Origin of the sequence: Pseudofrancisella aestuarii (genome assembly GCF_003574475.2) — a bacterium.
Lineage (GTDB): Bacteria > Pseudomonadota > Gammaproteobacteria > Francisellales > Francisellaceae > Francisella > Francisella aestuarii.
Window position 1 is genome coordinate 519,044 of record NZ_QLIS02000001.1, and the last position, 57,671, is coordinate 576,714.

The window sequence follows — 57,671 nt, forward strand, 5'->3', positions numbered from 1 at the left end:
CAAGCTAAAATAAACTTGTATTTATACAATTAAAGGATATAAAAATATGCAACACTCAGAAGGTTTTTTAAAAATAGTCAATGATGCAAAATCTAGAATAGAAGAATGCAATGTAGATGATATATATAATATGAATCAAAATGGAACTTTGGATGGTCTTCTAATAGATACTAGAGAAGAATCTGAGTTTGCTAAAGGTTATATTCCTAATGCTATACATATTAGTAAAGGAATCATTGAATCAGTAATAGAAAATACTATTCCAAACAAAAATCAAAAAATGTATTTTTATTGTGGAGGCGGATTTCGTTCAGCTTTAGTAGCAGATAGTTTAAGACAAATGGGATATAAGAATGTAATCTCTGTAGATGGAGGATGGAGAGGCTGGAACTCAAAAAACTATCCAATTCAACAACCTCAAGATAGTATTCCAAAGGAATTTATAAAGCTTGTTAATGATGCTAAATCTAAAATAAAAGAATGTTCTTCTTCTGAACTTTACAGCAAAATTCAAAGCAACCAATTAGATGGCATAATAATTGATACTCGTGAAGACTCTGAATTTGCAAGATTTCATATCCAAGGAGCAACTCATCTTAGCAAAGGCCAATTAGAAGTGAAAATAGAAAACCTTGTTCCAAATAAAGATCAAACACTATATTTATATTGTGGTAGTGGCTATCGCTCTGCTTTAGCAACATCTAGTCTACAAAATATGGGATATAAAAACGTAATTTCAATATCTGATGGAATACAAGGCTGGATAAAAAACAACTATCCTTTAGTACAAAGCTAAGGAAATATAATGTTTAGAATAGGTCATGGTTATGATGTTCATAGATTTACAGATGCAAAGCAAAATATAATAATTGGTGGAATTGAAATCCCATATGAATATGGTCTAGAAGCTCACTCAGATGGAGATGTTCTTACACATGCTATATGTGATGCTTTATTAGGTGCTTTAGCTTTAGGTGATATCGGCAAATTTTTTCCAGACACTGACAAAAGATTTAAGAATCAAGACAGTAAATATTTCTTAAGAGAAATAAAAAAGATGTTAGATAATGAGAGTTACAAAATATCTAACATTGACTGCTCTATAATAGCTGAAGCCCCTAAAATGCTACTTCATATAGAAAGAATAAGATGTTGTTTAGCTGAAACTTTAAATATTAATATTTCTCAAATAAATGTTAAAGCAACTACTAATGAAAAATTAGGACATATAGGTAGAAAAGAAGGCATAGCAACTCATGCAGTATGTCTCCTATATAAGAATTAATCTTTAGGTAAACTTTCTAAATATTCTACAATTTCACCTAGCTCAGCCTGACAAAATAAAACACCTATATCATTAGGACCTAATTTATCTAAGATATATTTAACGCCATCAAGCTCTTTATGAACTAAATGAGTTTTATTCACAGTATCAAAGCCTTTTTTAGCTAAGTCTTCTTTAATAGCTTTTGGCAACTCCCCTGGCTCTGCTCCTCTTAGATACTTAACAGTCTCTTTTAGGACAACAAAATCAACTCCATGTTTTAAAATCACATCATTTATTGGGCTGATAATATTCTTTCTGTCACCTGTTGTGCCAATAAGTAAATATTTTTTACCACCTTTATAATATGCTTGAACCATAGTTAATAGAGCATCTATAGCAGCTTCATTATGACCATAATCAAGCACAACAGTTTTACCTTCAACTTCAAAAAAGTTTGCTCTACCTGGATTTACACTAGCATCATTAACATATGTTTTCAAAGCTGATGTAATAGTATCTAAGCTAACGCCAAGTTTAAATGCTAAAGCAATAGCCAACATAGCATTCTCTACATTATGTTTTGCGAAACCTTTAATTGTTATTGGTGCATCAACAATATTTAACAACTCTTTCTTAACACCCTTATCAACCCAACAAAATTTACCATTTTCAACGATACTAGCATAATCAGCATTTGCTAAATAATAATTCATATCGTGATTCTCTGGATGCTGAGTAACAACAATCTTTTTACACTTTAATGTATCAAAACGTTGTTTCATATATTTATCATCTAAATTGATAATAGCATGTGAATTCTCACCCATTGTTCTAAAGACAATAGATTTTGCTTCAGCTAACTCTGCAACTGTCTCAATTCCATCTTCACCTAAATGGTCAGCTGAAACATTAGTAACCGCTGCTGCATTAGCAAATGTTTCTATAAGGCCTCTTTTTAAAAGACCTCCTCTAGCAGATTCTAATAATGCTACTTCAACTTTTTTATTTGTTAACACAAACTGATGCCCTGTAGGACCAGAATAGTCACCTTCATCAATCAACTCATTATTAACTTTTACCCAATCTGTTGAAGTATAACCAGTTAATTTACCAGCATATCTACAAATAAAATCTGTTAATCTTACTGTTGTTGTTTTACCGTTTGTCCCTGTTACGATAATAGCTGGAATATCATAAATATCACTCCAAGGGATATTATCAAAATCAACATTAGATAAATCAACTTCATAACTTCCTTTACCTGAACCTATAAAGGCCTTGTTCTTTTCTCTAAAAACATTAAAGCCTTTACTTTTAGCAAGATCATACAATTTACGATAAGTTAGATTTTTATCTTCATTAATTAATGGCAAAAGCTTTGCTTTTGCTTCTTCTATAGATTTTGCACAGCCCTTTTCAACAATTTCTCTTGCTGACAGCCAAACAAAATCTATAACATCACAAGCTGGCATAGTTATATCTACAGGGGCTATGAATGCAAGTCTAACTCCATTGCGAAAAAACTTATGAGTTATCTTAATATCTTTCCAACCTAAAGCTGGTAATATTCTTTCAGCTTCCTTATAAAAAAGCTTTGTCATTTCATCTTTATTATCTTTTAGAGGAACATCTAAAACCGTACCTGTCTCTTTAAAAAACAAATTTGGTCCGACTAATCTTCTAGAATAACCTTCTGGCATTGACATATATAAATCCTCTTTGCTAATCGATTTTTACGAAAAACATTATCTCAATTTTAATTAGTCTGAATCCTCATCAAAAGATGCTACTCTTACTCCGCTACCATCTGATATAATTCCTGCTTTTATAACTTCAGAAATTTCTCGTGACAAGCTTGGATCTTGAGCAATTACTGACGCAGAAAAAGGTTCATGAGTTTTAGTTTTTACTTCTCCTTTTTCAATTTCATCATCTTCTCTATTGAAGTAGATAATTTGCTTCCACGTTCTTTTTAACTTATCTGCAAAGATAGTAACTAAATCACCCTCTTCAGCCATAGATAAAGCAGCATTCACAGCTTCGACCTCATCTTGAATTATTTGAATATTTTCTGCTGGAACACCTGCTTTAATAAATCCAGCCTTTAACATCTCTGGAACTTCCTCAGGCCTTCTACCTCTTAAATTATCATCTCTCTTACAGATAAAATAATCAAAATGTGGCGCTGCAGCTTCTGCTAATTCATAAATATCTTCATCCCTTCTATCACCAGGAGAAGCAATCACACATATCTTTTTACCTGTAAATTCCATACTAGAGATCATGTGGCCAACCAATTTAATAGCCGCAGGATTATGTCCATAATCCATTAAAACTTTAAAGTTATGCTCTTCAAACCAGTTCATGCGCCCTGGCGCTTGATAGAATGAAGTTACAAAAGTTCTTAAACCATCTCTAATATTATCTAATGACATTCCCATACTATAAGATATAGCAATTGCAAACATAGAGTTCTGAACATTATGAATTGCTTTACCTTCCATAGTAGCAGGTATTAAATGTGTCCATAGAACTGGAATATGAATATGATTATCAAAAATTGTGATCATATCACCATTTACACCCTTTTCTATAACTACTGCTTTACCACCAGCTCTAATATGTTGTCTAACTAAAGCATGTTCTGGGTTCATTGTTACATAAAAAATGTTTTTCGCTGTTACTTTAGCTGACATTTTCAAACAGTGTGGATCGTCGGCATTTAAAACAGCTACATCTTTAGCTGCTTCAACAACAACACTTTTAACTTTAGCCAAGTCTTCTAAAGTGTTAACTCCTTTTAAACCTAAATGATCAGAAGCTATATTTAAACAAGCTCCCACATTACAGTAATCATAGCCCATACCACTTCTTACAAGACCGCCTCTAGCTGTTTCAAGAATAGCCATTTCAACTGTAGGATCTCTTAAAACCATCTGAGCAGATGCAGGGCCTGTTGTATCACCAGAAACAGTAAGTTTGCCATTAATATAAATACCATCTGTAGTTGTAAGACCAACAACTTTACCAGCATTTTTCCACATATGTGCAACCATACGAGAAGTAGTTGTTTTACCATTAGTACCAGTTATAGCTGCTATAGGAATCCTTGCATTACCTAACTCTTTAGGGAATAACATGTCAACTACTGCACCAGCTACATCTCTTGATTGACCTTCACTAGGTGCTACATGCATTCTAAATCCTGGAGCGGCATTACATTCACATATTGCCCCACCTATTTCATGATATGATTGAGCAATATCATCGATCAAGAAATCCACACCACCAACATCTAGGCCTATAGCACGAATAGCTCTTTCAGCCATATCTCTATTATCTGGATGTACAATATCAGTTACATCTATAGCTGTACCACCTGTAGATAGGTTAGCTGTAGATCTCAAATAAAATATTTCACCTTCTTTTAAGATAGTGTCTTTATTATATCCTGCTGCTTTCAATAATGTATTTGCTTGATAGTCTAGCTCTAAAATAGTTAAAACCTTCTCATGCCCAATACCCCTTCTTGGATCTTGGTTAACAATTTCTACAAGCTCTTCAATTGTGCTCTTACCATCGCCAACAACATGTCCAGGTACTCTTTTTGCAACAGCTACAAGCTTACCATTAACCACAAGCATTCTATGGTCGAAACCTGTTGCATATTGTTCAACTAAAACATATCTAGAAACTTTACTCGCTTCGACAAATGCTTCTCTTATTTCTTCATAAGTGTTTAAATTAATAGAGATCCCTCTACCATGGTTTCCATCTAATGGTTTAACTACTAATGGAAAGCCTAATTTCTGAGCAGCTCTAAGTGCATCAGCTTCTGTTCTGACCATTCTTTGTTGCGGAACAGGAAGACCGAGAGCTCCTAAAACTTTATTTGTTTGCTCTTTATCACAAGACATTTGAACTGCGATATTAGTAGTTTGACTTGTAATAGTAGCTTGTATTCTTTGTTGATATTTACCATGACCAAACTGAACTAGTGATTGATCATTTAGTCTTATATAAGGAATATCTCTTTTCTTAGCTGCATCAACTAAAGATCCAGTACTTGGACCAAATTCTTTACTTTGTGCAAACTTAATAAACTTAACTTTTTCATATTCAAAATCAAAATCATCTGACTTATAACCAACTTCTTTTTGAAGTTGCTCAGGAAGGATTGAAAGTAAAAGCTCTTTAGCTAATTCCATAGCTCTAAGACCGACATCTTTTTGCTTGTACTCATAAACCAGATTATAATGACCTTCTTCGCCCGTACCTCTAGTTCTACCAAAAGTAACATCACTACCAGCCATAGATTGAAGTTCTAATATAACGTGCTCCCAAACATGCCCCATCCATGTCCCTTCATCTTCTCTCATGCGTCTAATGAATCCACCCTCTTCACGATATGAGCACCCATGCTCTTTAAGACCAGGTAAACTTTCTACTAGCTTATCAATGAATTCCTGCCCTATTTTAGCTGAAGGCCATTTTTCTAAAACTCCTAAATCAATTTCACTTCTTATAACCGGGAAATTGGCATAGATATTTGGACCAACATAGACATTCGTAGCTAATACTTTCATGTAAACTCCTTAACACAATTTAAAGCATAAAATATACTTAATATTCATATTACTAGAAAATTTATAAAAATTTCTATATTTTTTTAATATCTGAAAAAAATTTAATTCCTTGAAAAAACTTATGAAATATGATTTTGGTCTTTTAGCTATAGGTGATGAAATCACTGATGGTGATATAATAAATACAAATACAGCAGCTTTTGCTTCATTTTTAACGAAACTTGGGTTCAAGGTTGGTAATCATATTTGTTGTGATGATGATAAAAATAGTATCTTCAAAGCTATAGAATACTTAATTAAAGACCACTCTAATTTAATGACTATTGGAGGACTAGGACCTACAGAAGATGATATAACAACAGAATCTATCGCAGAATTCTTTAAAAAATCATTGTTTACTGATGAAAAAACTTGGAGCGAGCTTAAAAAAAGAATGATAGAAAAATATAACAAAATTCCAAAAAATAACCATAAACAGGCAATATTTCCTGAAGAAGCTACTATAATAAGAAATTTAAATGGGACTGCAAATGGTTTTAGACTTGAGTTCGCAAATAATAGATTTATTTATGTTTTCCCAGGACCGCCCAAGGAGTGTATCCCTATGTTAGAGAAATTAAATTTTAATAAAAAACCTTCTTCTAAGCAGATTATACGTCAGACATGGAAAGTATATAATATTGGAGAAAGTTTTCTTGCAGAGAAATTAGATATTATTAAAGATGAATATTCCTTTGTAACATTCAAATATCGAATTGCTGAAGGTTTTATAGAACTAAAATACTTCTATCCTCAAGGATGCCCTCATAGTAAAGACATAATAAACAAAGTTGAAAAATTACTGGAAACGCATTTAAGTTTAGATAGTAAATAATAGCTGCTCTTTTTTATCAATAAAAATAGAATCTACTCTATATGACATTAATCTTTTTACATCCTCATCAGATTTAGCTGAATATACAAAGATTTTTTTAAAAAGTTTTTGAAGTAGATGAACCCTTTCTTTATTCAAAAACTGAAAGTTTATAGCTAAACCAATATAGTTATCGCTATCAAAATCCTCTTTCAACGTTGTTTTAATATATTCCTCTTCAGCTTCCCAATTTTTTATTTCATATAGTTTTGCCTTAGCATATAGGGAATCGTCTTTAAGCTTCTTCATAACAAAATTTGAAAAACTCGATAATAAAACTCTATTCTTTAGCTCAGGATATTCAGAAAGTAAATTTAAGATTTTATTAACAATCTCCTCTTGATATTTTTCATCCTCATTATTTATTTTAATCTCTAAATTAGTATTTATAGAGATATCTTTAGCCCATTCAAAGTATTCTATCAATGTAGGAATTCTTGCCGGTTTAAAATTAGAATCAATTAGCTCTATTTTTTTTAATACTGAAATATCAGTTTGAGTAACATCTAAATCAACTAAACCTAACCTTCTTGTGGTACGATCATGAAAAATAAATAACTCTCCATCAGAACTCATTTGAACATCAAGCTCTATCCATTTAAAACCAAACTCATATGCTAGTCTAAAAGCATCCATTGTATTCTCAATAAAGTCTGTCTTTGTACCTCTGTGAGAAATAAACTTATCTATTTTCATATTCTAAAACCCCAAAATTAGAAAAACTAATGTATTATACTGCAGCTATGTAAAGTGTAAAAATACTATTTTTCTACTAATTAAATAATCTAAATATTTAGCGTAGAATTTTTTCAAAAAAATAAATCATGCTATAATTTAAAGCAATACCTAAATCATATGATAAATAATGCTAAATAGTCCTCATATTGACAGAAGACTTATGTCTTTTTTGCTACATAAAAAGCTTATATCAAAAGAGCAATTAATTAATGAAGTTAGCGATACAAAAGAATTAAAAAACACTGGTCTATTTAAGTATTTAGTAAGTCATGAACTAATTGATAATAAAAAATTTATGATTGAAGCTGCTAATTTACTTAGACTTCAATACATAGACCTTTCTGTCATTAATGTAAAACACTTAGAAAACGCTTACTTTGATTTAGAATTCTGTAAACAACATTCTTGTCTTCCTTTATTTACGAAAAAACAGTCTATATTTATTGCAATAGCAAACCCTATAGATAGCCAAGACATCTTAAAAGAATTAAGAAATAAATATAACAAACCTTTTATTGCAATAGTTGCTGAATTTAATCTGATAAATGAAAAAATAGAAGAGTTTAATGAGCATTTAAAAGATGAGGGAAAAGCCACAGACGCAAAAGATACTCTTGATGACAAAATGAAAAATGTTGAACTAGATGTTGATCTTGTTGAACATGGCGATGATTTAAAGGGTGATGATATTATTGGAACCAATGATGATGAGGCTCCAATAATTAGATTTATAAACAACACAATAGTTGATGCAATACAAAAAGGTGCTTCAGATATTCATTTTGAGCCTTATGAAAAGGTTTTTCGTATAAGATATAGAATAGATGGACTATTAATAGAAAATTTTAGCACTACTAAAAACCTTGGACCAAAAATAATTTCCAGACTTAAAATCATGGCTAGTTTGGATATTGCCGAAAAAAGAATTCCTCAAGATGGAAAGTTTAAAATATCCTTATCTAAAGAAAAAGCTATAGATTTTCGTGTAAGCTCATGCCCGATAAACTTCGGTGAAAAAGTTGTACTTCGTATTATTGACTCTAGTAGCACCCAAATACCTGTTGAACAACTAGGTTTTGCTGAGCATCAGAAAAAAATATATCTAGATGCCATAAGTCAATCACAAGGCATGGTACTTGTAACAGGCCCTACAGGTTCTGGTAAAACAGTAACTCTATATACCGGTATCAATATTTTAAATAAACCAGAAAAGAATATCTCTACAGCAGAGGATCCAGTAGAACTTGCAGTAAAAGGAGTTAATCAGGTTAACGTAAATAATAAACAAGGTCTAACATTTGCTGCCGCTTTAAAAGCATTTTTACGTCAAGATCCAGATATTATAATGGTTGGTGAGATTAGGGATATAGAGACAGGATCTATAGCAATAAAAGCTTCTCAGACTGGTCACTTAGTATTATCTACTCTACATACAAATAGTGCCCCTGAAACACTAAACAGATTGGTTGATATGGGATTACCAAGATATAATATTGCTACTTCAGTAATTTTAATTATAGCACAAAGACTTTCTCGTAGAATTTGTCCAAAATGTAGAATCCCTGACACAGAAACTAAGTTTGACTTAATAATAGAGGATAGCGGAATAACAGAAGAGATAGTAAAACCATTTGGAAAAAGCATAAAAGAACTTAAAGAAGCAACTATTTATAAAGCAAATCCTAAAGGATGTCCAAGATGCTTTAAAGGATATAAAGGCCGACTTGGTTTATATGAGGTTATGCCTGTATCTAGAGCTATCTCAAGAATGATTCTAGATGATAAAAATACTATGGAAATTGCTGAGCAAGCACAAAAAGAAGCCGTTTCAAACATAAGACAATCTGCTTTGATTAGAGTTGCTGAAGGATTAACAACTCTAGAAGAAATATATAGAATAAGTTAAAGGAAAAATAATGTTTTTTAATAAAAACAATACGCCAAGAATTGATTTTATAACCTTTAGTTATAAAGGAAAATTACGAAATGGTAAAAAAACCAAAGGCGAAATTGATGCAAACTCAAAAGAGCTTGCTGAAGCAACTCTTCGACAAAAAGGTTTTACAGACCTAAAAATAAAAAAACAACCTAAGGACTTACTACCAAAAAAAATATCTTATAATGATATAACAGGTATGACTAGGCAATTAGCCACTATGACTAAAGCAGGAATTCCTATAGTAAAATCATTTGAAGTTTTTATAATGGGAATAAAAAAACATCTAAAACTTAAAATGCTTGTTGTTGATCTAAAACTATCAATTGAAGGGGGTGAGTCTCTTTCTCAAGCGCTACGGAAATATCCAAAGATTTTTGATAAATTATATGTTGGTCTTGTAACTGCGGGTGAAGAATCTGGTAATTTAGATCTAATGCTAAGTAAAATTGCTGATCAAAGAGAAGCGTTACAAAGCATTAAGAAAAAAGTAAAAAAAGCATTATCTTATCCAATCGTAGTCTGTGTTATTGCTGCTGGTGTTACAGGTATCCTCCTTACTTTTGCCGTTCCAGCTTTTTCTGCTATGTTTATAAATTCTGGAAAGCCTTTACCTGCGATTACACAAATTACAGTAAATGCCTCTTACTTTATGCAAGACTCCTGGTGGAAAATAATTCTAGTTATTTTTATAACTATGTCTGTATTTAAAAGTTTAAAATTTAAGTATCCAAAAATTCAAGTCTACCAAGATCATTTTATGTTAAAAATACCTATCATTGGTGAGGTCATTTTTAAATCAGCATTAGCTAGGTTTGCTAGTACATTGGAAATAACAACTCAATCAGGGATGAGTTTAACTAGAGCTTTAGACATGGTTGCCCTCTCCACGGGTAATGCTAAATATGACCAAGCTGCTTTAGATATTAAAAAAAGCATTAGTGAAGGAACATCTTTTAAAGAAGCAATAGAAGAAACTGGTGTATTTCCATTTCTTGTAGAGCAAATGGTCTCAGTTGGTGAAGAGTCTGGTGCCCTTGAAATAATGCTAGGAAACCTTAATAGGGTATATCAAGAAGAGGTAGATGTATTAGTTGAAGGTCTTAGCTCAATGTTAGAACCCATAATCATGGTAGTTCTTGGTGGTGTAGTAGGCTTCTTAGTTGTTAGTATGTATATGCCTATGTTCCAAATGGGAGATGCAATATAAGGACTTTATATATTCTTTTATTTATATATCCACTTTGCCACATCCAAAGCACTATAAGTAAGAATTACTTTTGCTCCAGCTCTTTTCATAGAAGTCAAAATTTCTAAAGTAATAGCTTCTTCGTTAATTAAGCCCTGTTGTGCTGCAGCTTTTACCATAGAATACTCACCACTAACGTGATAAGCAGCTATTGGCAAATCAACCTTATTATTTAACTCATTTATTATGTCTAAATAACTAAGAGCGGGCTTCACCATTATAAAATCAGCTCCTTCCTCTATATCCAATAAAGCTTCTCTTATTGCTTCTTTTTTATTTCTATAATCCATTTGATATGTCTTTCTATCTCCCTTAGGGGAAGAGCTACATGCATCACGAAAAGGCCCATAAAATGCCGAAGCATATTTAACAGCATAAGACATAATAGCAACTTTAACAAATCTCATAGAATCTAAAGCTTGTCTCATAGCAAGAATCATACCATCCATCATACCACTCGGAGCAACTATATCAGCTCCTGCCTCGGCATGAGAGATTGCGGTTTTCTTCAAAATCTCTAAAGTTCTATCATTATCAACATACTCAACTTCATCTAGAATTCCACAATGTCCATGCGGTGTATAGCCACATAAACAAACATCTGTAGCAACAATAATATTAGAGTTTAACTCTTTAATTTTTATCACAGCCTGTTGTACTATGCCATTTGGATTGTAGTTCTCCGAAGCCTCTATGTCTTTAATCTTTGGAACACCAAAAATCATAATACTTCTAATACCAGCTTTTTCTATATTACCTAAAAGCTCATCTAGTCTATCTACTGACCAATGATATTGCCCTGGCATTGATGAAATCTCTTTCTTTATATTTTTTCCATGAACTATAAATATTGGATACATCAAGTCATTAATACTTAATCTTGTTTCTGCAACCATTTCTCTTAATGATGGAGAGTTTCTTAACCTTCTAGGTCTACTTATAGGAAAACTCATAGCTACTTCCCTACTTTTTCTTTTTATTATCAGGTTTTTTTCTATACAAAACTAAGATATTGCCTATTATTTGTATAAGCTCACATTTTGTTTTACTAATTATTTCAGTAGAGAGTTCTTCTTTATATTCTTTTGGTGCTCTAAAAGCTTTAACTTTAATAAGCTCATGTGAGTTTAAAGCGATATCTATCTCATTTAGAACATTTTCTGTAAGTCCTTTTTCTCCTATTAAAACTACTGGCTTAAGCTTATGAGCGAAACCTTTTAATTCTTGCTGTTTCTTTACATCCATCATTATCTTACCTTATCCTACTATTTCTAATAATAGGTTTTCTAACACTAATTCTTTATCTACATTTTTAAAATTACTAAAATATTCTTTTGCTTTTAGAGTTTTTTTATACAAATTAAAGCTTTCTTCTAATTTATGTTTAGCTGCCAAATGCTTTATTACGGACACTCTGTCATAATTTGACAAAGTCGACTCATCTAACTCTAGATTATAATAATAAATATCTATCAAAATACTTAAAAGCCAATACAAAGCTTCTTTATAATTAGGACTAACTTCCTTTAAAAAATTTCTAATACTCATTTGTCCAACTAAAGTTAAGACAAGATGACTTCTAATCTGCCAAAATATTGTATCTAATTTAATTCTTGCGATGATATTAACATCATTCCTCGCCATTCTCATTGACTTAGCTATAGCATCTTCAGACATATCAAAAGTATATTTTAAATAATCTATTTTATCTTTTTCTGTAAAAAAAATATCATATGTCAGTGATCTACTTTTAACAGTATCCAAAATCTCATAATAATCATTAGTAAACATTAGAAAGAAAGTATTCTCTGTAGGTTCTTCTAATGTTTTTAACAAAGCATTTGCCGCAGAATCATTTAGTAACTCTAATTTCTCTATAATTATAATTTTAGCGCCGTTATTATGACCTGCTAACTCACAGTTTTTGATAATTTTCTTTACTTCAGCTAGTTTAATTTCATCATTATCAATATTAGCAACAGTTATATAAGCAGAATCATTATAATTATCTATTTTTCTATCTAATAAAACAGATGATAAAGAATTGATAAATCGATCAATTAGAATAGCATCTTTAACTCTAAAAATAAAAGAGTGATGAAGAGTCTTGGTATTTTTTTGCTCAAAGATTTTATCTAATAAAACCTGATGTGACTCTAATTGGAACATTATATTACATTACGATTATATAAAATGTTAGCAAACACTCTTTTAATTAAAGCTAATTTAGATTTTATAAAACCTTTATCTTTTTTTCTTACAAAACTTATCTCATATGCATCTATATCTTGTCTGAAATAATCTATAATATAATCATCATATGTTTGGATTTTATCAACCAACCCCAATTCTAAAGCATCTTTACCAAACCAGTGTTCGCCAGTAGCAACTTTCTCAATATCAAGATTTGGTCTATATGTAAGAATATGTTTTTTGAACAAGTAATGAATATTCTGTAAATCCTCTTTAAATTTTTCTCTACCTTCTTCAGTATTTTCACCTACAGTAGTCAAAGTTCTTTTGTATTGCCCAGAGGTATGCATTTCTACGTCTACACCATGTTTTTTAAGCATATCTCTAACATTTGGTACAGTCCCAACAACACCTATAGAACCGACAATTGCAAAAGGTGAACAAATTATTTTATGTGCCACTGAAGCCATCATATAGCCGCCACTTGCTGCTATTTGATCAATACAAACAGTAAGGTTAATACCTGCTTGTCTAATTCTTTCTAGTTGTGCCGCTGCAAATCCATAACCATTTACAACCCCACCTGGGCTGTCAACTCTAACAATCACTTCATCCATAGTTTTTGCTATAGATAGTACAGATGATACTTCTTCTCTTAAACTTTCTACTTGAGATGCTTGCAGATCGCCTTTAAAAGTTAGCACAAATATTTTTTTAGTCTCACCAACATCTTCTTTTGATAATTTCTTCTTCTGCTCTTTTCTAAATTCTTTATACTCTTTTTTATCTAATACTTCTAACATGAGATATTCTTGAGCTTTTTTATATCTCTCACCAAGCTTACTTAATTCAAGTTTTCCTTTTGAAGCCTTTACTTGATGCTCTTTACTTTTTGCTAGCAAAGAGAAAAATATTACTAGAATAAAAGCTATAGCTATAATAAATGCTAATAAATATAAGTTAAAATAAAAAAAATCTACAAAATTGCTATACCACATAATTTACCTTGTCATCGATGCTCTTAGCGTTTTTAATAAAGAATCATTAGCATTACCTTTAAAATATGCTTTTTTTATAGATTCTCTAGCAAAAATTCTTTTCTTATAATCAAATATTGCCCCATAAGACTCATCTATAATAAAACCTTCTGCTTCAAGATAAAGCATCATAGCTGCTAAATAACAGTCCGCTAAAGTAAAAGTTGAAGATATAAAAAACTCTGATTCAGCAAAAACACCTTCCATAGATTTAAAGCTATCCTCTAAATCTTTGAATATATTTTTTAACTTAGTTTTATTTCCCCTATTTTTCTTTACTTCTGCTAAAACTGTATACCACTCAGCATCTATTTTCTCTAATGCTAATCGAACTTTAATACGATCATGAACTATACTTGGTAAAAGGTTTGGTGCAGGGAATCTCTCATCTATATAAATCATAAGAGCTTTTTTATTATCAACTGAATAATCCTTCTCTTTTAATACTGGTAATGTTCCTTTTGGAGAAATTTTCTTCAAAATGTCTGCTGATAAATCACTTGCTTCAACAACATCAACATTCATTCTTTTCTCTGCTAATGCTATTCTTGCTCTTAAAGAATATGGGCAATATTTTGCTGTATACAGTGTTACTTTCATTTGATATAGGCCTTTAATAAAAGATTAATGATTAAAACAAGTAATCTTCTCTGTTATAATCAAAATATTAATAATCTAACCTACAATTTTATCATATTTGTGGATAACTACAACATAGACTCTGAAGGCTTTTTATTAGATTTTAATTCTTGGGATATAAACTTTTGTAAACAGATAGCCGATCAAGAAGGAATCCAGCTTTCTGATAAGCATTTTATAATTATTAATTTCCTGAGAGAATATTATAAAAAGAATCATAAATCACCTGCTGTTCGAGAGCTAGTTAAATCATTAAAAGATAAATATGGTAATGAGATAGGTAACAGTTTATTTTTACAAATATTATTTCCTGTATCCCCAGCTGTTCAGGCTGCGAAATTAGCAGGATTACCGAAACCTAAAAAATGTATTTAAAGAGGAGATTTAAATGAGTGAAAAAGTATTCTGCAAAAAGTATAATGAAGAGCTTGACTCTATACCATACCAGCCATTTCCTGGTGAATTAGGTGCTAGAATAAAAAAAGAAATTTCAAATAAAGCATGGCAATCTTGGCTTTCGCATCAAACAATTTTAATTAATGAGTATCGTTTAAACTTAATGGATCCAAAAGCTAAAGACTTTTTAAAAGAAGAGATGCAAAAATTTTTATTTGAAAATATAGAAGAAAAACCTGGTCAATTTTCAGCTACTTAACTCTTTTATAAATATATTTTGGATTTATAGTATCTGCTAAAAGCTTATTTTCAAAATCAATCCTAAGCAATATACCTACTGTATAACACATAATAAGTAAACTACTACCTCCATAACTTATAAAAGGTAAAGTTAAACCCTTTGTCGGTAATAAACCAGTATTTACCCCAACATTTACAAAAACCTGAAATGCTAACCAAAAGCTTATTCCATAAGATAAAAATGCCTGATAGTATCTTTTTAACTGATATGCATTCTTTGCTATATTTATGGCTTTTATAACAATAAATAAATAAACAGCTAATAAGATCATAAGCCCTATTATTCCAATTTCCTCTACAATCACTGACGTAATAAAATCAGTATGAGCTTCTGGTAGAAAAAACTGTTTTTGAATACTATTACCTAATCCATCACCAAACCACTCTCCTCTACCAAATGCGATAAGTGCTTGTACAAGCTGATAACCAGAATCATTAGCATTTTCCCATGGATGTAAGAAGCCAGTAATTCTATGCATTCTATAAGGTGAGATTACAACTAAAGTAGCTGCTGCCATTACCATCATCCCCAATAATAATCCATACCAGCGCACTTTATTTCCTGAAACAAATAGCATCCCCATAACACATATAGAAATAACCACTGTAGAACCAAAATCTGGCTGCATTAAAAGTAATAAGGCAATACAGCCCAGCATACTTATTGGAGTTAAAATACCTTCTTTAAAATTAGACATTTTCTCAAGATTTGTTGCGATATAACCTGAGAAAAAAATTATTGCCAATAACTTAGCTAATTCAGCAACCTGAATATTAATTATAATTAAAGGGATCCATCTTCTAGCACCATTCACACTTTTACCTATTCCTGGAACTAAAACTGCTACTAAAACAATAAGCATTATAAAAAAGAAAGCATTATGATTTTTTTCGTAGTTCTTTGTTGGCACAAGTAAAGCTAATAAAAATAGAAAAATAGAAACAACAGCAAAAAAACCTTGTCTAATAGAATAATAGAAAGGATTATTATAATCATCCATAGCTACAATCATAGATGCTGATGTAACCATAATCCAACCGAATGCTAGAAGTCCAAGCATCGCAAAAACTATAGATATATCTATTTCTAATTTAGCTTTTACTCTTTCTCTTTTTGCATTATGGTTAGTGAGCCAAAGCTTTAATCTATATAGCACTTTTAATCCTTTACAATCTTTTCTTTATATTCATTAAAAAGTTTAATAAACTCTTCTCCTCTATGCTCATAGTTTCTAAATTCATCAAAACTAGCACATGCTGGAGACAGTAATACTATATCATTTTTACTTGCTATATTTACTGTTTTAGCAAAAGCTGTCTTCATATCTTTTAAAACTTCAAAATTAGAAAAATACTTTTCTAATTGCACTTTTATATATTCAGCATCTTTACCATAGATACAGATAAACTTAACTTTACCTATAACACTTCTTTGCATTATAGAAAAATCTCCACCCTTGGCAACACCACCTAGTAGTAATACTATATTTTTAGAGTTTGTTAAATTATCTATCGCAACTACTGTTGCACCTACATTTGTACCCTTTGAATCATTTATGTATGAAACTCCTCTAATTTCACCAATCTTATTACATCTATGCTTTAGACCTTCAAACTCTTTAAGCTCTGTTATAACCTTTTTATGGTCAATATTAAACTTTTCTAAAATACTCAAGACAACTATAATATTTTCAAGATTATGTAGACCAAAAAGTTTTGTCTCTTCAAGAGCCAATATCTTTTCTTCTTTCTTATAAATACAAGATTTTCTGATAGAAAATACTGTATTATACTTTAGTCCTTTGCCTTCAAAATCATAAACAAAGAATTCTCTACTAAACTTCTCTAAATTAAGCTTAGACTCAATATACTCTTGGTAGCTATCATATCTATCAAGATGATCATGCGAAATATTAATTACACAAGATACATCAAATTTAGTATCTTTAAGCAAATCTATTTGAAAACTAGATATTTCAACCACACAAAATTCCACATCATCATTAATCTTAGATAAAATGGGGGTTCCTATGTTTCCTACTAAAATACTTTTATAACCTAAATTGTTCAAAACCGTATCCAACATAGTTACTACGGTACTCTTTCCATTTGAGCCAGTAACAGCTATCAACTTTATCTGTTTAGCTTTAATAGCATCATAATATAGATCAATATCACTTATTATTTTAGATTTATAATTTTCTAAATTACTATATGGATTTTTATTTAAAGGAATACCTGGACTAACTACTAATAAGTCATATGTTTCTAAATTCTTTTCTAGAAAATCTGCTTCAGATGAAGAGATATGAACTTCTACATTATATTTTTCTAAATAGACTTCTACAGACTTACCTGTAGATCCATATCCAACTATAAGAATTTTATTTATTAAGACGTCCTTATAAAAAAAGCTTAGCATCTATCTAACCTTTATTGCTGCTAACCCTATAAGTACTAGTATAACTGTAATTATCCAAAAGCGAATAACTACTTTAGTTTCCGGCCAACCTTTAAGTTCAAAATGATGATGAATTGGTGCCATTCTAAATATGCGCTTTTTTCTAAGTTTATAAGAACCAACTTGTAAAATTACAGATACTGCCTCTGCAACAAAAAGTAATCCCATTATAAAAAATATTAGCTCTTGTCTTATCATAACTGCTATAACCCCTAAAACAGCACCTAAAGTAAGAGAACCAACATCTCCCATGAATACTTCAGCTGGATATGAGTTAAACCATAGAAATGCTAAACCAGAACCACAAATAGCTGCACAAAATACTGCAACCTCAGCTAAACCTTTATTTCCCAAATAATCAAATAAAAGATAATTTGCTAAACTATGATTAGTCTCTATATATGCATAAACACCTAATCCAGCAGCCACTAAAACAACCGGCAAAATAGCTAAGCCATCTAAGCCATCAGTTAAATTTACAGCATTACTACTTCCATTAATTATAAAAAAAGTAAGAATAGTGAAAAGCACTATTCCTATTGGTATAGCCCAATCTTTAGTAAAAGGGATAGATAAAAGCATTTTCCCATTCTTCTCTAATAAAAAGAATAAAACTATCGCTAATATAATTGAAAATACTGATTGTAATGCGAATTTGTAACGTGATTTAAGACCTTTTGGATGCTTTAATACTAATTTTAAATAATCATCAAAAAATCCAATAGCTCCAAAAAAAACTATAACTAGAAGCAATATCCAAAGGTAGATACTAGTTAGATCTCCCCAAAGCAATGAAGATATTAATACTGAAGATAAAATAAGCACTCCTCCCATAGTCGGAGTATTTCTTTTAGAAAAATGACTTTGTGGGCCGTCATCCCTAACTACTTGACCTATCTGCATCCTTTGCAGCCATCTAATCATTGGATAACCTAAAAACAAAGTAATGAAGAGCGAGGTTATTGCTATCATCACAATTCTCAAAGACACATAACCACTAAACATAGCTAAAGCTGGCCAAAAGCCAGATAGCCAATTAAAAATCCAAATTAACATACAATATAAAGTATATAAATTAAAGCTATATTAAGAATAATTATATTATATTTATGTTTTTTTTTATAGAAAAAATAATTAAAGAATAGGACCAAACTGTTCATATTTCATAGAGAATTCATTATCTATTGGGAACTGATATTTATAATTTTTTATAAAGCTTTTAGCTAAAGCTTTATAAGATTTTTTATATTCTCTTATATCTGTCCATGTATTATCTACTTTAATTACTTTCTCACCATCATGAATCTCAGAAATAGACTTAAAATTAAAATATTTTTCTCTTTTATAAACAAACTGAACATTTTCACTCGGATTAGTAATATAATCAACCAACATTTTTGTTTCATCTACAGGTGCTCTTCTACCAGTAGTATAGTCTCCTTCTATCCAACCAACATTAACCATATAGATTTTAGCATCTGACATTTTTAATCTTTGTCTTAGTATTTTGGCATATCTAGTAGGTTCTAATAATAAAAAAGGTTGAGCATAGCAACTAGAAAACTCTAATTTAGGTTCAGATACGCCATTTTCTATTCCTATAGAAGTACACGTATAACCTGATAAAAAATGATAGATTGCTTGTCCTTTAGTTAGTTTAGAGACTCTAGGCAATACACCTTTACTATCTTTAACTAAAAAAATAATTGTTTTGGGATTTGATGATTCAAGTTTAACATTAGTTAAGCTTTCTTTTGAGAATGCTAAATACGTATTACTTTGTCCCTTAGTTTTAGAACCAAAGATAATATTTCCTTGTTCATCAAAATTTGGATTCTCAATTAAAGCTTGTCCCTCGAGAATATCTTTAATATTTTGATTTTCTCTACTAAAGCTGGCTGCTTTTACAGTAAAGCCACCATCTAAACTATGTAAACCATCATCTGCCCAAGCTGTAGCTCCATTAGCAAATAACTCTCTGTTTGTAAGAGCTAATGTTGTCTTACCGCTTCCTGACAATCCAAAGAACATAGTTGTATTATCACTTTTATCTATACCTACAGCACAGTGAAATACACCTATATTAGTTAAAGAAAGATAATAACTCATTGATGAAAGTAAAATTTTATCAATTTCAGTTAAATAATATGTTCCAGCAATGATACTTTCTCTTTGCTTTAAATTTGTAGCTATTATATTTGGCGAATTTAAACCTAATTCTGCAAAATCTTCAATCTTTGTAGAGGGTGAATGCAATATTGTCCACTCTGCTGAAAAATCTTCTAATTCCTCTTGAGTAGGTTCTATTGATACTAATTTAAAAAAGTAAGCTGCCCATGCGACATTTGTAACAAATCTAACAGCAATTCTATTTTTAACATCATTATTATAAAAACCATCTATAACAAATAAATCTTTTTGAGAAATGTCTTGACGAACTTTTTCTTTAACTATCTTCCAATTATTTCTACTAAGTGGTTTATTATCAGAACCTTTATCACTCCACCAAACGTTCTTCTTAGCATATTTAGTTTCAACTATATATTTATCTTCTGGTAATCTTCCTTTTATTTCTCCACTATCAACTAAGATAGCATTACCTTCAGACCGTATATAATGACTATCATTGCTACTTTTGATATATTCTAACAATTCTTTTGTGCTTATATTTTGATATATATTTTTTATTGTACACAGATACTCATTATCTGTACTCGAGGATAAATCCATTGATTTCTTTTAGAAATTTCATATATAGGATGATAATTTGATTATATATCTTAAAAAAACATTTTTCAAAAAATATATTCTATTAAAAGTTTAATCAAGTAAACTATTTACAATCAAAGTAGTAATTACTATTTAAATTAATTATGAGCAATGAAAAAACTGCGCAAAAAACTAATTTTATTAAAAACATTATAAACAGTGACTTAGAGACAGGCTTACATAATAGCATTGTAACAAGATTTCCTCCTGAACCTAATGGTTATTTACATATTGGTCACGCCAAATCAATATGCTTAAATTTTGGATTAGCTGAAGAATATAATGCTACCTGCCATTTAAGATTTGATGATACTAATCCAGAAAAAGAAGATATTGAATACATAAATGCAATAAAAGAAGATGTTAAATGGCTTGGTTTTGACTGGGGTAAAAACCTTTATTTTGCTTCTGAATACTTTGACAAAATGTATGAATTAGCTCAATTACTTATTAAAAAAGATAAAGCCTATGTTTGTGACTTATCCGCTGAAGAAGTTAGAGAGTATCGTGGCACGCTTAAAGAAGCTGGAAAAAATAGTCCATATAGAAATAGAAGTATTGATGAAAACTTAGAACTATTTGAAAAAATGAAAAATGGTGAATTTCCTGAAGGTAGCAAAACTCTAAGAGCAAAAATAGATATGGCTTCTGGAAATATAAATTTAAGAGACCCTGCTCTTTATCGAATTAAATTTGCTGCACATCCTAAAACTGGCGATAAATGGTGTATATACCCAATGTATGCTTTTGCCCACCCTCTTGAAGATGCTATAGAAAAAATAACTCACTCCTTATGTACACTAGAATTTCAAGATCAAAGACCTTTTTATGATTGGGTTGTTGAAGAAACAGAATTCGAGAAAAAACCTAGACAAATTGAATTTTCAAGATTAAATCTTAACTACAACATCACAAGTAAAAGAAAGCTTAAATATTTAGTGGATAAAAATTTAGTTAATGGTTGGGATGATCCAAGAATGCCTACACTAAAAGGATTTAGACGTAGAGGATACACTCCAGAATCTATTAAAAACTTTTGTGATATGATTGGCATATCTAAACAAGATTCTTTGATAGATATTTCTGTACTTGAGGAGTCTATTAGAAGCGATTTAAATATTAAAGCTCATAGGAGAAATGCTGTACTAGATCCTATTAAAGTAACTATAGCTAATATGTCACCACACACTCTTAATGTTCCCAATCATCCTCAAGATCCAGATTTTGGAAGAAGGGATATAACAATATCTGAAACTATATACATTGATAGTGAAGATTTTGTATTTGAGCTAGAAAAGGGAATGAAAAAGCTAAGCCCAAATGGTCGAGTAAGGTTATTAAACTCTTATGTAATTGATTGTAATGAAGTAGTTACTGATGCTTCAGGTAAAGTTATCGAATTAAAATGTAGTTATCTTCCGGAAACATTGGGGGGTAAAAAACCTGACGATAACAAAAAACCTGATGGAATAATACATTGGGTAGATGCAAATAACTGCGTTACTGCTGAGATCAGGCTTTACGATAGATTATTTAATGATGAAAATCCTGGAAGATTTGAAAATATTGAGGATAGTTTAAATCCTAATTCTTTTGAGTTAATGAAAAATGCAAAATTAGAAAAATCTCTAGAAGATGCTAAGCCAGAAGAACATTTTCAGTTTAATAGAATTGGATATTTCACTGCTGACCAAAAAGATTTTTCAAGAGAAAATATAGTTTTTAATAGAACTGTTACTCTTAGAAATACTTGGGAAGTTAAATAAAGTAATTATATGTTTCTGTTAACTCGTTTTCTTATAGTAAGAATTAATAACGATGTTATGATAGCTATAACTATAAACATATCCATTCCATCACTCATATTCGCTTTTGCTAAATTTATATCATTCTCTGGAATATAAACAAAACCAGCTAAATAACCGCCAAATTTACCACCTATTCCTAGGGTAACTAACCATATCCCCATGTATAGTGAAACAAAGCCTTTTGGAGCTATTTTAGTTACTAATGACAGACCTATAGCAGATAAACTCAACTCCGATAATGCTAAAATAAAATACCCTACAACGAAGCCATAAACAGTAACTTTAGCACCTATAGGAGTTGTTAGTATTGATATTAAAATCACTATAAAAGATAAAGCTAATATTATAAAAGCTATATTGAACTTATCAATATCTTGAACTTCTCTTCCCGCATTTGCTAAATAAAGCCAAAGTTTCCCAACAATAAATCCAAATATTAAAACACCTAAAGCTTCGATGCTTAAGATTTGACTAGAATTAATCAAAGCTGTATTAACTGCATAATCTGTAAACAATAAGAGGGAGATAAACATCTGAAAATACAACCCCCAATATATAATTGATAACACAAAAAATACGCCAGCTACTAGAACCTTTTTGTAATTTCCCTTATTAGCAGATAAAAACATAATAATTGAAGATGCGACAAAGGCTATAAATATTGAAAAACTTGCAACATCTGGCTCTTTAAAAATATAGAAAAGAAGAAGTATGTATATCAAAATTAATATTGTCGTTTTTAAAATAATCTTTCCTGTTAAAACAAGGTCTATAATGTGTTTTTTAAGAAAACCAAAACCTATAATCAAAACAAAGAACATTACTATACTTACAGTCATGCTACTATAAAATGGAGCACTATAACCATAATTATCTTTTAATGAAGTCGCAAAAAATAAAGCAAAAAAACTACCTAAATTAATACCAACATAGAAAACATTAAATCCAAAATCCCTATTACCATCCGTTAGAGATGACTTATCATAAAATCTTCCAATAAAAGAAGCCATATTTGATTTAATCAGCCCAGTACTAATTGAAATAAAACTCAAGCCTAAAAAAAGTAAATTTTCATCAGTTGATATTGCTAGCGTAAAAGTTCCTAATACCATAAAAAATGAACCTAACATCCCTGCCCTATAGTATCCAATTAGCTTTTCTGCAATATATCCTCCTAAAATGGCAGAAATATAAACCATCGATAAAACAGTTCCAACTAAAGAGGCTGATAGCTCTTGTGAAATATTAAATTTTCCTATTAAAAAAAATATCAATAAAGACTGTATTATGTAATAGCTATATCTTTCAGCAAACTCTGCAAAACTTGTTATAGCAAGTACTTTTTTTTCTTCTCTAAGATCATTCTTATTCATAACTTCCTCTTAATTATTCTAGTGCTAGGAGCTCTTCCCAAAGTAAAAATTTTTCTTCTAAATCTTTATTTAATTTATTTAACTTACTTTGAACTAACTGAATCTCTTTTTTTGATTTTTTATAAAAATCTGCATCAGTCATTTGTCCTTCAATATCCCCTATACCTTTTTCTAGCTTTTCTATTTGGACTGGTAAGCTTTTAAGAGTTTTTCTTTGTTCATGATTTAGTTGATTTTGCTTTTCTATTTTTTCCTGCTTCTGTTGCACTTTAGGCTCTTCTTTTTTAGGATTTTTTAAAGCTTCAGTTTTAACTCTCTGTCTCAACCAATCATCATAACCGCCAATATACTCTTCTAAACCATGCTCTTCAAAAACTATTGTGCTAGTGGCTATATTATTAATAAACTCTCTATCATGACTTATTAAAAGAATAGTTCCTTGATAATTAATCAACATCTCTTCTAATATTTCTAGAGTTTCTATATCAAGATCATTTGTTGGTTCATCTAATACAATAATATTACTAGGTTTAGAAAGTATCTTTGCAAGGAGTAATCTATTTTTCTCCCCTCCTGAAAGATGAGTGATAGGAGCATGAAGCCTATCTGGGGAAAATAAAAATTTTTGTAAATATGTTATAACATGTATTGATTTATCATTAATTTGGATAAAGTCAGAGCCCTCTTTAACATTATCCATAATGTTTAACTTCTCATCCAACTGATCTCGTAATTGATCAAAATAAGCTATTTGAAGATTAAATGCTTGCTCAATACTACCATCAGATGGTTTTAATTTACCCAATAAAATATTTAATAAAGTACTTTTGCCACAACCATTTGACCCAAGTATAGCAACCTTATCGCCCTTAACTATCTCTGTAGAGAAATTTTTGAAAAGGTATTTTTCTTGATATTTATGGCCTACATTATTAGCGACAATAACTTTCCTTGATGACTTTTCACCAGCCGAAACATTTATATCAATCTTACCTATTTGCTCTTTTCTTTGTTTTCGCTCAGACCTCATTTTCTCAAGCGCTCGTACTCTTCCTTCATTTCTTGTCCTACGAGCTTTAATTCCTTGCCTGATCCACGATTCTTCTTGAGCTAATTTTTTGTCAAACTCTTTATTAGATTTTTGTTCAGCTTGTAATATAGCCTCTTTCTTTTCTAAAAACTGAAGATAGTTTCCTTCAAAGGAATATAAATTGCCTCTATCTAATTCGATAATACTCTTTGCAACATTATTTAAAAATTTTCTATCATGAGTAATAAACAATATAGCTCCCGCAAACTGTTTCAAAAACTCTTCTAACCAAGTTATCGAAGATATATCTAAATGGTTTGTAGGTTCATCTAGAAGTAGTAAATCAGGTTTTCTTATTAATGCTCTAGCAAGTATTACTCTACGTTTCATCCCGCCAGATAGATCAGAAAACTTTTTATCAGTATTAAGCTGAAGCTTTGTAATAATCACATCAGCTTCATTCATATATTCCCAAGCATGGTTTTCATCTATGTATTTTTGAACATCCTCTAATTTATGTAAATTTTCTGGAGAACTCTCTAAGCTAGCCAAAATGTCTTGATACTCTACAAGCTTTTCACCAACCTCTCCAAGCCCACTAAGAATAACGCTTTTAACATCTCCTTTTATATCATTAGGAATATCCTGAATCATACTAGCTATTACTGCATTATTATGAATAATTACTTCACCACTATCTGGATGGTTTTTTCCTTCAATGATTTTTAATAGAGAAGACTTACCGGTACCATTTCTACCGATAAGGCAAATCCTTTGACCTTTTGAAATATCAAAATCCACATCTTTTAATATTTCCTGTGTACCGAAAGATAAATTGAGCTTTTTTAAAGATACTAATTGCATTTAGAAGTTAAAATATAAACAAAACTTCTTAAATTATAGCATAATGACTAGCTAGATTTATTACGCTTTCTTAATGCAAATAAAAGCATAAAAATACTAGCTATGAACATAACTCCACCAAAAGGTAAAGGAGCATATATAGATTTAGAAACTAAATGGCCCATCATAATATCATTCAAAAACCATGCCATACCAAAGCCAGCTCCAGCAGCTCCCATAGCTTTGCCTTGTTCTTGATCTGTTACAGATGAGGAAATAATAGTTAACAGTGCTGTATAACAAATCAACTGAGATGCAGAGCCAACTACACCAATTAACCATTGAATACCTATATTTGCAAATATTGCAGTTGATATTAATCCTATCGAACAAATTACAGCAAATATAATAAAAGCTTTTGTAGGAGTTATTTTTTTAAAAATATATGGCTGAAAAAATAAACTACAAATAGCAACAGCTAAACCTGTAGCAGCATAGAAAAGACCTGTCATGCTAGTGTTATAGCTATAAACTTCATTTAAAAATAATGCTATGCCTTGACCATAAAAGCCCCAAGCAGCTTGCATCAATAAATAAGCGACTCCAACCAGTCTTATCCTTTTATCTGAAAGCAAGAAAGATATCGTTTTATAAACAGTTCCTATAGTTAATACTAATCCAGGATGTTTAGGTAAATCCTTCTTCATAACAATAAAGATAAATAGCATATTCACTAATGATATAATAGCCGCCACAAAAAAAGGCAATGTATGACTAATACTCATAGAAGCTGCGAAACTTGTTGTTATAGGACCTATAATAAAGCCTAATGAAGCAGCCATAGTTATAAAGCCTAGATTCTTGGATTTTTCTTCTTCACTACTTATATCAATAACGGCTGCTTGTGCTATTTCAAAAGCACCTCCTGCTAAACCACTTATGAAACGACTAGCTATAAAAAGTAAATAATCTCCTGAATATATTGCATAAGCAGATAACATATAGGATAAAGATGTACAGAAAACGGCTGATAATAGCACAATTTTTCGACCATACTTATCGGAAAGCTCTCCCAATATTGGACCGCCTAAAACTAATCCAAGTGGCCATGAAGCTAATGCGATAGAATAATACCAATTCTGAAAGTTGCCACCTACTTCTCCAAAAGTAACTGCATTAGAGTCAAAAAATAATGACGGCATAATAGGAAAAACTAATCCCAACCCCATTATATCTATAACAATAGTTACAATTAATATCGCTATTAAGATATTTTTAGAAAATTTATCTGCCATAAGAAAACCCAATATCAAATATTTTTAAATAAATTTAAAAGTATAAAAAGACAAAAAAGTAGTCCAAGATTGTAGCTTAAAATAATAATTTATTCAATAATTAATGGCTTGCAATATAGTTATGCTCTACAGCTAATTCCTCTAAAGCTTTTAAAAAAGTTTTAATATAGAACTCCAAGATTTGATTACCATAACCATTCAATAAAACTATATTTTCAAAATTATTTTTAACATAGGTTTCAAAAGCTAAAATCTCTTTATAATCTACTTGCTTATTTTTTTCTATACTCTTACTTACATGCCCCAGAATTTGTAGAGTTTTTTCTTCGATATCTATAAAAGTAGTATCTTTAAGCAATGACTCTTTATCATCTTCAGTTATACTAGTATCAACGTAGTCATAAATTAGAATCATGTATCTATAAAGTCTACGTATATATAAACTCATTTTCTGATATTCTTTTGCTACTTGAGTTTTATTTTCATAAGAAACTTCTTTAATCAAATTAATTTGCTTAGTAAACTCTGAAAAAATATTAGTCATCAAGTCTTCATGAATACTACCTCTTTCATGAAATAAAATTTCATAAAAAGTTCTGATATCATTAATAGTTTTAGAAAAGCTTTCTTTTAGCCTTCTTTCTGCCCTTATTGGAAAAACAAATCTATTTACAAGTAATGCAATTACTATACCTTGAGAAATCTCTATCATTCTAAATATAGCTAGTTCAACACTAGCATTTTCATTTAAAATAATAATTATCATTGTTATTCCAGCCAAGGATCCTGCATAACTAAATTTAGAAGATGCCCCAGCTATAAAAACTGCCACCATAATAAAAATAAAAGCTAATGAAAAGGCTTCAACCTTATTGAAACTAATCAGGATTATTACAATTGCAATACTTGCGCTAATTATAGTACCAACAAAACGCATCAAAGCTTTATCTAAAGCACCACCAAGATTTGGCTGCGTTGACATAACAACTAAAACAGTTATCACCATCCACATATACATTTGCTCAGCTCTAAAAAAGCTATCTAAGAGCCTACCTAAAGCATATGCTATTAAACATGCTATAACTGTTTTTGCTGCATTGATTGCTGCGTATTTTTTACTATTTAAAAAAGCAAATTGCATAACTTATATAATTATTTTTATTCCTTTACAAAATTCCTTTGCCTAACAACCTCATACATAGAAACTCCAGAAGCAACTGAAACATTTAGACTAGATACTTCCCCATACATTGGTAGCTTAGCTAGAAAATCACAATTAGCCTTTGTTTTTTGCCTCATCCCTTTTCCTTCTGAGCCAGCCACTAAAGCTATAGAATCTTGCAAGTTCATATCATATAAGCTTTCATCAGCCTCACCAGCTAATCCAATCACCCATACACCTTGTTCCTTTAGCTTTTCAATTGCTCTAGAAAGATTAGTAACAACTACAATTTTTAAATGTTCTGCCGCCCCACAAGCAACTTTTTTGACAGTTGCATTTACTGTAGCGCTGTTATCTTTAGGGATAACTAAAAAATCAACTCCAGCAGAATGTGCTGTTCTAATACAAGCGCCTAAATTATGAGGATCTTGAACACTATCTAAGATTAATATGAAAGCATTTTTATCTTGTGGAAGTAACCTTTTTAGATCTTTTTCATCATACATTTTTTGATTATTTTCTAAACTATAAGCAAATATGCCTTGATGTGTTACATCTCTCGGTAATCTCTCTGGAAGTTGCTTAATATTATTTATAATCTCTGGCTCTATTCCTTTTTTATTCGCCAACTCTAGAATATTCTTTATCTGTGGATTATGTAAACCTTTACTAAGGATAATTACTTTACTAGCACTATCTGTTTTTATTAAGCTTTCTACCGCATGTATGCCATATACTAGACTACTCACTTGCCGCTCCTAGTAAAATTGGTAATGTTTCTCTTAAACCATCAAAAGAACCATTACTCATCATAACAATTTCTATTTTATTACCTTTCTCTTGTTTTAATACTTCTAAAACGTGCTCTTTAAAATTTTCAGCTTCATCAATATATACAACTGTATCAATATCATTGAGTGTAGACTTTGTATCCCATTTTAATAATTTATGATTATAAAATAGAACCTTATTAGCTCTCTGCAGTGCTTGAGGTAAAAAATCTTTATTGCTGCCATCTTTCATTGTATTTGATCTAGGATCAACTAAAGCTAAAACATATGCATCTGGAGTTTTATTTTTTACCGCATCTAAAGTAAGTTTAATTGATGTTGGATGATGTGCAAAATCATCATATAAAGTTATTCTCTCATTTTTAAAGATAACTTCTAATCTTCTTTTGACACCTTTAAAACTATTTAGTGCATCTAAAATATCCTTATCATCAATTCCAATCTGTTTTGCCACAGAATATGCACTTAATGCATTTAGTGCATTATGTTGTCCAATAAAGCCCCAATTAACTGATAATTCTTCCGTACCATTAACAATTCTAAAACTTGAATAATCACTACTATGCTTATCTATATGAATAGAGTTTTCAATATTTGTCTGAACTCTCTTTGACCAACAGCCCATGTTTATTATATGCTGAACATTTTCATCAGAAGCATTATATATAACACTAGCTTTACTTGGCATTTTTCTTAGAAGTTGATGAAATTGCCAATAAATAGCATCAATATCCTTAAAGATATCCGCATGATCATATTCAATATTATTTATAACTAAAATATATGGATCATAATGAATTAGTTTCGATCTCTTATCAAAAAAAGCAGTATCATACTCATCAGCTTCTATTACAAAATACTCAGAATCAGTGTATCTTGATGATACTCCAAAATCCCCACTAATTCCTCCAACCAAGAAGCTAGGATTTAAGCCTGCTTGCTCTAATATTTTTATAGTCATAGTAGTTGTTGTGGTTTTTCCATGAGTACCAGAAATTGCGATAACTTTCTTATGTCTTAAGACATTTTCATACAGCCATGAAGGACCTGAAAAGTAATTAAGCTTTTCATCTAATATTTTCTCTATTATAGGTAACCCTCTTTTCATAACATTACCTATGATAATTTCATCAGGCTTGTTATCTAATTGAGAAACATCAAAACCTTTAATTATATCTATCCCTTGACTTTCAAGATATGTACTCATTGGAGGATAAACATTAAGATCAGAACCAGTGACTTTATAACCTCTTTGTTTAGCAAGAACTGCTAATGATCCCATAAATGTTCCACAAACACCCAAAATATGAACATGCTTACTCATAAACCTAAATAACCTTAATTACTGGATTTTATTTTATTAACAATATTTGTTGTTGAAAAACCTGGTTTTAGAGTAATAGTTTTTACTTCTCCACCATTTGAAATAACATGTTCAGCACCAACAATATTATCAACTGTATAGTCTGCACCTTTAACCAAAATATTAGGTGTAACTTTTTCTATGACATTTGCTGGAGTATCCTCTGAAAAAGGCACCACCCAATCAACACACCCTAAAGCTGCTAAAAGTTCCATTCTAGCTTGTAAAGGAACTATCGGTCTTTCAGGGCCTTTTAAGCGAACAACTGATTCATCTGTATTCACGGCTACTATTAATTTATCGCCTAATTTTCTTGCTGCTTGCAAATATTCAACATGTCCTGCATGTAGAATATCAAAACAACCATTTGTCATTACAACTTTCTCACCAACTAAAGAAAGATCATTAGTCATCTGAGCAAGCTCATCTTGAGAAACTATACCAAATTTAAAACCTCTGTTCCCTGATAATGCTACATGTAACTCTTCTAAAGTAACCGTAGCTGTACCTATTTTGCCGACAACAATTCCAGCTGCTGCATTTGCTATATTCATAGATTCTTCAACTGTATATCCAAGAGAAATACCTATCGATAAAACAGCAATAACCGTATCACCAGCTCCAGTTACATCAAAAACCTCTTTTGCAACTGTTGGAATAGTTTTATTATCACCATTCTTTTTAACTATAGTCATACCTTTTTCACTTCTTGTGATAAGTATATTATCTATATTATATTTGTTAGCTAATTCCATAGCTTTCTTTATTATGTCGTCCTCTGATTGACATTTACCAACAACTGTTTCAAACTCTTTAAAATTTGGTGTAATGACTGTTGCACCACTATACTTACTAAAATCGGTTCCTTTAGGATCTACTAAAACTTGACAGCCTGCTGCTTTTGCCTTTTCAATTAATAAAGTTGTATTACTTAAAGTACCCTTACCATAATCAGATAAAATTACTGTATTAAAGTTTGGCAATATTTTCTGAAACTCATCAATAAATTCATTTTTGGGAATATCATTAAAGTTTTGTTCAAAGTCAAGCCTTACAAGCTGATGCTTTTGAGCTAAAACTCTTAGTTTTGTAATAGTTGGATATTCTGTTTTAACAAGTGTCGTCTGAACTTTTCCTTTTAACAGCTCTTTCTCTAATATATTCGCAGACTCATCTTTTCCTACTAAGGCACAGATTCCTACAACCCCATCAAGAGTACTAATATTCAAAGCCACGTTGCCAGCTCCTCCAACTCTATCCTCTACATTTTTTACGTTTACTACAGGGACAGGTGCTTCTGGAGAAATCCTATCGGAACTACCATGATAATACTTATCAAGCATTACATCACCCACAACAAGAATTTTTGCTTTCGAAATATCTTTATACATATAAGTCCTAAAGAATGCTTTTATAAAACATAGTTATCTACGATTATAGCAATAAAAAGAATTTTTTATTAGGGAAATAATATTTGAATGAAAACTTGGTATTTTTTTTCATATTATTTATACTTCATCTAGAAATATTTACCATTAAGTTTTCTAATGTTTGTTGAGTTTGCTTTACATAATAATGTTCTAAGGTTTGGAGAGTTTACTCTAAAATCTGGAAGAATTAGTCCATATTTTTTTAACGCCGGTCTCTTTAATACAGGAAAGCAGCTAGCTACTTTAGCTGATTACTATGCGAAAGTTATTATGGATTCAGAAATAGAATTTGACGTATTATTTGGTCCAGCCTATAAAGGAATTCCCTTAGCCGCAGCAATCTCTACGGTATTAGCTTTAAAATACAATAAAGATGTTCCTTATGCTTTTGATAGAAAAGAAGCAAAAGATCATGGTGAAGGTGGTCTTTTTGTAGGGGCTGATATGAAAGATAAAAAAGTTCTGCTTGTTGATGATGTAATGACAGCAGGTACTGCTTTCTATGAGTCGTACAATAAATTAAAAAATATAAATGCTAAGATTTCAGGTGTAGTCCTATCTATTGATAGACAAGAAAAAGCGAAAGACTTAGATATTTCTGCTACACAAAGAATAGAGAATGAATTCAATATTCCCGTAAAATCTATTACAAACTTTGATGATATTTATGATTATGTAAGAGATCATTTAGACTCAGAAATGATAAATAAATTTAAACTATACCGCGAGAAATATGGTGCATAAAGATATTTATATAATTGCAGATCTTCATTTAAATGCTAATAATTCTAAAATAGCTGAGATATTTAGACACTTTCTAGAAAGTATCTCTAGTCAAAAAAATAAACTTTTCATCTTAGGTGATTTTTTTGATTATTGGATTGGAGATGATCATACAGATGCTTTTTATCACCAAATAACTGGATACCTTAAGAAAGCTTCTGATAATGGTTTAGAGATTCTATTTATGCATGGAAATAGAGACTTTCTTATTTCTAAAAAATTTGAAAAGCAAAGTGGTGTTAAAATAATAAAAGATCCTTATTATCTTAAAGTTGGATCAAATAAGATAGTGCTCGCTCATGGAGACCTGCTTTGTACAGATGATAAAAGCTATCAGTTCTATAGATCTCTAGCAAGAAATAGAATTCTACAATTTCTATTTAGAAGACTTCCTTTATTCATAAGACAGCGCCTAGCTAAAACAGCTCGCAACCATAGTTATGAGAAAAATACTCAGAAGCCAAATATTGATGTTACAGAAAAAGGAATCTTAAAATATAAAAAAGACTGTAACATTGTTATTCATGGACATACTCATAAAATGCATATCCATGAAGAAAATGGCTATACAAGATATGTTTTAGGCGATTGGTTCAAAAAAGGAAACTATATTAAGATTGTTGATAATGAAATCTCCTTACACACTGACTTAACTCTTTAACTCAAACATATCCTTAGAATGAAAAAAAATAAATATTTCAATCCAAAATATCCAAATGCCTCGCCATATTGGACAAGAAAATGGGATAGAAAATGGCTTTTAAATAAAGATTTCTATCTTTTAAATCATATATCAGAAAAGAGTAGAAAAACTACATATAGATATGAAATATATATTCGCATAATTATAGCAATTGCCACCTTTGGTGCCTTAGCATATCTAGATAATTCAAAATTAATAAATATTAGTGCCTTATTCAAATATAATCATTCATCAGGTTCTTTATTATTTATAATTATATTTCTTATTATACTTATACGATTTACATGGGTATTTTATTTAATATTAACTATTGTATTATTTACAATTTTTCCAATAAAAGGATTATATTCCACTTCATTTAATTTTAGCTATACTATAGAATCTTGCCTTTATATTATTTTTTGCCTATTTTTACTAGCTCAAGGGATTTCATATTACATATATTTTTTTAATAAATTATATCTAAGAAAGTTTGATGACTATTTTATTAAAAATATTGCTCCAGAATACAATAGTAAAGAAATGTCAGAAGAATTAAATAAAGCATTTAAAGTAAAATTTTCTGATAATAGGATTTTATATTTTCTATTTTCATCTTTTTGTCTTTACTCTTACGACCTACCCGTATCTATGGCAAAAGCACATGATGCCCCTACTCACTCTATCGGCTTTCATAGACTATGTTATTTTTATAGTTGGGCATATTATCTAAAACCAGAATGGTTTTATAATATGCCTAAATGTAATAAGCCTATAAAAGTCTTTTGTTACATTTCATTTATAACCACTCCTTTTATAGACGCTATAATTATAATCATAGGTATTATATCAATAGGATTATTAATATATCGTGGTATAAGAGTCTTTTAACAACATATACAAAACAGCTTTCTGAACAAACTTTCTATTTAAGCTCTGCTGAAAGATAACTGAGCATTCATCATCTGGTAGGTTTTCACTTACTTCCTTACCTCTCTCCATAGGCATACAGTGCATAAAGACAGCATTATCATTTGCGTAAGACATAAGTTCTTTATTCACCTGAAAACCTTCAAAAGCATCTTCTGTACACGGCTCAAATCCCATACTACACCAAACATCTGTATATACTGCATCACAACCCTCTACAGCTTCTTTAGGGTTATCAAAGCTTTTCACAATGCTAACATGCTTTAGCTGATCCAAAACCTTTTGATCTGGCTTGTGCCCTTCTGGACATGCATAATGCACCTCGAGGCCAATGGTATTAGCCACAAGTAATAAACTGTATAAAATATTATTGGCATCTCCTAAATAAGCTACCTTAAGAGATTTAAGATCTCCAAAAACTTCTTTTAAAGTTAATAGGTCTGCTAATGTTTGACAAGGATGATATAAATCTGTCAAAGCATTTATAATAGGTACTTTTGAGTAATTAACCATCTCCTCTAAATGACTATCTGCAAAAGTTCTAATCACAACTGCTGAGCAATAATTTTGTACAACTCTTATAAAATCTTTTGGCTCCTCTTTTTTTCTAGAAGCCGAAACACTTTCTATTACATTAGCCCCCATTTCCATAATAGCTGCTGAAAAGCTAAAGCGAGTTCTAAGAGATGGTTTATCAAAAACTAAAGATATTATTTTATCTTCTAAAGCATTTTTATATTTTTTTGGGTTGTTTTTCATATCTTCTGCTATGAGCATTATATTTGCAAAATCCTCCTGATTTATCTCTGCTCCAGATAATAAATTATTAAAAGATAATTTTTTCATATCATCCCTCCAAACATACAAGTTGTTCCTAAACTATTTCCTCCTTTTAATAAAAGTTTTCTGGTCAAAATTTTCTCCTCATTTCCATTTAATATAGTTATTGTCTTCTTCGAACAATTTAAAAAATCTTTTATTGAATTTAACTTTATGCTCATACCTCCAGCAACGATTCTTTGATCAATTAATCCTTTAATATCTGTAACTGACAAACTTGGAATCAAGTTTCCATAGTTATCTAAAACTCCCTGCTGATCTGTTAAATAAATAAGCTCATCCACATCACATACTATAGCTAATTCTGCTGCAACATTATCTGCATTAACATTTACAGATTCAAACTTATCAGTGAGGCTAACTGTTGCCACTATGGGAATTAAACCCTGAGATAATAATTTAAAAATAGCTGTTGGATTAACATTTTTGATTTCACCTACATAGCCATATTTATTTTTGTCTATAAAGTCACAAGTAAGTAGATTACTATCCTCACCTGATATACCCATACCTTCTAAACTAATACTACTAAAAGCTTTTGATATCTTCTTATTAACTTTATACAAAGCCATTTGTAATATATCCATATGCTCTTTTGGAGTAACTCTTAAACCATCCATAAAACAAGTTTCCATATTCTGTTCATTTAGGCATTTAGTTATAAATTTCCCTCCTCCATGAACAATAATAATTTCTGCACCCTCGTTCTTTAGATTTTTTATATCGTGGCATAAGTTTTTCATAACTTGCTCATCCTCAAGTACAGAGCCTCCAAGCTTTATTAAGATTTTTTTATTAGCTAGTTTTTTCATGATAAATACTCCGCATTTATACTCACATATTGCTGAGTTAAATCACAACCCCATGCAGTTGCACACTCATTTCCTTGTGAAAATTTAACATTAATAACGATAGTGTCCTCTTTCATAGATTGTTTTAGGCTGGTCAAATCTTCTAAAACTGGTAAACCATTAGCAAAGATTTTTTGTTCTTGCATAAAGATTTGACAGGACTCGAGAGTTTGCTCATCTATATCTACTTCACCTATCTTTGCTAAAACTCTTCCCCAATTAGGAGACTCTCCATATATAGCTGTTTTTACTAAAGAGCTAGAAATAATTTTTTTTGCTAATTCTTTAGTTATTTCAATATCACTTAAACCTTCAACTTTTGCTTCAATCAGCTTAGTTGCTCCTTCTCCATCTCTTGCGATGCTTTTAGCTAGAACTACAGCTATCTCATATATAGCTTCTTTAAATATTTTGATATCTTTATCTGAAGAAATAGTTACTCCACTGGCACCATTAGCCATCATAAAAGCACAATCATTTGTCGACATATCTCCATCTACTGAAATCATATTAAAACTACTAGCACTTGATTCTTTTAGAATCTCTTGAGCCAAATTAATATCAATATCTGCATCTGTTAAAAAATATCCTAGCATTGTCGCCATATTAGGATTAATCATTCCAGAGCCTTTACAAATCCCAGTGATAGTTATTTCCCCTGTAGATAACTCGATCTTTTTATAAACAGATTTTGGCAGTAAGTCTGTGGTAAGTATCGAAAGAGCAAATTTATCAGCAATATTAGATAAACTACCTAATAGTTTAGGTATTGCTGAAGTTATTTTATTAATTTGCATCTGCTGACCAATGACACCTGTTGAGGCTATGAGCACTTGATTAGATGAACAATTAATCTCTTCTGCAAGGCTATCAACCACTTGTTGATTATGTTTATCACCTATCTCACCAGTAGCTGCATTAGCCTGACCACTATTAGTAACAATTGCCTTAATATTATTAGCTGGCAATAGGTTCATACAATATCTCACTGGAGCAGCTTTATATTTATTTTTTGTAAAAACACCTACAGCTTTACAATCTTTCTCTGAAACTATAACTCCTAGATCTGGGCGATAGAGTCTTATCCCACTATTAACCCCACCTGCTAAAAATCCTTTTGGTAATTTTGTTCTAAATAAACTCTCCATCTCTATCTCCTTTTTTATAATCCTGTGGTTATAGGAAAGCCATAATAGTTATTCAAGTTTTCAATAGCTTGAGTAACTGCACCTTTTAGTAAGTTATCAATAAAAGAAAAAATTATGATTTTATTATTTTTAATCGAAAATCCTAAATGAGTATTAGGTGTACCAACTACACTTTTTATAGATAAGAAAGATGATATTTTTTCATTATCATTCTCTCCTGCTATATCAATGAATTTAAATAAAGAATAGTCAGCATATTCCTTGCTATAAGCATCACTGACTAAATTTCTAATTTCTTCTTCTGAGGCTTCATTCTCTAAATTAAGATCTGCATAAATAGTAATAGCAATACCAGAATGGACTGGAAGCATACTTGTATTGAAATAAAACTCATCCTCTTTAACATCAAACTCAGCTAAAGTTTTTAATATTTCTGGAATATGTTGATGCTTACCAATCTTATATGGAAAAAAGTTATTAAGCATTTCAGCGAACATCAGATCTTGTCTAGCTTTCTTACCAGCTCCAGAAACACCTGACTTCGCATCTATAACTAAGTTATTAGGTTTTATTAGCTGATGCTTTAACAAAGGCAATAAAGATAATAGTACACATGTAGCATAGCATCCTGGGTTTGCTATGACGTTATCTTGCTGACTAAATTTAACATATGGAGAAAGACCATATTTAGCACCCTTCTCAAGACCATCTATAGAATGAGATAATCCATACCAAGATGCTAATAAATCTTTATTCAGTCTAAAAGCTCCACTTAGATCTAAGACTTTTACTTGTATATTTTTATCATTGAGCTTTTGTAATATTTCTATAGAAATATCTGCTGGTGTAGCAAGTAACAAAAAGTCTACCTTAAAGTTTTCAACACTCACCTCATCCAAAGAATATGTATATTCTTTATTTTCTTGCTTAGATACTCCCAAACTTCCGGCTAACTCAAAGTTAGGATGTTTATTTATTAGCTCCTTAAGAAGCTGTCCAGTGTAACCATTTATCCCTGCAATACAAATTTTCTCCATCATTATCTCATCTCATAAGCTAGTGCTTGATAATCAACTTAACATCTAAAAAATAAAAAGTGAATAATTATTTACTAAAAAAGAATAAATATTTACAATAATTTATAAAATTTTACTTTTTATTCATTTTTAATTATTCTTTTAAAAGAGAAATGAGGAGATACAATATGAAAACAACAATCAATACAACAAAAGAGTATGGTGCCAATATAATAGCCTCTACTCCTATAACTATCGTTAAAGGAGATAATGCTTACGTATATGATGATTTAGGTAGAAAATATATAGATATGGCAACTGGTATATCATCTGCAAACTTTGGTCACAACAACCCAAAAATTCTTGAGGCATTATTCAAGCAGGTGAATAAAATTTCAATTGTGCCAAGACTTTTTCATAATGAAGCGTTAGCAAAATTATTAGAAAAAGCATGTACTTTGACAAATATGGATAAAGCTATTGTAATGAATAGCGGTGCTGAAGCTATAGAAACTGCTATAAAAGTAATCAGAAAATGGGGATATGTAAAAAAACAAATACCTGAGGACTCTGCAGAAATAATAACTTTTGATAATAGCTTTCATGGTAGAACAATAACAGCAATAGGCACATCATCTAACCCTGCTTATAAAGCAAAATTTGGACCCATGCCTAAAGGTTTTATTTCTATTCCATTCAATGATTTAGAAGCTCTTAAGAAAGCTATTACAAAAAATACAGCGGCAATTATTATTGAGCCAATACAAGGTGAAGGAGGAGTTGTAATTCCTGATAATGAATATCTACATAAGTGCCAAGAGATTTGTAAAGAAAACAATGTCTTATTTATTCTAGATGAAATACAAACAGGTATGGGCCGTACTGGAAAAAATTTTGCTAAAGAACATTATAATTTAGACCCTGATGGAATGACACTTGGCAAATCTCTAGGTGGTGGAGTATTACCAATATCACTTTTTCTTGGAAAAAATGAAGTTATGGATGTATTGCAACCTGGTGATCATGGCAGTACCTTCGGTGGAAACCCTCTAGCATCTGCTATTGCATACAAAGCTCTTACAATATTAGAAGAAGATTACTTAGCTAACAATGCTGAACTTCTAGGTGATTTTTTTGTTAAAGAGTTAGGAAAAATAAATTCTAAATATATCCAAGAAATAAGAGCTAAAGGTCTTTTTATTGCTTTACAAATATATCCAGAGTATTTTGATAGTTTCCATCAAGAACTTCTAAACTTAGGGCTATTAACTGTAAAAACTAGAAATAATTCTATTCGTTTATTGCCTCCACTAACTATAAGCAAAGAAACTATTTCTAAAGCAACAAAAATAATAAAGTCTGTTGATATCTAAATTACTTAACTAGGAACAACTTGAAAGCTAACTCTTCTTTTAGCTTTATAATAAAAATGATATGCCACACAAGGTATAACAACTGTCGGCAAACCAAAATAGAAGGCTGCTCTTAAATCATCATTTACCACCATTAAAGCTAAACACAATACTTGAGACCAAATCCCTATAAGAGTTAAAGCAGGGAAAAAAGGTACCTTAAAATGCATCTTTTTATTACTCTTCTTTTTAATTAGTTTTTTTCTAAAGTTATACTGAGACCAGCAAATACATATCCAGCAAAATGTCGCTGTAACCCCAGACATAGCTAGTAAATTTGTAAATGCTACTGTTGTTGAAAACTTAAATGATAATAATAAGAAAAACCACACAGCTATAATATTTATAGTTACTGAATAGTAAGGCACTGATGCGGAATTTAATTTTTTAAATATTTTTGGAGACATTCCAGATTTTGATAACCCATAAAGTGCTCGTGTTGCAGCATACAAACCACTATTAGCACATGAGAAAGCCGCTACTAAGATTACAAATGCAAATATCCCTGCTATGTAATTTAAATGATATTCACGCAATGCTAATGCGAACACGGAATTATCCAAACTCATTTTTTGCCATGGGAAAATAAGTATCAATAAGAAAATAGGTATTATATATAGACCAACTAGCCTTATAACAATATTTCTAGCTATTCTTGGTATCTGCTTTTGAGCATTTTTAGATTCAGTCGCAGCTAATCCAATTATCTCTGTACCTTGAAAATTAACCAGTAACATTACCATTGTAGTTATTAAAATTAGTTTTCCTTTTGGAAAGAAGCCACCTTCTCCAGCTATATATGAACTACCTATAACTTTCCCAGTATCATTTCCTATAAAATTAAAGAATATTAATAAAGCCACTATACTAAACATCATGAGAGCTATGATTTTTACTAATGATAACCAAAACTCTACTTCACCAAAAATTTTAACTCTCATAAGGTTAATTGTGGTTATTAATAGTCCAAATAATGTTGCCCACACCGCATTAGATACTGATGGAACAAATGTGTGCATGATAATACCAGATGCAATACATTCTAGAGGAATATAAACAATCCAGCTAAACCAATAAGCCCACCCCATTCCACATGCTATAGAGGGAGATACAAATTTAGCTGTGTAATATATAAATGAACCAGAATTAGGGATGGATACAGTGAGCTCTGCTAAGCATATAGTAACTATATAAACTATAAACCCTGCTAACATATAGGCAAGAATAGCAGAAGGACCGACCTCTGATAAAACATACCCTGTTCCAAGAAAAAAACTGGAGCCAATTATTCCGCCCAGAGCAATAAGTTCTATATGTCTTTCCTTTAAAGTTTTAGCTAGTCTCACGTCGTTCTATCCATAGTGCAAAACTAACGCTATTGTTTATCAAATTTTATTTTTAAGCAATCAATTTTTTCGTATAAATCGATTATTTTTTTAGCACCAAAATTCTTTAGAATTACGACTCTTAGATTTTATATAGGAAACACTCTTATAAACGTATTTATAGACTTTATAAAATAGGTAGATTTTTTATTTTTTAAGACTTAAAGAACAAAAAATTTTCTATGTTGATTTTCAATTTATTAATATTCTTAATTGAAGATGGCGCAACAAAAATCGTATCATCTCCAGCAACTATACCAATTATTTCAAAACTATTTTTATTATAATCTAAAGTCCGCGCAACTAATTGTGCTGCTCCAGGTGCTGTATCTATAACAACCATAACTTCATTTGCACTCACGTTAATTACTAATGATGAAATATTATCAGTCATTATCGGCGGTGCTGGTTCATTAGGTATTTTATAAACTAAAGCTTTTTTCTCATTTTTAACTTTAATTGCACCAATCTTTTTTAACATTCTATTAACTTTAGACTGACTAGCGCTATAGCCTAAAAGCTCTAAAGTGTCACATATATCATTTTGTGATGAGAACTCTTTACTAAGAATAAGTTGCCTCAAATCATGATATATATCAGATTTATCCATAACATTTTCCCTAAAATAGATAAATTAGCTAATTAACTTACCTTTTATATTATCTAATATCTCTTCCATTTTATAGCTTCTAGCGCCTTTAACGATAAGCTTAGTTTTTTCATCTTTATATTTAGATAATTCTTCTAGTAAATCTTTCTCTAACTCTTTCTTATCTTTATAAAAATGAGTATTTCCTCCAGTTATTTCTGATAAGGTGTGCTTTAAGTTTTCTTCATCACCAAATAAAAATACTCTATCAATATGTGCAGAGTTTATCCAATGCCCCATTTGTTGGTGGTATTCTTTTGCTAAGTCACCTAGCTCTCTCATTGAGCTTATAACTAAAACCTTTTTACCAAGAAATGAAGCTAAATCATCAATCGCTGCATTCACAGATGGTGCACTAGCATTATATGTATCATCAACAACTATTAAATTTTCTGTAAATTTATGGCTAAAAAAGCGTCCTTTATAGTTACTAATTTTCTTAGTATTTTCTAAGAAATCTTCTTCTTTTAATCCTAAAGCTACTAAACATGAGATCGCCAATAAACTATTTTTAATATTATGAATACCTACGGTAGGTAAATAATATTCATATATTTTATTATATATAGATATCTTCACATCATACCCTTGATCTAAAACTCTATAATCATCTATATAAATATCTGCATCTTTGGAAAACATTGAACATGTAACTTTGTTTGAAAGAAGACTTTCTGAGAATTTAGCTAATCTTTCATCATCAATGTTTATAACACAAAAGTTATTTTTGTTAACAGCTTTTAAAAGCTCTCCCTTTTCTTGCATTACACCATCAAGACTTTTTAAGTTCTCTAAGTGGGAGGCTCCTATGTTTGTTATCAATGCGACATCTGGTCTTATTATCTCAGCAGCAGCCTTAATTTCTCCTAGAACGCTTGTACCAGCTTCGATAACAGCAAAGTTAGCTTCTTCAGGTATTTCCAAGATTGTCATTGGCACACCAAGATAGTTATTAAGGTTTCCCTTAGTAAAATGCACATTATAATCAGCTAGCAAAGCAACTATCATTTCTTTAACAGAAGTTTTTCCGCAACTACCTGTTAGAGATATAATTGGCATTTTTAACTCTTGTCTTTTTGTCTCTGCTAATTTTCTTAAAGCTTTTACAGTATTCTCACAAACAATTTGAGGTACATTTATATTTTCTTGTTTCTTAGATACCAGTACAGCAACTGCTCCATTAGCGATAGCATCAGCTATAAAATCGTGACCATCTCTATTAGCGACTATCGCTACAAATAATGTATTATTTTTTATATCACCAGAATTTATAGAAATGTTTTCAATAGTTACATCTCCACCAACATATTCAAAACCTGATTTTTCACTTAATTGTTTTAAAGATTTAATCATACAATCACACCATATTTTGCAATTTTTTCTCGTTCATCAAAGTGCTCTTTGACACCATTAACATCCATATAACATTCATGGCCTTTACCTGCCAATAAAATAATATCTCCTGCTTGAGCATTCTCAATACTATATTTGATAGCTTGTTCTCTACTATTTATATAGATATGTTTATCAGCATTAGTAAAGCCTTTTTTAATATCTGCAAGGATACTATCAAAGCTTTCAAGTCTACTATTATCTTCTGTAACTATTACTTTATCAGCATATCTTTCTGCTATCTCAGCCATTTCAGGTCTTTTTGTAGTATCTCTATTCCCACCACAACCAAACAAACACCAAAGCTTAGTAGACCTATAAGGTATTAAAGCTAATAAAGCCTTTTCTAAAGCATCTGGAGTATGTGCATAATCTATAACTATAACAGCTCCATTTGCTAAAGGAATTCTTTCCATACGCCCTTTTACTGGCTTGATTAAACTTATATTCTCTAAAGCTTTTTTTATACCTATAATATTCTCAACAACTCCAAGACTAAGAGCGATATTCATTAGGTTAAACTCACCTATGAGATTAGTACTAAACTGACCTAAAAATTGACCTTTTAGAAAAAGCTTAAAATTAGTTTGAAGGGATTCTATATTTAACTGCTCTAGATATATATCTGCACTTTTATCCAAGAAACTTACTCTAAAGATTTCTTTAGCTGTTGTTATATCACAAAGTTTTCTACCGTAGTCATCATCTATATTTATAACAGCTCTTTTTAGGTTTTTACCTTGGAATAACTTAGCTTTTGCTAAAAAGTAGTTATCCATAGTTTTATGATAATCAAGATGATCATGACTTAAGTTACAAAATACAGCCATATCGAAATCTAAACCTTTCACTCTGTTCTGATCTAATGAATGAGAAGATACTTCCATAACTAGATTATCAAAGTTTTTATACATTCCTATTTTTTGATAGAGCGATAAAGTATCTAAAGTTGTATGTGTGCTTTCTTCTAAATCTGGATATAAACCATTACCAATAGTTCCTAGAAGAAGTGTCTTACTAGATGCTAAATCTAAGATTTGCGAAATATAATTGGTTATAGATGTTTTACCATTAGTCCCTGTCACACCTATAATATTTTTAGGTTTTTTATAATCATAAAACCATTGCGATAAATCACATAGATTATCTTTCAAGTTACTAACATATCTAACATTTGTGGAATTATCTAAAGCATGATTATCTGTAAGGACAAAAGGTATTCCTCTCGATAAGACTTCTTGAATATATTTATTACCATCAGAAAGGGAACCTTTCAAAGCAACAAAGACAGATTGTTGACAGCATTTACGACTATCTAAAACTATAGATTGAATATTAATATTCTCAATATTCTGAGGACAGCTTAAGTTTAAAAACTTACTAATCTGACCAATAGTTTTCATATAGCTACTTCTTAAAATTAGGAAACCCTAAATCCTCTCTAGTTTTATAATAAAGCTTAGCTACTTCTAACGCTAACTTTCTTACTCTCAAAATATAGCCCTGTCTCTCAGTTACAGATATTGCATGACGAGCATCTAATAAGTTAAAAGTATGAGAAGCTTTTAGTACAAACTCATAAGCTGGGATAGACAAACCTTTCTCAACAAGTCTATAACCTTCTCTTTCTAAGAAATCAAAATGCTTAAATAATTCATCAACATTAGCTTCTTCAAAATTATACTGAGACATCTCTACTTCATTTTGCATAAATACATCTCTGTAGTATAGTGGTCCATTTTGAGTATTTGCCCAAAGGATATCATACATACTATCTACGTTCTGGATATACATAGCTAATCTTTCTAAACCATAAGTAATTTCACCCATCACAGGCTTACACTCTAAACCACCTACTTGTTGGAAATAAGTAAACTGTGTGATCTCCATACCATTTGACCATACTTCCCAACCAAGACCCCAAGCTCCTAGAGTTGGTGATTCCCAGTTATCTTCGACAAAACGGATATCATTTTCTAAAGTATCTATACCAAGCTCTCTGATTGAGTCTAAATATAACTCTTGGATATTATCTGGAGATGGTTTCATCACTACTTGGTATTGATAGTAGTGTTGAGTCCTATTTGGATTTTCACCATAACGGCCATCGGTAGGTCTTCTCGATGGCTGAACATACGCTGCTGTCCACGGCTCTGGACCTATAGCTCTTAGTGTAGTTGCTGGATGAAAAGTCCCTGCTCCTACTTCCATATCTAAAGGTTGAATAATTGCACAACCTTGCTCTGCCCAGTAGTGATGTAATTTTAAAATAATTTCTTGAAATGTAAGCATTTTGAATATTTTTTAGCCTAATTAATTGAGATAAATTTTAACATATTTAAAGATAGAGTTGCGAAAAATGCTTAGATGATATTAATATTTCTCTCTAATACGAAAAATAATAAGATTAGAGTCGTACCCTTTATACTGTTGAAGCAATACAAAATAGTATGTCATTATGTCAGGCTTGTAATACAACACGAACAATATTTGTAAAACTAACAGACCTATCACTTCAGTTTTTTCTTCTTTTTGATATCAATACATGATGACTTGTAATAGTCATCAAGTTCCTTCTTGTTCATTTTTCAATTTTCATGAAACTTCATAAGTTGGTTTTAAATGAGATTTCGATTTGAGAGCTAACGCCCACAACAGAGGCCAAACGTAGTGGAGCGTAGTTTGGTCCCTTGCTTGTGATTGTTAGCTTTTTTGAACCACATAGTTTGCCCTGAATTCCTGGATCTCTGAAACAAACTCCGATCTGTGAATCATTTTATGGCAATTTGAACATAAAACCGCAAAATCATTTACAGGATCAAGAGCCACTCGCTCACCCTTCAGCGAAGACAAAGGAGTTAAATGGTGAGCCTCTATGAACCCTTTGCCAATATCGCCATAACATTTTTCAAAATTGAATCCACATGCCTCGCAAGTATATCCTTTTAGCTTTTTAACCTTCCCTGAGAGCTTCTTGTTACGTTCAATTCGTTTATGTATTCGTATTTTCTGAAGATTTTCAAATTCTAAATCTGCTTCGTCATCTTCGCGTTCAGCCTCGTTGAAGAGACTGGACTCTTTGAAAAAGAGTGAAAAATACAAATGGAGCATTCCAACAAGATCATTTTTCAATTGCCTGTCATCGGGTAACGACTTTGCGTCATAATACAAGCTGACTATTGATCCAAACTCATAAAGCTTAGCCAATTGGGATGTTTGAGAACAAGCGAGATCAATGCGACCCTTTCTATAGTTTCCTTGAACATCGCCCAAACGGGCTAAAAAATCCTTTGCTCTTATTTCTAGTGCATCCTTCGCAGCTGATCCATATTGTTTCTTTACCGTAGTTACTCCCTGATTCAGCGACAAATATAAGCCGCTAAAATCTTCTTTAACCAAATAGACCACATAATATCCATCTTGAACTGTGTCCGTAATAAATTTATCAAGTACTGCCACCCAAGGAACAGCAGCCCAATTTCCTTTTCCAGGGCTACCTTCAACTTGATACCTGGCCTCAAGTTCCATGGACTCCGCGACTTGAACTGGAATCTCATTCCGAATGAAATCCGCTAAAGCATTACCCTTGAAGTCGTGTGATCTTTCCTTCGGATATTCTTCAAGCAATATTTTTAACGCTGCGTTTAAACTCACAAACTCTCCAAAAAGAAGCTAATGCCGCCAGCATGCGCGGCTTTGTAATGAAGGCGCAGCCGCAATGAAAAAGCCGTCGCTGTGCCTGGCATTGTTAAGCATTTACGACCCACGCATTATTGTGCTGAAAGTAATCGAACAAAAATACGGCACGCTCTAAGCCAAATATAGAAAGCTTTAACTCTTTGAATTGCAGGCGATCACTAAAGTCTACACCTAAGCAGCCTATCAAAGCTTGGTTTACTAGAAGCTCATGGGCTGCACTATTTCGATTTTTTACCACTTGCTTGAGCAGCTCAGTGTAATCTCTTCTCAGGCCAACATTTTCAAGCCTCGCCCGCACCTGTCCAAGTGTTAGTTTTTCTGTTTCCTCTTCCGTAAAATTAAACCGTTCTTCAAGAAGTTTTTTAAGCCCAAATTCAAGTATTTGAGCCGTACCAAGATAGATAAAAAAGCACTCCAAAAAGGATTTATGATCATATTTCTCCATTCTTCGGAAAACTTCCTTTTGGACATCATCTATTGATAGTTCTTCTTTGTCATAGATGGTGCTCATAACGTCTCCTTGATGCTTAACGATTATTAATCTACTAATGATAATTAGTATATCATCATGATTTCAAACCACTAAATAAAATAATAATAACAAAACACATAATAGATAGACATTTTAACTACACATAATATTAGTATGATAATTTATTTAATTTTACTTGTGCTCTTCATAATTTTCTCATATAGAAATCACTTACAAACTTTTTATCCCAGCATTTTAAACATACTGACTATATGATAGATAACTCTGAAATATCTTTTATATTTTCAAGACTCATAATTAGCCTATCAAAACCAAGTGCTACTCCTGAGCATTCTGGAATATTATCTAAAGACTCTAAAAGTTTTATATCTTTCTCAAGAAGTTTTTTACCTTGAATTTTTCTAGTCTCTAAATCTTTATCAAACCTCTTTTGTTGCTCTGACTTATCAATAAGCTCATAGTATCCATTTGCAAGCTCAACACCACCACAAAACACTTCAAATCTTGCAGCAACAAACTGATTATTCTTATCCAATACTTTCTTTGCTAAAGCTGATTGATGAATAGTATAGTCATATACGAAATAAACCGTTTTTTCTTGACTAAGCTCTTTTTCAATATTAAAGCTAAACAAAATATCTAAACAATCTGCAATTGTTAGCTCACCTGCTCCTTGAATATCTCCAGCAACTTGTTTAACAAGCTGCAATAACTCATACAAACTAGTTACATGAGGATTTATATTAAAATATTTCTCAAAAGCTTCTTGGTAGCTTATGTACTTAAATTTAAGATCAGGTTTTAGAGATAAAAACATTTGTTTTATTTCTCTCATTAATTGAAAATAATCAATACCAACTCTATACCACTCCACCATAGTAAACTCATGATTATGAAGCTTACCGCAAGGCTCATCTCTAAAAGCTTTACATATCTGATAAATACTACCACTACCTGCAGCTAGAAGTCTTTTCATCGCATACTCTGGGGAGCTTTGTAAATATCTCTTTCCACTGATGGTATCTATACTAAACACATCTATAAAAGGGTCTGTAACACCATAATCATAAGCTAATGGCGTATCTACCTCTAAAACATTTAATTTGCTAAAATACTCTCGCAACTTTGCTAAATACTCTGCTCTTTTTTTTATATTAATTAGACTCATCAAGAACCTTAAGCTTATTAATTTTAGCTATATCAACCATTAAAGTGCCTCTGGACATTTCTAAGATCAATTGCATATCTTTATTTATTCCTTTTGAAATTCCTTTATATACATCTTCACCATCATTGAAACTTATTAACTTTCCGAATGTATAATCATATTTCTCAAATGATTTAATAATTTCCAGTATATTAATTTCCTGATTTAAAGAATTCATTAAATTAGAAATCAGCTCTACTAAAAGCTTAGATGAATTAACTTCTTTATTATTTATTAAAAAAACTGATGTCCAGTCTCTATCAATTTCCTCTTCTAAACTATCTATATTAACGTTTATCCCAACACCAATTATGATATCAAAACTATTTCTAGTTATATTTTTTGTCTCTATCAATATTCCGGCTATTTTCTTATCTTTAAAATAAATATCATTAGGTAATTTAACTTTTAAAAATTTGCGTAAATCTTCATTTATAACGCTTTCTATAGTCTTAACTACTGATATAGCTATTAATAGACTAACAATAGGTAACTTTTCTAAACTAATACTTACTTTTGATGCTAAGGTTGCATATATATTATCTCTACCTGAAGATACCCATCTTGAGCCTCTCCGCCCTTTACCACTAGTCTGCACATCTGTAAAACAAAGGTGATATTTATGAGTGAGTTTTTTTTCTGATAAATATAAATTCGTTGACTCTATCTGAGGAAAATATTCTATATCTATATCCTCTATTTCTTTTAAAGATTTTTCTATAAAACTATAGTCTTTCATTTTGCATAATCTTTATATTTAGAGATAAATTAACGTTACCTAAAAATTCTTCTTTCTGTAACTCATAACAAGCTTTTACATTATCTCCTATAGAAAATTCTTCCGTGGAAATACTATCAGTCGCATTAAACCAAATAGCTTTTATGCTTTTATTTTTCATTCTTAAGACAAGTTGAGCATGACTTTGGTCCTTACCAACAAATCTTATATTCTCTATAGTGAAATCATTACAAAAAACAGGCTTCTCAAACTCTCTACCAAATGGCTCTAATGAATCTATAATATCTAAAGTTTCAAAGTCTAACTCATTTTCAGCAAGTTCAAAATCATAATATATTCTAGGACCTAGCTCAATCTTAGAACTCTCCACTAACTTTGATATTTCTTGCTCAAATAAATCATAAAATTTACTATAATCCTCTTTTCTTATAGTCAGCCCAGCTGCTCCACTATGCCCACCATATTTTATAATTAGATCATTTTCTAACTCATTTATAGAATCCAAAACTTTTTTAATATGGACTTCATCAATACTTCTTGCTGAACCTGATATTAAGTTTTCATCCATCTGAGTTTGTGAAAAAATTATTATTGGCTTTCCAAAAGTATCTTTCAATCTACTAGCAGATATTCCATGCACTCCAGCATGCCCATCATCTAACAATATACATAAAGAATTCTTACTTTCATTAAGCTCTTTTGCTTTATTTAAAGCTTCTGCAGATATTTGTTTCTGAATCTGTTTTCTTTCATCATTTTGTATTTTTAAGCTTTCGAACTTTTGTTCAATATCTTCTTCACAGTCTGAAAGTAAAAAGTTCACAGAGCCTAATGCATCAGCAACTCTACCATCACTATTTAAAATAGGAGCTACTGTAAAACCTATATATTGACTTGAAAATTTTTCTCTTTCAAAAACATCCCAGCATTTTCTTTTATTATTTTTTAATTGCTCAATACCTAACTTAGTAACTATCCTATTATTAAAGCTATTAGCCATACTTACACAATCTGCCACAGTACCAATAGCCACAAAATCTAAAAGCTCAATTAAAGAATGTGTTTTAGACATTTCTCTATTTTCTTCGATAAACTTTCTTCTTAAAGCAGCCATAAAAAGCCAAGCCACATAACAGCCTGCTATAGACTTATCCGGAAATTCACACTCTTCTTGAGTAGGATTTAAAACTGCAACCGCACTTTCTGGTACACCTTCTGGAGGAATAGCATGATGATCTGTAACTATAGTATCTATTCCATTCTGCTTTAGAACTTTTATTCTTGGTTCATCTGTTGAGCCATTGTCAGCTGTAATTATCAAACTTGGTCGAATGTCATCAGTTAAAATTCTATTCATTACAGATTCAGAAAGTCCATAGCCTTCTTTCATTCTATGCCCAATATATGAACGTATTTTCTGTGGATTATATCCAAAGATATTAGTCAAAGCTTCATAGAAAATTGCTTGAGATGTTTGGCCATCACAATCATGATCAGTTTCTAAACCTATCACCTCATTATTAACTATAGCCTGATATAGTCTATCAACAGCTTTGTCTATATCTTTAAATAAAAATGGCGAGGAAATATTTTTAATAGAAAAGTCTAAGCTTTTTTCTAAACTTTCTAGATTATTTATTCTTGTAGCTATTAACTTAGCTTTAAATTCTGGTAATGGTTTTGATAATAGATATTGATAAACTTCTTCATTTAACAATTTCTGTAAAATTAGCATAAATTTACTTTAGCTTTATTCTTAATAATATGATGATCTCTAAACATATTCACACCAGACATAAATAATAACCCTAAAGGTATAGCAAAGAAAATTCCCCATAATCCCCAAATTCCACCAAATATAAGAATTGCTGAAACTACTCCAACAGGATGCATATTTAAAACTTCAGAGAATAAAATAGGTACTAGTAAGTTTCCATCAAGAGCTTGAATTATGAAAAATACTGTTAGCATCCATACTAAAGTCATAGTAAAGCCATATTGTAAGATACCGACCAATACTACTGGAATTGTAATAATAATCATTCCTATATATGGAATAATCACAGATAAACCCACACCAAAAGCTAAAAGAATTGCATAATTCAGATCAAAATATGCAAAACCTACATATGTAAGTATTGAAACAATTATAAATTCAATAGCCTTACCTCTTACATAGTCTGCTAGTTTTGGTTTTAAATCATTCCATACGAAATATAAAGCACCATTCTCTTGTGGTAAGAAAGATTTAAACCACTCGATAATCACAATCTTATCTTTTAAAAAATAGAAAACCATCAAAGGCACTAAAAATAAATAAATCAATGTTGAAAATATTACTGGCAATGTCATCGCTGTATATTGAAGAATATATGATCCCATATTAGAACTAATAGCGTTCCAATCAATTGAATTAACTCTTTCTACAATAGCGTTTATTCTATGTTCTGTAAGAAAATAAGGGTACTTATGAGATAGCTCTTCCAAGCTATGCTTAAAAGTAGTCATAGTTTCTGAAGTTTGTTTGATAAACCCTATAGTTTGACTAACTATAATAGGAAACAAAACAAATATAACAGATAACAATACCAGTAAGAACAATAAATAAACTACATAAACCAAAAAGGTTCTGTTTATTTTTGTATATCTGTGAATAATAGTTACTAATGTATCTAACAAATAAGCTATAACAAGAGCCGCTAATATTGGCGCTATGTAATTGCCCAAAAATGTTAATACTAAATAAAAAAACAACATTAAACCTAAAAAGACTATAGGCTCATTATTTGAATATTTTTTCTGATACCACTTCTTTACTGTCTGTAAAAACATAAATAAAATTTAAAATACATAAATAAAATTAGTAGAATTTTAACAGCTTTTGAAATTTTAGTATAGATGACATATTTTCTTTCAAAATATTTAATCTTAAGTTGCTATGAATTTTATTTAAAGAAAACTAAAGTAAAGATATTATTACTTATCCTAAATTATTAACATCCAAAACAATAGATGTTTATCGACATAGTTACAATAATAAGTTTATTGTTAAACCTAATTTTTGCATACAAGATAGTTAATTATAAAAAATCTGCTTGGATTATATTTATCTTATCAGCAATGATAAATATTTTAGCTGTATTTGCTTACTCAATAATTAATAATTATTTCAATACCTTTATACTAATGTCGATTTTGAATAGCGTTTTTTATATTTTTATTGGCCTATATAGTTACTATATATTTAAAGAACAAATGGTTTCACCATATATACCAAAAAAAGTTAGAGATACAAAAACAATTCCTAAACATCTTGCTTTCATGCTAACTTTTATTGCGACATTCCAAATTGCTTATAATTTAAGCTTTCTAAATAGCTATATATCAACAGAATTAGGAATAATTATATTATTAAAACTTTTCTTATTTTTATGGGGGCTGATTCTAATTGCTAATCGATACTTCATAGGATTCTTATTTCTAAGTATAAATTATGCTTTTATGCTCTTATATAATGTCTATAACCAGTTTTATTATAGTCAATATTCTGAGGGATTATCTATTACAACCATTCTAAGTTCTTTTATTTTCTTAGGTATTTATTGTTTAATATTCTTTATAGGCTATATTAAAAATATTAAGGCTAAATAAGATTCATACTTAATTGTTTTTCTTCATACTCATTTAATCTAACTCCTATTCCCAACAATCTAATAGGCATAGTCTGTTTTATATATATATCTTTTAATAAAATAGTAAAACTATCTAAATTAAATTCTTTTACCTGTTTTGTGATACTGCTTTTAATAAAGTTAGTATCTGTTATTTTAATAAAAATACTACTTATCCTCTTAACATATTCATCAGAAATACGCATACATAATTTTTCATATAAAAATGGAATTTTCTCTAAACATTCATCTAAAGTCTTAAGATCATTGAGATATGTATTCTCAACACTTATTGATTTTCTTATTCTTTCTGAATTTACCTCTCTATTATCAAGACCTCGAGAATATTGATAGAGACTTGAACCTAGTTTTCCAAATTTACTAATTAAAGAATCTAAAGATACCGCTTGTAACTGATAACAATATTCAATACCCATCACTTTTAATTTTTCTTGAGTAACTTTACCCACTCCAAAAAGTTTCTTTACATGTAAATTGTAAATAAAACCATCTACATCCTTAGGCTTAATAACATATAGCCCATTGGGTTTATTAATATCACTAGCAATTTTAGCTAATAACTTATTTGGGGCGACTCCAGCTGAACTTGTTAATCCAGTTTCATCATAAATTCTTTTTTTTATTTCTTGAGCAATTAAAGTAGCACTATTTGAATACTCACTAACATTTGATACATCTAAATATGCTTCATCTAGTGATAATGGCTCAACTTTGTCTGTTATAGAGTAAAATATTTTTCTAATATCATTAGATACTTTTTTATATTTCTCCATATTTGTATTTAGAAGTATAAGTTGTGGACATTTCTCTAAAGCAATGGCTGTTGGCATAGCTGAGCGAATCCCATATTCCCTTGCAATATAATTACAAGTTGAAATCACACCTCTTTTAGGATTTGTTCCACCAACTGCAAATGGTTTATCCGTAAGATAGCTATTTTCTTTTTCTTCAATCTGTGCAAAAAAGTAATCCATATCTATATGTATTATCTTTTTAACTCCGGACATAAGAATTATTTTGAATATTTAAAAGCTTGATATTTATTATACATTCTTTGGACATGCTTATTACTTTTTTGAAAAACATTCTTAAAAGCTTTAGAATCATAGTGTAACAGCTTAAAAATGAGGAAAAAGAAAATGTTATCAGAAAGATTAGTAAAAGCTTTAAACTATCAATTAAATTATGAACTAGAATCAGCAAACGTCTATTTAGCAAAAGCTGGGTATACGGCTTATCTTGGATTAGAAGGTTTTACAAACTGGTTTATGATTCAATATGAAGAAGAAATAATGCATGCAAAAAAAATAAAGAAATTTATTAGTGACAAAGGGGGACGTATAGAAATCAGAAGCTGTAAAGCTCCTAAAAATGATTTTTCTTCCTTACTAGAAGTTTTTGAAGAGACTTTAACTCAAGAACAAGAAGTTACTAAAAAACTTTATGAAATTATGAATATTGCCCAAGAGGAAAAAGAACACTCTACAAAAAGCTTTTTAGAATGGTTTATTGATAGACAAGTTCATGAAGAAGCTACAGTTGGTGATATGATTAATAAAATTAAATTAGTTAAAGACGCTGGCTTGTATCTTCTAGATCAAGAGGCTGGAAGAAGAGCTCTTTAGTACTTCCCTTCTTTTCTGATTAGATAATTTAAATTACCTAGAGCATAGCTTTGCATTGATAAGCTTGTTAAACCAGCATTATCAATTACTTCTTGTAATGTAATTTCACTTGATCCTAGCTTACCTGATTGTTTACCTATTATAACTACTTCATCATTAACATTTATGTCATCAGCATAGTTTGTTATATCAACCATAGTAGTATTCATTGACATAGCACCTATAGTTTTAAATCTTTTTCCATTAATTAATACTTCTTGCAATTTATAAGGAACTCCATTTACTTTTCCAAAAGGTATATTTGCTAATACAGAATCTCTTTCTAAAGTTACTAAACTTCCATAACCTACTGTATCTCCTTTTGAAAAAGGCATTTTTGCTGCAATGTGACTTTTAAATGATAGTAATGGCTTAAGTCCTTCTGGAGATTCTTTTTCTGTTTTTTCACCATATATTAACGAACCTAATCTAATCATATCAAAATGTGACTCTGGCATTCTTAGTGCTGCTGAAGTTGCTGCCATATGCAATATTAGATCATCTCTATTTAATCCACCCTCTTTTATAACCCAGTCTGTTTGGCTTTTAAACTTCTCTATACTTGCTTTTGAACTACTTAAATCATCAGCACCAGCATTAGGGAAATGCGACATTATCCCAACTACTTTTAAGTTTTTTAGAGCTAAAATTTCTTTTAACTCTTTTTTCCCTTTTTCAGAATCTAAATCAACACCATTACGCCCCATACCTGCTGAATTTAAATTTATATGTATCGGCACTACTTTATCATACTCTTTAGCAAATTCATTCATCTGCTCTGCTAAAGCTAAATTACCAACCATTTCATTTATTTCACCATACTTATCAGAGTTCTTCAGAACGTCTTCAATTTCAGAAGGTGTCGCTTCTCTAAGTCTCATGATCGTACTAGTAATTCCCTTATCTCTTAAAGCAAGCATTTCTGAGTTTTCTGTTACGCCGTAATATTGTATTCCTGCTTCTTTAGCAGCATTTGCTAAATTTGAAATACCATAACCATAAGCATTTGACTTCATAACTGCCAGGATTTTAAGCTCTTTAGGAAACATACCTTGAATAAGCTTTAAATTATCATAAAAAGCTTGGCTATCTATCAAGATTTCATTAGGAGAATATGGTGAAAATTTCTTCTCACTATTTTCTGCATAAGCAAGATTCACTGACAATATTAGAGCAGCAAAAAAATAATAATATACAACCTTTAAAACACTTAATTTACGCATAATTTTTCCAAATACTTATTAATATAAAATTAAATTAGATAAGAATAATTATTCTATATTATTTTATCTAAATAGTTAAGAATTCGCATCAAAAATAGGGTTTAGATAATTAGGAGTAATTAAAGTTTTAAACTAAAAAAGGTAATAACAATCTCTGTGTATCTTTATCTCCTAATAGATATGCAGATAAATATTTTGATGAAACTTCAGCATCTTTATTTGCTATCATAGCTTTTAGTTCTGTTTTATCTTTATCTGTTAACTCATAATTATTATTTTGTATCTTACATTCCAAGTCAAAAGGTAATGCTTCAGCATATCCGCCATCATAAGCTTTTTGTATATATAAGCATGCATTATCCCATTCTGAGAAAACTACAGCAGCGACTGCCATAGAATAATAAGCTTCTGCTGTGCCCACTTGAGTTAAACATGACTTTATTAACTTATCATCATTTGCAAATGCTCCTTTAAATGTACAATACATAACTTTTGCATCTTCATTTCCAGCATCTGCACTTTTCTTAATTGGCTGGAGTATTTTTTCATTTACAACATTATCTGAAATATTATTTCTATCAGTAGAAACATAATTAGCCACACCAAGATATAAACCATATTTAGCCGGATCATTTTGATAAAGTTTTTCTAAAGATCTTAAGTCTTTTTTACCTTCTCTATCTTGTAGAGCTTCACCAAGACATACTTCATAAGCATAGTTTGATGTTGATTTTAAATATTCTATTGATGCTTTAGGTTGCTTCTTTGAACAATAATACTGACTATGCAAAAATGACTTTGCAGAATCTATTGCAGAATTTGAATACCCAACACTAAAAAATGTCATTAAAAACAAAGAGAATAATATTTTTTTCATCTATCCACCAGCACAAATATTTTTAACACAATATAACAAAGCGACTTACCCAAACAACACGGCTTTTCAAACATCATAGCAAACTTATTGCTGTTAATCTATAAAGTTAATTAGTGAAAATATTTACTAAATTAGATGAATATATTTATTAACTACGACCAGAACTTATAACCATATTAGAGAAATAAGACTTTTTCAAATTTAACTGACTAAAATCTACCAGTTTCCATTCCCAATTTGGTGAACCAATTTGTCCAGGAGTATTAAATCTAGCATTTGCATCTAATTCTAAAATATCTTGTACAGGTATAATTACATACTCAGCTTCAGTGTTTAAAGCATACTTTAAAATAGCTCTAACTATTTTTTTATAATTAGTTTTAAAACTTCTTTTTAACAACTTTTTATACCATTTACTTTGCTCATTATACCAACCTAGCAAGGTATTATTATCATGAGTCCCTGTATAGATAATAGTATTACTACCATTTGAGAATTCTTTATTAGATAACTTTCTTGGATCAAAATGAAATTGGAAAACTTTCATCCCTTTTAAATTATAATGATCTCGAAGCTCAAATACTTCTTTGCGTAAGTCTCCTAAATCTTCAGCTATAATATTTGCTTTTGGCAACTGCTTATAGATAGTATCAAAAAAGGCATATCCAGGAGCTTCAATCCACTCTCCTTTTATAGCTGTTTTTTCAGCTACTGGAATTTTCCAATAAGTATCAAAAGCTCTAAAATGATCAATTCTAAGGATATCAAATAGCTTAAAACTTCCTTCTAAACGCTTAATCCAAAAATCAAAGTTCGTTTCTTTTAATTTATCCCAATCATAAAGAGGGTTGCCCCATAACTGCCCAGTTTTAGAGAAAAAGTCAGGTGGAACTCCAGCAACAAAAGTAGGTTTCTGATTTTCATCTAATAAAAATAATTCCTGATTTTCCCAAACATCTGCTGAATCCAACCCTAGATAAATAGGAAGATCTCCCATAATTTCTATATTATTTTTATTAGCATAAGCCTTTAGCTCAAACCATTGACAATAGAAAATAAATTGTAAAAATAATTCATAATCTATGCTTTCTTGATATTTTACAAGATCAATATCTTTATTTTTTATCCAGTTTTTATAGGACTTATCCCAACTTGACCAAGTTTGATTATTATTGATTTTTCTAAAAGTTTTGAAAATAGCATAGTCTAAAGCCCAAGAATTATCTTCTATAAAGTTTTGATAATCTTGCTCAAATCTCTCTTTTTTAAGTTTTTTAAAATTACTAAAAGCTTTTTTATATAAAGCATTTTTATGCTCTCTAACTAAATCATATTCAACTTTATCTAAGTCAATATTAAATTTTTCAATATCAGAGCTATTTAGTAATCCTTCTTTAATTAACTGATCAA

At 30.5% G+C, this 57,671-nt stretch carries 52 protein-coding genes (1 of these 52 cut by a window edge); 14 read left to right on the plus strand and 38 right to left on the minus strand.

Annotation, left to right across the window (positions count from 1 at the left end; genetic code table 11):
* The first annotated feature begins 46 nt into the window (after positions 1 to 46).
* The gene (locus DNK87_RS02700) at positions 47 to 796 is read left to right on the plus strand and encodes a rhodanese-like domain-containing protein (RefSeq protein ID WP_119330326.1); all 750 of its coding nucleotides are present in this window, start codon (positions 47 to 49) and stop codon (positions 794 to 796) included.
* 6 nt (positions 797 to 802) lie between these two features.
* Positions 803 to 1,285, plus strand: a complete 483-nt coding sequence (ispF, locus tag DNK87_RS02705; protein WP_119330325.1) for a 2-C-methyl-D-erythritol 2,4-cyclodiphosphate synthase — start codon at positions 803 to 805, stop codon at positions 1,283 to 1,285.
* Here ispF and DNK87_RS02710 read toward each other — a convergent pair.
* Both DNK87_RS02710 and cphA read right to left on the minus strand, forming a co-directional pair.
* A complete protein-coding gene (locus DNK87_RS02710; protein WP_244614593.1) occupies positions 1,282 to 2,973 on the minus strand; it encodes a Mur ligase family protein in 1,692 nt (563 codons plus the stop codon). The two genes, ispF and DNK87_RS02710, sit on opposite strands and share 4 nt — an antisense overlap.
* 54 nt (positions 2,974 to 3,027) lie before the next feature.
* Positions 3,028 to 5,853 carry a cyanophycin synthetase gene (gene cphA, locus DNK87_RS02715; protein ID WP_119330324.1) on the minus strand — a complete coding sequence of 942 codons (2,826 nt, stop codon included), beginning with the start codon at positions 5,851 to 5,853 and terminating at the stop codon, positions 3,028 to 3,030.
* Between the two features lie 121 nt (positions 5,854 to 5,974).
* Here cphA and DNK87_RS02720 point away from each other — a divergent pair, with 121 nt between their 5' ends.
* The gene (locus DNK87_RS02720) at positions 5,975 to 6,727 is read left to right on the plus strand and encodes a competence/damage-inducible protein A (protein ID WP_119330323.1); all 753 of its coding nucleotides are present in this window, start codon (positions 5,975 to 5,977) and stop codon (positions 6,725 to 6,727) included.
* On the opposite strand, the gene DNK87_RS02725 is transcribed toward DNK87_RS02720, so the two are convergent.
* A complete protein-coding gene (locus tag DNK87_RS02725; protein ID WP_119330322.1) occupies positions 6,713 to 7,462 on the minus strand; it encodes a glycerophosphodiester phosphodiesterase family protein in 750 nt (249 codons plus the stop codon). The genes DNK87_RS02720 and DNK87_RS02725 overlap by 15 nt on opposite strands.
* A gap of 169 nt (positions 7,463 to 7,631) precedes the next feature.
* On the opposite strand from DNK87_RS02725, the gene pilB reads away from it, so the two are divergent.
* Entirely contained in the window at positions 7,632 to 9,410 is a 1,779-nt protein-coding gene (gene pilB, locus DNK87_RS02730) for a type IV-A pilus assembly ATPase PilB (protein ID WP_119330321.1), read from the plus strand.
* 10 nt (positions 9,411 to 9,420) lie between these two features.
* Complete coding sequence (locus DNK87_RS02735; RefSeq protein WP_119330320.1) at positions 9,421 to 10,650, plus strand: type II secretion system F family protein; 1,230 nt, start codon at positions 9,421 to 9,423, stop codon at positions 10,648 to 10,650.
* Between the two features lie 17 nt (positions 10,651 to 10,667).
* Here the strand turns inward: DNK87_RS02735 and hemB are convergent, their stop codons facing one another.
* The 5 genes from hemB to DNK87_RS02760 are packed head-to-tail and all read right to left on the minus strand — an operon-like array spanning position 10,668 to position 14,519.
* On the minus strand, positions 10,668 to 11,642 hold the full coding sequence (hemB, locus tag DNK87_RS02740; protein WP_119330319.1) for a porphobilinogen synthase: 975 nt from the start codon (positions 11,640 to 11,642) through the stop codon (positions 10,668 to 10,670).
* A gap of 10 nt (positions 11,643 to 11,652) precedes the next feature.
* On the minus strand, positions 11,653 to 11,934 hold the full coding sequence (gene yhbY, locus DNK87_RS02745) for a ribosome assembly RNA-binding protein YhbY (RefSeq protein ID WP_119330318.1): 282 nt from the start codon (positions 11,932 to 11,934) through the stop codon (positions 11,653 to 11,655).
* 12 nt (positions 11,935 to 11,946) lie between these two features.
* Positions 11,947 to 12,858, minus strand: a complete 912-nt coding sequence (locus tag DNK87_RS02750; RefSeq protein ID WP_119330317.1) for a DNA polymerase III subunit delta' C-terminal domain-containing protein — start codon at positions 12,856 to 12,858, stop codon at positions 11,947 to 11,949.
* A complete protein-coding gene (gene sohB, locus DNK87_RS02755; RefSeq protein ID WP_119330316.1) occupies positions 12,858 to 13,880 on the minus strand; it encodes a protease SohB in 1,023 nt (340 codons plus the stop codon). Before sohB ends, DNK87_RS02750 begins: the two co-directional genes overlap by 1 nt.
* A 3-nt stretch (positions 13,881 to 13,883) precedes the next feature.
* Positions 13,884 to 14,519 carry a glutathione S-transferase N-terminal domain-containing protein gene (locus tag DNK87_RS02760; RefSeq protein WP_119330315.1) on the minus strand — a complete coding sequence of 212 codons (636 nt, stop codon included), beginning with the start codon at positions 14,517 to 14,519 and terminating at the stop codon, positions 13,884 to 13,886.
* A gap of 99 nt (positions 14,520 to 14,618) precedes the next feature.
* On the opposite strand from DNK87_RS02760, the gene DNK87_RS02765 reads away from it, so the two are divergent.
* Together DNK87_RS02765 and DNK87_RS02770 are read left to right on the plus strand one after the other, a co-directional pair.
* Complete coding sequence (locus DNK87_RS02765) at positions 14,619 to 14,933, plus strand: TusE/DsrC/DsvC family sulfur relay protein (RefSeq protein WP_119330829.1); 315 nt, start codon at positions 14,619 to 14,621, stop codon at positions 14,931 to 14,933.
* A gap of 13 nt (positions 14,934 to 14,946) precedes the next feature.
* A complete protein-coding gene (locus DNK87_RS02770) occupies positions 14,947 to 15,213 on the plus strand; it encodes an oxidative damage protection protein (RefSeq protein WP_119330314.1) in 267 nt (88 codons plus the stop codon).
* On the opposite strand, the gene ftsW is transcribed toward DNK87_RS02770, so the two are convergent.
* The 4 genes from ftsW to DNK87_RS02790 form a co-directional block, all read right to left on the minus strand.
* Positions 15,206 to 16,411 carry a putative lipid II flippase FtsW gene (ftsW, locus tag DNK87_RS02775; protein WP_119330313.1) on the minus strand — a complete coding sequence of 402 codons (1,206 nt, stop codon included), beginning with the start codon at positions 16,409 to 16,411 and terminating at the stop codon, positions 15,206 to 15,208. The genes DNK87_RS02770 and ftsW overlap by 8 nt on opposite strands.
* A gap of 2 nt (positions 16,412 to 16,413) precedes the next feature.
* Positions 16,414 to 17,676: a UDP-N-acetylmuramoyl-L-alanine--D-glutamate ligase gene (gene murD / locus DNK87_RS02780; RefSeq protein ID WP_119330312.1), complete on the minus strand. Its 1,263-nt coding sequence runs from the start codon at positions 17,674 to 17,676 to the stop codon at positions 16,414 to 16,416.
* Entirely contained in the window at positions 17,677 to 18,771 is a 1,095-nt protein-coding gene (gene mraY / locus DNK87_RS02785; RefSeq protein ID WP_119330311.1) for a phospho-N-acetylmuramoyl-pentapeptide-transferase, read from the minus strand.
* 78 nt (positions 18,772 to 18,849) lie between these two features.
* Positions 18,850 to 20,445: a phosphoenolpyruvate carboxykinase (ATP) gene (locus tag DNK87_RS02790; RefSeq protein ID WP_119330310.1), complete on the minus strand. Its 1,596-nt coding sequence runs from the start codon at positions 20,443 to 20,445 to the stop codon at positions 18,850 to 18,852.
* Between the two features lie 143 nt (positions 20,446 to 20,588).
* Here DNK87_RS02790 and DNK87_RS02795 point away from each other — a divergent pair, with 143 nt between their 5' ends.
* Positions 20,589 to 22,250: a glutamine--tRNA ligase/YqeY domain fusion protein gene (locus DNK87_RS02795; RefSeq protein ID WP_119330309.1), complete on the plus strand. Its 1,662-nt coding sequence runs from the start codon at positions 20,589 to 20,591 to the stop codon at positions 22,248 to 22,250.
* A gap of 5 nt (positions 22,251 to 22,255) precedes the next feature.
* Here DNK87_RS02795 and DNK87_RS02800 read toward each other — a convergent pair whose 3' ends face one another.
* The 7 genes from DNK87_RS02800 to hldE all read right to left on the minus strand — a co-directional run bounded on the left by DNK87_RS02800 (position 22,256) and on the right by hldE (position 31,540).
* The gene (locus tag DNK87_RS02800) at positions 22,256 to 23,665 is read right to left on the minus strand and encodes a peptide MFS transporter (protein WP_119330308.1); all 1,410 of its coding nucleotides are present in this window, start codon (positions 23,663 to 23,665) and stop codon (positions 22,256 to 22,258) included.
* Between the two features lie 13 nt (positions 23,666 to 23,678).
* The gene (locus DNK87_RS02805; RefSeq protein ID WP_119330307.1) at positions 23,679 to 25,559 is read right to left on the minus strand and encodes an ATP-binding cassette domain-containing protein; all 1,881 of its coding nucleotides are present in this window, start codon (positions 25,557 to 25,559) and stop codon (positions 23,679 to 23,681) included.
* Between the two features lie 47 nt (positions 25,560 to 25,606).
* Positions 25,607 to 26,833, minus strand: a complete 1,227-nt coding sequence (locus DNK87_RS02810; protein WP_119330306.1) for an MFS transporter — start codon at positions 26,831 to 26,833, stop codon at positions 25,607 to 25,609.
* 100 nt (positions 26,834 to 26,933) lie between these two features.
* The gene (locus tag DNK87_RS02815) at positions 26,934 to 27,974 is read right to left on the minus strand and encodes an FUSC family protein (RefSeq protein ID WP_119330305.1); all 1,041 of its coding nucleotides are present in this window, start codon (positions 27,972 to 27,974) and stop codon (positions 26,934 to 26,936) included.
* Positions 27,975 to 27,991: 17 nt separating this feature from the next.
* Positions 27,992 to 28,744: a 23S rRNA (guanosine(2251)-2'-O)-methyltransferase RlmB gene (gene rlmB, locus DNK87_RS02820; protein WP_119330304.1), complete on the minus strand. Its 753-nt coding sequence runs from the start codon at positions 28,742 to 28,744 to the stop codon at positions 27,992 to 27,994.
* Entirely contained in the window at positions 28,737 to 30,110 is a 1,374-nt protein-coding gene (gene mpl / locus DNK87_RS02825; RefSeq protein ID WP_119330303.1) for a UDP-N-acetylmuramate:L-alanyl-gamma-D-glutamyl-meso-diaminopimelate ligase, read from the minus strand. The genes rlmB and mpl overlap by 8 nt, the downstream gene beginning before the upstream one ends.
* A gap of 14 nt (positions 30,111 to 30,124) precedes the next feature.
* Positions 30,125 to 31,540, minus strand: coding sequence for a bifunctional D-glycero-beta-D-manno-heptose-7-phosphate kinase/D-glycero-beta-D-manno-heptose 1-phosphate adenylyltransferase HldE (gene hldE, locus DNK87_RS02830; RefSeq protein ID WP_119330302.1), 1,416 nt, complete (start codon positions 31,538 to 31,540; stop codon positions 30,125 to 30,127).
* Between the two features lie 156 nt (positions 31,541 to 31,696).
* Between hldE and pyrE the strand changes: the two genes are divergently transcribed.
* Genes pyrE through DNK87_RS02845 form a run of 3 tightly spaced genes read left to right on the plus strand, consistent with a single transcriptional unit; the run spans position 31,697 to position 33,935 of the window.
* Positions 31,697 to 32,323: an orotate phosphoribosyltransferase gene (gene pyrE, locus DNK87_RS02835; RefSeq protein ID WP_119330301.1), complete on the plus strand. Its 627-nt coding sequence runs from the start codon at positions 31,697 to 31,699 to the stop codon at positions 32,321 to 32,323.
* Positions 32,313 to 33,023: a UDP-2,3-diacylglucosamine diphosphatase gene (locus DNK87_RS02840; RefSeq protein WP_119330300.1), complete on the plus strand. Its 711-nt coding sequence runs from the start codon at positions 32,313 to 32,315 to the stop codon at positions 33,021 to 33,023. Before pyrE ends, DNK87_RS02840 begins: the two co-directional genes overlap by 11 nt.
* Before the next feature lie 18 nt (positions 33,024 to 33,041).
* Positions 33,042 to 33,935, plus strand: coding sequence for a hypothetical protein (locus DNK87_RS02845; protein WP_119330299.1), 894 nt, complete (start codon positions 33,042 to 33,044; stop codon positions 33,933 to 33,935).
* Here the strand turns inward: DNK87_RS02845 and argF are convergent.
* From argF to argC, 4 genes are read right to left on the minus strand one after another with little or no spacing between them, the layout of a single operon-like run.
* On the minus strand, positions 33,906 to 34,820 hold the full coding sequence (gene argF / locus DNK87_RS02850) for an ornithine carbamoyltransferase (protein WP_119330298.1): 915 nt from the start codon (positions 34,818 to 34,820) through the stop codon (positions 33,906 to 33,908). The two genes, DNK87_RS02845 and argF, sit on opposite strands and share 30 nt — an antisense overlap.
* A complete protein-coding gene (gene argB / locus DNK87_RS02855; RefSeq protein WP_119330297.1) occupies positions 34,817 to 35,626 on the minus strand; it encodes an acetylglutamate kinase in 810 nt (269 codons plus the stop codon). The genes argF and argB overlap by 4 nt, the downstream gene beginning before the upstream one ends.
* Entirely contained in the window at positions 35,623 to 36,813 is a 1,191-nt protein-coding gene (argJ, locus tag DNK87_RS02860; RefSeq protein WP_119330296.1) for a bifunctional glutamate N-acetyltransferase/amino-acid acetyltransferase ArgJ, read from the minus strand. Before argJ ends, argB begins: the two co-directional genes overlap by 4 nt.
* Before the next feature lie 14 nt (positions 36,814 to 36,827).
* Positions 36,828 to 37,853: an N-acetyl-gamma-glutamyl-phosphate reductase gene (gene argC / locus DNK87_RS02865; RefSeq protein ID WP_119330295.1), complete on the minus strand. Its 1,026-nt coding sequence runs from the start codon at positions 37,851 to 37,853 to the stop codon at positions 36,828 to 36,830.
* Between the two features lie 164 nt (positions 37,854 to 38,017).
* Here argC and rocD point away from each other — a divergent pair, with 164 nt between their 5' ends.
* Positions 38,018 to 39,202, plus strand: a complete 1,185-nt coding sequence (gene rocD, locus DNK87_RS02870; protein ID WP_119330294.1) for an ornithine--oxo-acid transaminase — start codon at positions 38,018 to 38,020, stop codon at positions 39,200 to 39,202.
* Between the two features lie 5 nt (positions 39,203 to 39,207).
* Here rocD and DNK87_RS02875 read toward each other — a convergent pair whose 3' ends face one another.
* The 11 genes from DNK87_RS02875 to DNK87_RS02925 all read right to left on the minus strand — a co-directional run bounded on the left by DNK87_RS02875 (position 39,208) and on the right by DNK87_RS02925 (position 51,637).
* A complete protein-coding gene (locus tag DNK87_RS02875) occupies positions 39,208 to 40,587 on the minus strand; it encodes an amino acid permease (RefSeq protein ID WP_119330293.1) in 1,380 nt (459 codons plus the stop codon).
* A gap of 193 nt (positions 40,588 to 40,780) precedes the next feature.
* Complete coding sequence (locus DNK87_RS02880; RefSeq protein ID WP_119330292.1) at positions 40,781 to 41,236, minus strand: arginine repressor; 456 nt, start codon at positions 41,234 to 41,236, stop codon at positions 40,781 to 40,783.
* Between the two features lie 24 nt (positions 41,237 to 41,260).
* Positions 41,261 to 42,628, minus strand: coding sequence for a UDP-N-acetylmuramoyl-tripeptide--D-alanyl-D-alanine ligase (locus DNK87_RS02885; RefSeq protein WP_119330291.1), 1,368 nt, complete (start codon positions 42,626 to 42,628; stop codon positions 41,261 to 41,263).
* Complete coding sequence (locus DNK87_RS02890) at positions 42,625 to 44,070, minus strand: UDP-N-acetylmuramoyl-L-alanyl-D-glutamate--2,6-diaminopimelate ligase (protein ID WP_119330290.1); 1,446 nt, start codon at positions 44,068 to 44,070, stop codon at positions 42,625 to 42,627. The genes DNK87_RS02885 and DNK87_RS02890 overlap by 4 nt, the downstream gene beginning before the upstream one ends.
* Before the next feature lie 4 nt (positions 44,071 to 44,074).
* Positions 44,075 to 44,959 (minus strand): glycine--tRNA ligase subunit alpha, encoded by an 885-nt coding sequence (gene glyQ / locus DNK87_RS02895; protein WP_119330289.1) that lies wholly within the window; start codon positions 44,957 to 44,959, stop codon positions 44,075 to 44,077.
* A gap of 411 nt (positions 44,960 to 45,370) precedes the next feature.
* Positions 45,371 to 46,321, minus strand: coding sequence for an MrcB family domain-containing protein (locus DNK87_RS02900; RefSeq protein ID WP_119330288.1), 951 nt, complete (start codon positions 46,319 to 46,321; stop codon positions 45,371 to 45,373).
* Positions 46,322 to 46,415: 94 nt separating this feature from the next.
* Positions 46,416 to 46,877 (minus strand): hypothetical protein, encoded by a 462-nt coding sequence (locus tag DNK87_RS02905; protein WP_119330287.1) that lies wholly within the window; start codon positions 46,875 to 46,877, stop codon positions 46,416 to 46,418.
* A gap of 229 nt (positions 46,878 to 47,106) precedes the next feature.
* Complete coding sequence (epmA, locus tag DNK87_RS02910; protein WP_119330286.1) at positions 47,107 to 48,027, minus strand: EF-P lysine aminoacylase EpmA; 921 nt, start codon at positions 48,025 to 48,027, stop codon at positions 47,107 to 47,109.
* Positions 48,014 to 48,805: a biotin--[acetyl-CoA-carboxylase] ligase gene (locus tag DNK87_RS02915; protein WP_119330285.1), complete on the minus strand. Its 792-nt coding sequence runs from the start codon at positions 48,803 to 48,805 to the stop codon at positions 48,014 to 48,016. Before DNK87_RS02915 ends, epmA begins: the two co-directional genes overlap by 14 nt.
* Complete coding sequence (gene recJ / locus DNK87_RS02920; protein ID WP_119330284.1) at positions 48,792 to 50,540, minus strand: single-stranded-DNA-specific exonuclease RecJ; 1,749 nt, start codon at positions 50,538 to 50,540, stop codon at positions 48,792 to 48,794. Before recJ ends, DNK87_RS02915 begins: the two co-directional genes overlap by 14 nt.
* Positions 50,534 to 51,637, minus strand: a complete 1,104-nt coding sequence (locus DNK87_RS02925) for an AI-2E family transporter (protein WP_119330283.1) — start codon at positions 51,635 to 51,637, stop codon at positions 50,534 to 50,536. The genes recJ and DNK87_RS02925 overlap by 7 nt, the downstream gene beginning before the upstream one ends.
* 180 nt (positions 51,638 to 51,817) lie before the next feature.
* Between DNK87_RS02925 and DNK87_RS02930 the strand changes: the two genes are divergently transcribed.
* A complete protein-coding gene (locus DNK87_RS02930) occupies positions 51,818 to 52,456 on the plus strand; it encodes a hypothetical protein (protein ID WP_119330282.1) in 639 nt (212 codons plus the stop codon).
* Here the strand turns inward: DNK87_RS02930 and dinB are convergent.
* Positions 52,449 to 53,504: a DNA polymerase IV gene (dinB, locus tag DNK87_RS02935; protein ID WP_119330281.1), complete on the minus strand. Its 1,056-nt coding sequence runs from the start codon at positions 53,502 to 53,504 to the stop codon at positions 52,449 to 52,451. The genes DNK87_RS02930 and dinB overlap by 8 nt on opposite strands.
* Positions 53,505 to 53,636: 132 nt before the next feature.
* Between dinB and DNK87_RS02940 the strand changes: the two genes are divergently transcribed.
* Positions 53,637 to 54,122 carry a ferritin gene (locus tag DNK87_RS02940; protein ID WP_119330280.1) on the plus strand — a complete coding sequence of 162 codons (486 nt, stop codon included), beginning with the start codon at positions 53,637 to 53,639 and terminating at the stop codon, positions 54,120 to 54,122.
* On the opposite strand, the gene alr is transcribed toward DNK87_RS02940, so the two are convergent.
* The 3 genes from alr to malQ form a co-directional block, all read right to left on the minus strand.
* Entirely contained in the window at positions 54,119 to 55,384 is a 1,266-nt protein-coding gene (alr, locus tag DNK87_RS02945; RefSeq protein WP_119330279.1) for an alanine racemase, read from the minus strand. The genes DNK87_RS02940 and alr overlap by 4 nt on opposite strands.
* Positions 55,385 to 55,511: 127 nt before the next feature.
* The gene (locus DNK87_RS02950; RefSeq protein WP_119330278.1) at positions 55,512 to 56,261 is read right to left on the minus strand and encodes a hypothetical protein; all 750 of its coding nucleotides are present in this window, start codon (positions 56,259 to 56,261) and stop codon (positions 55,512 to 55,514) included.
* A 148-nt stretch (positions 56,262 to 56,409) separates the two neighbouring features.
* A protein-coding gene (gene malQ, locus DNK87_RS02955) for a 4-alpha-glucanotransferase (protein ID WP_119330277.1) crosses the window boundary here: on the minus strand, positions 56,410 to 57,671 show its 3' portion. Its footprint extends 211 nt past the window's final position; 1,262 of the gene's 1,473 nt are visible here — the last part of the coding sequence; its start codon lies off the right edge, out of view; the stop codon is at positions 56,410 to 56,412.

Excerpts from the sequence above, each read along its gene's own strand:
- DNK87_RS02700 (WP_119330326.1), top strand. The coding sequence starts at position 47 with ATGCAACACTCAGAAGGTTTTTTAAAAATAGTCAATGATGCAAAATCT.
- DNK87_RS02710 (WP_244614593.1), bottom strand. The coding sequence starts at position 2,973 with ATGTCAATGCCAGAAGGTTATTCTAGAAGATTAGTCGGACCAAATTTG.
- cphA (WP_119330324.1), bottom strand. The coding sequence starts at position 5,853 with ATGAAAGTATTAGCTACGAATGTCTATGTTGGTCCAAATATCTATGCC.
- DNK87_RS02720 (WP_119330323.1), top strand. The coding sequence starts at position 5,975 with ATGAAATATGATTTTGGTCTTTTAGCTATAGGTGATGAAATCACTGAT.
- DNK87_RS02725 (WP_119330322.1), bottom strand. The coding sequence starts at position 7,462 with ATGAAAATAGATAAGTTTATTTCTCACAGAGGTACAAAGACAGACTTT.
- pilB (WP_119330321.1), top strand. The coding sequence starts at position 7,632 with ATGCTAAATAGTCCTCATATTGACAGAAGACTTATGTCTTTTTTGCTA.
- DNK87_RS02735 (WP_119330320.1), top strand. The coding sequence starts at position 9,421 with ATGTTTTTTAATAAAAACAATACGCCAAGAATTGATTTTATAACCTTT.
- hemB (WP_119330319.1), bottom strand. The coding sequence starts at position 11,642 with ATGAGTTTTCCTATAAGTAGACCTAGAAGGTTAAGAAACTCTCCATCA.
- yhbY (WP_119330318.1), bottom strand. The coding sequence starts at position 11,934 with ATGGATGTAAAGAAACAGCAAGAATTAAAAGGTTTCGCTCATAAGCTT.
- DNK87_RS02750 (WP_119330317.1), bottom strand. The coding sequence starts at position 12,858 with ATGTTCCAATTAGAGTCACATCAGGTTTTATTAGATAAAATCTTTGAG.
- sohB (WP_119330316.1), bottom strand. The coding sequence starts at position 13,880 with ATGTGGTATAGCAATTTTGTAGATTTTTTTTATTTTAACTTATATTTA.
- DNK87_RS02760 (WP_119330315.1), bottom strand. The coding sequence starts at position 14,519 with ATGAAAGTAACACTGTATACAGCAAAATATTGCCCATATTCTTTAAGA.
- DNK87_RS02770 (WP_119330314.1), top strand. The coding sequence starts at position 14,947 with ATGAGTGAAAAAGTATTCTGCAAAAAGTATAATGAAGAGCTTGACTCT.
- murD (WP_119330312.1), bottom strand. The coding sequence starts at position 17,676 with ATGCTAAGCTTTTTTTATAAGGACGTCTTAATAAATAAAATTCTTATA.
- mraY (WP_119330311.1), bottom strand. The coding sequence starts at position 18,771 with ATGTTAATTTGGATTTTTAATTGGCTATCTGGCTTTTGGCCAGCTTTA.
- DNK87_RS02790 (WP_119330310.1), bottom strand. The coding sequence starts at position 20,445 with ATGGATTTATCCTCGAGTACAGATAATGAGTATCTGTGTACAATAAAA.
- DNK87_RS02795 (WP_119330309.1), top strand. The coding sequence starts at position 20,589 with ATGAGCAATGAAAAAACTGCGCAAAAAACTAATTTTATTAAAAACATT.
- DNK87_RS02800 (WP_119330308.1), bottom strand. The coding sequence starts at position 23,665 with ATGAATAAGAATGATCTTAGAGAAGAAAAAAAAGTACTTGCTATAACA.
- DNK87_RS02805 (WP_119330307.1), bottom strand. The coding sequence starts at position 25,559 with ATGCAATTAGTATCTTTAAAAAAGCTCAATTTATCTTTCGGTACACAG.
- DNK87_RS02810 (WP_119330306.1), bottom strand. The coding sequence starts at position 26,833 with ATGGCAGATAAATTTTCTAAAAATATCTTAATAGCGATATTAATTGTA.
- DNK87_RS02815 (WP_119330305.1), bottom strand. The coding sequence starts at position 27,974 with ATGCAATTTGCTTTTTTAAATAGTAAAAAATACGCAGCAATCAATGCA.
- mpl (WP_119330303.1), bottom strand. The coding sequence starts at position 30,110 with ATGAGTAAGCATGTTCATATTTTGGGTGTTTGTGGAACATTTATGGGA.
- hldE (WP_119330302.1), bottom strand. The coding sequence starts at position 31,540 with ATGTATAAAGATATTTCGAAAGCAAAAATTCTTGTTGTGGGTGATGTA.
- pyrE (WP_119330301.1), top strand. The coding sequence starts at position 31,697 with ATGTTTGTTGAGTTTGCTTTACATAATAATGTTCTAAGGTTTGGAGAG.
- DNK87_RS02840 (WP_119330300.1), top strand. The coding sequence starts at position 32,313 with ATGGTGCATAAAGATATTTATATAATTGCAGATCTTCATTTAAATGCT.
- DNK87_RS02845 (WP_119330299.1), top strand. The coding sequence starts at position 33,042 with ATGAAAAAAAATAAATATTTCAATCCAAAATATCCAAATGCCTCGCCA.
- argF (WP_119330298.1), bottom strand. The coding sequence starts at position 34,820 with ATGAAAAAATTATCTTTTAATAATTTATTATCTGGAGCAGAGATAAAT.
- argB (WP_119330297.1), bottom strand. The coding sequence starts at position 35,626 with ATGAAAAAACTAGCTAATAAAAAAATCTTAATAAAGCTTGGAGGCTCT.
- argJ (WP_119330296.1), bottom strand. The coding sequence starts at position 36,813 with ATGGAGAGTTTATTTAGAACAAAATTACCAAAAGGATTTTTAGCAGGT.
- argC (WP_119330295.1), bottom strand. The coding sequence starts at position 37,853 with ATGATGGAGAAAATTTGTATTGCAGGGATAAATGGTTACACTGGACAG.
- rocD (WP_119330294.1), top strand. The coding sequence starts at position 38,018 with ATGAAAACAACAATCAATACAACAAAAGAGTATGGTGCCAATATAATA.
- DNK87_RS02880 (WP_119330292.1), bottom strand. The coding sequence starts at position 41,236 with ATGGATAAATCTGATATATATCATGATTTGAGGCAACTTATTCTTAGT.
- DNK87_RS02885 (WP_119330291.1), bottom strand. The coding sequence starts at position 42,628 with ATGATTAAATCTTTAAAACAATTAAGTGAAAAATCAGGTTTTGAATAT.
- DNK87_RS02890 (WP_119330290.1), bottom strand. The coding sequence starts at position 44,070 with ATGAAAACTATTGGTCAGATTAGTAAGTTTTTAAACTTAAGCTGTCCT.
- glyQ (WP_119330289.1), bottom strand. The coding sequence starts at position 44,959 with ATGCTTACATTTCAAGAAATTATTTTAAAATTACATCACTACTGGGCA.
- DNK87_RS02905 (WP_119330287.1), bottom strand. The coding sequence starts at position 46,877 with ATGAGCACCATCTATGACAAAGAAGAACTATCAATAGATGATGTCCAA.
- epmA (WP_119330286.1), bottom strand. The coding sequence starts at position 48,027 with ATGAGTCTAATTAATATAAAAAAAAGAGCAGAGTATTTAGCAAAGTTG.
- DNK87_RS02915 (WP_119330285.1), bottom strand. The coding sequence starts at position 48,805 with ATGAAAGACTATAGTTTTATAGAAAAATCTTTAAAAGAAATAGAGGAT.
- recJ (WP_119330284.1), bottom strand. The coding sequence starts at position 50,540 with ATGCTAATTTTACAGAAATTGTTAAATGAAGAAGTTTATCAATATCTA.
- DNK87_RS02925 (WP_119330283.1), bottom strand. The coding sequence starts at position 51,637 with ATGTTTTTACAGACAGTAAAGAAGTGGTATCAGAAAAAATATTCAAAT.
- DNK87_RS02930 (WP_119330282.1), top strand. The coding sequence starts at position 51,818 with ATGTTTATCGACATAGTTACAATAATAAGTTTATTGTTAAACCTAATT.
- dinB (WP_119330281.1), bottom strand. The coding sequence starts at position 53,504 with ATGTCCGGAGTTAAAAAGATAATACATATAGATATGGATTACTTTTTT.
- DNK87_RS02940 (WP_119330280.1), top strand. The coding sequence starts at position 53,637 with ATGTTATCAGAAAGATTAGTAAAAGCTTTAAACTATCAATTAAATTAT.
- alr (WP_119330279.1), bottom strand. The coding sequence starts at position 55,384 with ATGCGTAAATTAAGTGTTTTAAAGGTTGTATATTATTATTTTTTTGCT.
- DNK87_RS02950 (WP_119330278.1), bottom strand. The coding sequence starts at position 56,261 with ATGAAAAAAATATTATTCTCTTTGTTTTTAATGACATTTTTTAGTGTT.